This window comes from Pseudomonas sp. TSO6, from assembly GCF_056098905.1.
This window is the reverse complement of the sequence record NZ_JBLZWV010000033.1, coordinates 1-57,671: the sequence shown is the minus strand read 5'-3', so window position 1 is coordinate 57,671 and position 57,671 is coordinate 1. Positions and strand designations below refer to the sequence as shown.

48 protein-coding genes (1 of these 48 running past the window's edge) are annotated in these 57,671 nt (G+C 64.1%); 32 read left to right on the top strand and 16 right to left on the bottom strand.

Features of this window, described 5'->3' with window-relative positions:
• Both ACN6NG_RS13175 and ACN6NG_RS13170 read right to left on the bottom strand, forming a co-directional pair.
• On the bottom strand, positions 1-431 hold the 5' portion of the coding sequence (locus ACN6NG_RS13175; RefSeq protein WP_474314337.1) for a M20 aminoacylase family protein. 745 nt of this gene lie to the left of the window's left edge; only the first 431 of its 1,176 coding nucleotides appear in the window; the start codon lies at positions 429-431; the stop codon falls past the left edge of the window.
• 180 nt (positions 432-611) lie between these two features.
• Complete coding sequence (locus tag ACN6NG_RS13170) at positions 612-1,427, bottom strand: RHS repeat-associated core domain-containing protein (RefSeq protein WP_081237933.1); 816 nt, start codon at positions 1,425-1,427, stop codon at positions 612-614.
• Positions 1,428-1,586: 159 nt separating this feature from the next.
• On the opposite strand from ACN6NG_RS13170, the gene ACN6NG_RS13165 reads away from it, so the two are divergent.
• The 6 genes from ACN6NG_RS13165 (at position 1,587) to ACN6NG_RS13140 (ending at position 11,380) form a co-directional block, all read left to right on the top strand.
• A complete protein-coding gene (locus ACN6NG_RS13165) occupies positions 1,587-4,103 on the top strand; it encodes an excinuclease ABC subunit UvrA (protein ID WP_474314334.1) in 2,517 nt (838 codons plus the stop codon).
• An 88-nt stretch (positions 4,104-4,191) separates the two neighbouring features.
• Entirely contained in the window at positions 4,192-4,701 is a 510-nt protein-coding gene (locus ACN6NG_RS13160) for a sigma-70 family RNA polymerase sigma factor (RefSeq protein ID WP_049276534.1), read from the top strand.
• Positions 4,698-5,663: a FecR domain-containing protein gene (locus ACN6NG_RS13155; RefSeq protein WP_063424144.1), complete on the top strand. Its 966-nt coding sequence runs from the start codon at positions 4,698-4,700 to the stop codon at positions 5,661-5,663. Before ACN6NG_RS13160 ends, ACN6NG_RS13155 begins: the two co-directional genes overlap by 4 nt.
• A gap of 183 nt (positions 5,664-5,846) precedes the next feature.
• Complete coding sequence (locus ACN6NG_RS13150; RefSeq protein ID WP_474314331.1) at positions 5,847-8,264, top strand: TonB-dependent siderophore receptor; 2,418 nt, start codon at positions 5,847-5,849, stop codon at positions 8,262-8,264.
• Between the two features lie 336 nt (positions 8,265-8,600).
• Positions 8,601-10,250: an MFS transporter gene (locus ACN6NG_RS13145; RefSeq protein ID WP_197898924.1), complete on the top strand. Its 1,650-nt coding sequence runs from the start codon at positions 8,601-8,603 to the stop codon at positions 10,248-10,250.
• Positions 10,247-11,380, top strand: coding sequence for an HlyD family secretion protein (locus ACN6NG_RS13140; RefSeq protein ID WP_474314328.1), 1,134 nt, complete (start codon positions 10,247-10,249; stop codon positions 11,378-11,380). The genes ACN6NG_RS13145 and ACN6NG_RS13140 overlap by 4 nt, the downstream gene beginning before the upstream one ends.
• Positions 11,381-11,396: 16 nt before the next feature.
• On the opposite strand, the gene ACN6NG_RS13135 is transcribed toward ACN6NG_RS13140, so the two are convergent.
• Positions 11,397-12,272, bottom strand: a complete 876-nt coding sequence (locus tag ACN6NG_RS13135; protein WP_474314326.1) for an AEC family transporter — start codon at positions 12,270-12,272, stop codon at positions 11,397-11,399.
• Positions 12,273-12,787: 515 nt separating this feature from the next.
• Between ACN6NG_RS13135 and ACN6NG_RS13130 the strand changes: the two genes are divergently transcribed.
• The 12 genes from ACN6NG_RS13130 to ACN6NG_RS13075 all read left to right on the top strand — a co-directional run bounded on the left by ACN6NG_RS13130 (position 12,788) and on the right by ACN6NG_RS13075 (position 25,483).
• Complete coding sequence (locus tag ACN6NG_RS13130) at positions 12,788-14,086, top strand: MFS transporter (RefSeq protein WP_353455318.1); 1,299 nt, start codon at positions 12,788-12,790, stop codon at positions 14,084-14,086.
• A 165-nt stretch (positions 14,087-14,251) separates the two neighbouring features.
• On the top strand, positions 14,252-14,560 hold the full coding sequence (locus ACN6NG_RS13125) for a hypothetical protein (protein ID WP_028613899.1): 309 nt from the start codon (positions 14,252-14,254) through the stop codon (positions 14,558-14,560).
• A gap of 48 nt (positions 14,561-14,608) precedes the next feature.
• Entirely contained in the window at positions 14,609-15,160 is a 552-nt protein-coding gene (locus tag ACN6NG_RS13120) for a YbhB/YbcL family Raf kinase inhibitor-like protein (RefSeq protein ID WP_016499507.1), read from the top strand.
• Positions 15,161-15,714: 554 nt separating this feature from the next.
• Positions 15,715-16,776 (top strand): 3-deoxy-7-phosphoheptulonate synthase, encoded by a 1,062-nt coding sequence (locus ACN6NG_RS13115; protein ID WP_063424138.1) that lies wholly within the window; start codon positions 15,715-15,717, stop codon positions 16,774-16,776.
• A 78-nt stretch (positions 16,777-16,854) separates the two neighbouring features.
• Positions 16,855-17,136, top strand: coding sequence for a peptidylprolyl isomerase (locus ACN6NG_RS13110; RefSeq protein ID WP_063424137.1), 282 nt, complete (start codon positions 16,855-16,857; stop codon positions 17,134-17,136).
• 142 nt (positions 17,137-17,278) lie between these two features.
• Positions 17,279-19,078: an extracellular solute-binding protein gene (locus ACN6NG_RS13105; protein ID WP_063424136.1), complete on the top strand. Its 1,800-nt coding sequence runs from the start codon at positions 17,279-17,281 to the stop codon at positions 19,076-19,078.
• Positions 19,075-20,133, top strand: a complete 1,059-nt coding sequence (locus ACN6NG_RS13100; protein ID WP_474314320.1) for a microcin C ABC transporter permease YejB — start codon at positions 19,075-19,077, stop codon at positions 20,131-20,133. The genes ACN6NG_RS13105 and ACN6NG_RS13100 overlap by 4 nt, the downstream gene beginning before the upstream one ends.
• Positions 20,133-21,149, top strand: coding sequence for an ABC transporter permease (locus tag ACN6NG_RS13095; protein ID WP_016499502.1), 1,017 nt, complete (start codon positions 20,133-20,135; stop codon positions 21,147-21,149). The genes ACN6NG_RS13100 and ACN6NG_RS13095 overlap by 1 nt, the downstream gene beginning before the upstream one ends.
• Before the next feature lie 98 nt (positions 21,150-21,247).
• Complete coding sequence (hbdH, locus tag ACN6NG_RS13090) at positions 21,248-22,018, top strand: 3-hydroxybutyrate dehydrogenase (RefSeq protein WP_063424133.1); 771 nt, start codon at positions 21,248-21,250, stop codon at positions 22,016-22,018.
• Positions 22,019-22,073: 55 nt separating this feature from the next.
• Positions 22,074-22,553: a serine protease inhibitor ecotin gene (eco, locus tag ACN6NG_RS13085; RefSeq protein ID WP_063424132.1), complete on the top strand. Its 480-nt coding sequence runs from the start codon at positions 22,074-22,076 to the stop codon at positions 22,551-22,553.
• Between the two features lie 100 nt (positions 22,554-22,653).
• Entirely contained in the window at positions 22,654-22,929 is a 276-nt protein-coding gene (locus ACN6NG_RS13080; RefSeq protein WP_016499499.1) for a peptidylprolyl isomerase, read from the top strand.
• A gap of 133 nt (positions 22,930-23,062) precedes the next feature.
• Positions 23,063-25,483, top strand: coding sequence for an autotransporter family protein (locus ACN6NG_RS13075; protein ID WP_474314315.1), 2,421 nt, complete (start codon positions 23,063-23,065; stop codon positions 25,481-25,483).
• Here the strand turns inward: ACN6NG_RS13075 and ACN6NG_RS13070 are convergent.
• Positions 25,480-26,103 carry a LysE family translocator gene (locus tag ACN6NG_RS13070; RefSeq protein WP_474314313.1) on the bottom strand — a complete coding sequence of 208 codons (624 nt, stop codon included), beginning with the start codon at positions 26,101-26,103 and terminating at the stop codon, positions 25,480-25,482. The two genes, ACN6NG_RS13075 and ACN6NG_RS13070, sit on opposite strands and share 4 nt — an antisense overlap.
• Positions 26,104-26,234: 131 nt before the next feature.
• On the opposite strand from ACN6NG_RS13070, the gene ACN6NG_RS13065 reads away from it, so the two are divergent.
• Positions 26,235-27,053 (top strand): helix-turn-helix transcriptional regulator, encoded by an 819-nt coding sequence (locus ACN6NG_RS13065; protein WP_474314311.1) that lies wholly within the window; start codon positions 26,235-26,237, stop codon positions 27,051-27,053.
• Between the two features lie 196 nt (positions 27,054-27,249).
• The gene (locus ACN6NG_RS13060; protein WP_016499495.1) at positions 27,250-27,864 is read left to right on the top strand and encodes a LysE family translocator; all 615 of its coding nucleotides are present in this window, start codon (positions 27,250-27,252) and stop codon (positions 27,862-27,864) included.
• Here the strand turns inward: ACN6NG_RS13060 and ACN6NG_RS13055 are convergent.
• Positions 27,812-28,543 carry a metallophosphoesterase gene (locus ACN6NG_RS13055; RefSeq protein WP_041167703.1) on the bottom strand — a complete coding sequence of 244 codons (732 nt, stop codon included), beginning with the start codon at positions 28,541-28,543 and terminating at the stop codon, positions 27,812-27,814. The two genes, ACN6NG_RS13060 and ACN6NG_RS13055, sit on opposite strands and share 53 nt — an antisense overlap.
• Before the next feature lie 75 nt (positions 28,544-28,618).
• Here ACN6NG_RS13055 and ACN6NG_RS13050 point away from each other — a divergent pair, with 75 nt between their 5' ends.
• From ACN6NG_RS13050 to ACN6NG_RS13040, 3 genes are all read left to right on the top strand, one after another.
• A complete protein-coding gene (locus ACN6NG_RS13050) occupies positions 28,619-29,134 on the top strand; it encodes a DUF3016 domain-containing protein (protein WP_063423759.1) in 516 nt (171 codons plus the stop codon).
• Between the two features lie 76 nt (positions 29,135-29,210).
• A complete protein-coding gene (locus tag ACN6NG_RS13045) occupies positions 29,211-29,954 on the top strand; it encodes a carbon-nitrogen hydrolase family protein (protein ID WP_474314308.1) in 744 nt (247 codons plus the stop codon).
• Positions 29,951-30,193, top strand: coding sequence for a hypothetical protein (locus tag ACN6NG_RS13040; RefSeq protein ID WP_063423761.1), 243 nt, complete (start codon positions 29,951-29,953; stop codon positions 30,191-30,193). The genes ACN6NG_RS13045 and ACN6NG_RS13040 overlap by 4 nt, the downstream gene beginning before the upstream one ends.
• A gap of 3 nt (positions 30,194-30,196) precedes the next feature.
• On the opposite strand, the gene ACN6NG_RS13035 is transcribed toward ACN6NG_RS13040, so the two are convergent.
• Positions 30,197-30,697, bottom strand: coding sequence for a methylated-DNA--[protein]-cysteine S-methyltransferase (locus tag ACN6NG_RS13035; protein WP_016499489.1), 501 nt, complete (start codon positions 30,695-30,697; stop codon positions 30,197-30,199).
• 72 nt (positions 30,698-30,769) lie between these two features.
• The gene (locus tag ACN6NG_RS13030) at positions 30,770-31,570 is read right to left on the bottom strand and encodes a lipopolysaccharide biosynthesis protein (protein WP_474314305.1); all 801 of its coding nucleotides are present in this window, start codon (positions 31,568-31,570) and stop codon (positions 30,770-30,772) included.
• Between the two features lie 369 nt (positions 31,571-31,939).
• Between ACN6NG_RS13030 and ACN6NG_RS13025 the strand changes: the two genes are divergently transcribed.
• Positions 31,940-32,146 (top strand): hypothetical protein, encoded by a 207-nt coding sequence (locus ACN6NG_RS13025; protein ID WP_041167701.1) that lies wholly within the window; start codon positions 31,940-31,942, stop codon positions 32,144-32,146.
• A gap of 92 nt (positions 32,147-32,238) precedes the next feature.
• On the opposite strand, the gene ilvA is transcribed toward ACN6NG_RS13025, so the two are convergent.
• Together ilvA and ACN6NG_RS13015 are read right to left on the bottom strand one after the other, a co-directional pair.
• On the bottom strand, positions 32,239-33,798 hold the full coding sequence (gene ilvA / locus ACN6NG_RS13020) for a threonine ammonia-lyase, biosynthetic (RefSeq protein WP_197898914.1): 1,560 nt from the start codon (positions 33,796-33,798) through the stop codon (positions 32,239-32,241).
• 180 nt (positions 33,799-33,978) lie between these two features.
• Positions 33,979-34,410: a PACE efflux transporter gene (locus tag ACN6NG_RS13015; RefSeq protein WP_016487315.1), complete on the bottom strand. Its 432-nt coding sequence runs from the start codon at positions 34,408-34,410 to the stop codon at positions 33,979-33,981.
• Positions 34,411-34,602: 192 nt separating this feature from the next.
• On the opposite strand from ACN6NG_RS13015, the gene nfrB reads away from it, so the two are divergent.
• The 4 genes from nfrB (at position 34,603) to ACN6NG_RS12995 (ending at position 41,835) form a co-directional block, all read left to right on the top strand.
• Positions 34,603-36,777: a cyclic di-3',5'-guanylate-activated glycosyltransferase NfrB gene (gene nfrB, locus ACN6NG_RS13010; RefSeq protein WP_474314303.1), complete on the top strand. Its 2,175-nt coding sequence runs from the start codon at positions 34,603-34,605 to the stop codon at positions 36,775-36,777.
• Positions 36,774-39,779 carry a phage receptor gene (locus ACN6NG_RS13005; RefSeq protein ID WP_474314301.1) on the top strand — a complete coding sequence of 1,002 codons (3,006 nt, stop codon included), beginning with the start codon at positions 36,774-36,776 and terminating at the stop codon, positions 39,777-39,779. Before nfrB ends, ACN6NG_RS13005 begins: the two co-directional genes overlap by 4 nt.
• On the top strand, positions 39,779-40,618 hold the full coding sequence (locus ACN6NG_RS13000) for a DUF4434 family protein (RefSeq protein WP_474314299.1): 840 nt from the start codon (positions 39,779-39,781) through the stop codon (positions 40,616-40,618). Before ACN6NG_RS13005 ends, ACN6NG_RS13000 begins: the two co-directional genes overlap by 1 nt.
• 125 nt (positions 40,619-40,743) lie before the next feature.
• Entirely contained in the window at positions 40,744-41,835 is a 1,092-nt protein-coding gene (locus tag ACN6NG_RS12995) for a GGDEF domain-containing protein (RefSeq protein ID WP_197898910.1), read from the top strand.
• Between the two features lie 116 nt (positions 41,836-41,951).
• On the opposite strand, the gene ACN6NG_RS12990 is transcribed toward ACN6NG_RS12995, so the two are convergent.
• Together ACN6NG_RS12990 and ACN6NG_RS12985 are read right to left on the bottom strand one after the other, a co-directional pair.
• A complete protein-coding gene (locus ACN6NG_RS12990) occupies positions 41,952-43,250 on the bottom strand; it encodes an ATP-binding protein (protein ID WP_474314298.1) in 1,299 nt (432 codons plus the stop codon).
• Between the two features lie 6 nt (positions 43,251-43,256).
• On the bottom strand, positions 43,257-43,961 hold the full coding sequence (locus ACN6NG_RS12985; RefSeq protein WP_353455290.1) for a response regulator transcription factor: 705 nt from the start codon (positions 43,959-43,961) through the stop codon (positions 43,257-43,259).
• 216 nt (positions 43,962-44,177) lie between these two features.
• Between ACN6NG_RS12985 and ACN6NG_RS12980 the strand changes: the two genes are divergently transcribed.
• The 3 genes from ACN6NG_RS12980 to mobA are packed head-to-tail and all read left to right on the top strand — an operon-like array spanning position 44,178 to position 49,129.
• The gene (locus tag ACN6NG_RS12980) at positions 44,178-45,353 is read left to right on the top strand and encodes an efflux RND transporter periplasmic adaptor subunit (RefSeq protein WP_236197981.1); all 1,176 of its coding nucleotides are present in this window, start codon (positions 44,178-44,180) and stop codon (positions 45,351-45,353) included.
• Between the two features lie 11 nt (positions 45,354-45,364).
• Entirely contained in the window at positions 45,365-48,493 is a 3,129-nt protein-coding gene (locus ACN6NG_RS12975; RefSeq protein ID WP_063423771.1) for an efflux RND transporter permease subunit, read from the top strand.
• A gap of 60 nt (positions 48,494-48,553) precedes the next feature.
• On the top strand, positions 48,554-49,129 hold the full coding sequence (gene mobA, locus ACN6NG_RS12970) for a molybdenum cofactor guanylyltransferase MobA (protein ID WP_063423772.1): 576 nt from the start codon (positions 48,554-48,556) through the stop codon (positions 49,127-49,129).
• Positions 49,130-49,258: 129 nt separating this feature from the next.
• Here mobA and ACN6NG_RS12965 read toward each other — a convergent pair whose 3' ends face one another.
• The 5 genes from ACN6NG_RS12965 to peaA all read right to left on the bottom strand — a co-directional run bounded on the left by ACN6NG_RS12965 (position 49,259) and on the right by peaA (position 55,586).
• The gene (locus ACN6NG_RS12965) at positions 49,259-50,932 is read right to left on the bottom strand and encodes a fatty acid CoA ligase family protein (protein WP_279923890.1); all 1,674 of its coding nucleotides are present in this window, start codon (positions 50,930-50,932) and stop codon (positions 49,259-49,261) included.
• Between the two features lie 130 nt (positions 50,933-51,062).
• On the bottom strand, positions 51,063-52,184 hold the full coding sequence (gene peaD, locus ACN6NG_RS12960; protein ID WP_063423774.1) for a quinohemoprotein amine dehydrogenase subunit beta: 1,122 nt from the start codon (positions 52,182-52,184) through the stop codon (positions 51,063-51,065).
• A 32-nt stretch (positions 52,185-52,216) separates the two neighbouring features.
• Positions 52,217-52,540: a quinohemoprotein amine dehydrogenase subunit gamma gene (qhpC, locus tag ACN6NG_RS12955; RefSeq protein WP_016499473.1), complete on the bottom strand. Its 324-nt coding sequence runs from the start codon at positions 52,538-52,540 to the stop codon at positions 52,217-52,219.
• Between the two features lies 1 nt (position 52,541).
• Positions 52,542-53,972 carry a quinohemoprotein amine dehydrogenase maturation protein gene (peaB, locus tag ACN6NG_RS12950; RefSeq protein WP_049274520.1) on the bottom strand — a complete coding sequence of 477 codons (1,431 nt, stop codon included), beginning with the start codon at positions 53,970-53,972 and terminating at the stop codon, positions 52,542-52,544.
• 48 nt (positions 53,973-54,020) lie between these two features.
• Positions 54,021-55,586 carry a quinohemoprotein amine dehydrogenase subunit alpha gene (gene peaA / locus ACN6NG_RS12945; protein ID WP_063423775.1) on the bottom strand — a complete coding sequence of 522 codons (1,566 nt, stop codon included), beginning with the start codon at positions 55,584-55,586 and terminating at the stop codon, positions 54,021-54,023.
• 494 nt (positions 55,587-56,080) lie between these two features.
• Between peaA and ACN6NG_RS12940 the strand changes: the two genes are divergently transcribed.
• On the top strand, positions 56,081-57,574 hold the full coding sequence (locus tag ACN6NG_RS12940; RefSeq protein ID WP_063423776.1) for an aldehyde dehydrogenase family protein: 1,494 nt from the start codon (positions 56,081-56,083) through the stop codon (positions 57,572-57,574).
• The last annotated feature ends 97 nt before the right edge of the window (positions 57,575-57,671 follow it).

Here is a 57,671-nt window from a genome sequence, read left to right as displayed (position 1 = left end):
CCGCCCTGGCCCTCCTCGGCCGGCTGGAAGATCAGCGTCAGCGTGCCGTCGAACTGCCGGGTTGCCGCCAGGTAGCGCGCGGCGCCGAGCAGCATGGTGGTGTGCCCGTCATGGCCGCAGGCGTGCATGCAACCTTGGTGCTGGCTACTGTAGGCCGCGCCCGTTGCTTCGTGGATGGGCAGCGCGTCCATGTCGGCGCGCAGGCCCAGGCGGCGTCGGCTACTGCCATTGCGCAGCACACCGACCACACCGGTCTTGCCGATGCCGGTGTGCACTTCATAGCCCCACGCCTCGAGCAGCCGGGCGACCAGCGCCGAAGTGCGGCTTTCTTCAAAACCCAGTTCCGGGTGGGCGTGGATATCGTGACGGATCGCGTGCAGGTCGCTGGCCACATCGTTCAGCCAGGCCAGGATGTGCTGATGTCGGGACATGTAGAGTCTCCTCGCGCGGGTGGTTTCCCGTTCTTGTTGTTCGCCTTGAGGTCACGACGGGTAAGGCAGGTCGTGCTTGGCTGACAGATAAGCGCGAGGAGAGATGAAGCACAATCGAATCTGGTTTCACACCGTGGAACCGAAAGCATCGAGGAGACCTGGCACCGTTTGCCAGACTGTTCATCCCCTGCCGGCAGGCAGGCGAACTAATAATACTTTTTCTGGCAACGGCTCGAGGATGGCCGACTCCTGGCCGCGTATTCGATTCCACCCCGTAGCTTCCTTGATGGATTCAATTGCCAACTTACCGAAGGGCAGTCTATTCAACCTGGCTTGAAGATAGGTCGACCTCATGTCGGTCAACAGCTGCCTGATTTTACCCACACCCGCAAAAGACGCAGCCCCTATCCCGGCCCCAGCCACCAGTTCAGTTCCTATTGACTCAAAGGGCGCTGAAAGAGCGAGCGCCGCCCCGGGTGCCTTGATCACGGTACCGGCCAGCCCACCAATGAATATCATCGCATTGTTGGTACGGCTCGAGTCATCAAACTCCTTCGGTATTGGCCGACCCTCAGCCTTGGCAATCGAACGTCTGACTATTGCTTTGGATGCCTTGTTCAGCGACGAGAGCATCCCCACCGTTCCCCAGACGAGTCCGGTGGCCTGCCCGACTGCACGTGTGGGCGAATGGCCATCGCGGTCGACATGGTTGATGGGGTCACCCGTGCAATAGGCGTATGCATTGAGGCCTCCCCGACCAAACGGGCTGAATGCATCGGGGCTGAGGAAGCGCATTTGCACGGTGTGATAGGCACGTTTGCCATTACCCAGCAGATAACAGTGCGCCACTTGCGCAACAGCCTCGCCGGCAAAGGCCAACAAAGGGCTACCCTGGCTCCCGTGATAACCATAGGGCGTATATGCACGCAGCAGGAGATCATTACCAATGTGTACTGCAGTTTGTTGGTCAATGGGCGTTAACGATGAAGCATGCATGTTTCCATTCCTGTTAATTGTGATCGCCCATTCACGCTAACCCGATCAACTTGCTTCCATTAACTCTCAGACTTATTAGCCGGAAACATTGCCCACGCACGGTCGCTGCAATTGCTGTTACCTTGGGCTCACTGTTCAGCCATAGCCAAGGACTGCGTCATGCCACCACGCCCAACCTCCCCAAGCGGCTTCGTCCGCGTGCGCGGTGCCCGCGAGCACAACCTGAAGAACATCGATGTGGATGTGCCCCGAGATGCCTTGGTGGTATTCACCGGCGTGTCCGGCTCGGGCAAGTCTTCACTGGCTTTTTCCACGCTGTATGCCGAAGCCCAGCGTCGCTATTTCGAATCGGTGGCACCCTACGCCCGGCGCCTGATCGACCAAGTTGGCGTGCCAGACGTGGATGCCATCGACGGCTTGCCGCCGGCGGTGGCGCTGCAGCAGCAACGCGGTACGCCAAGCGCACGTTCCTCGGTGGGTAGCGTGACCACCCTGTCCAGCTCAATCCGCATGCTCTACTCGCGCGCCGGCCACTACCCGGCCGGGCAGGCGATGCTGTACGCCGAAGACTTTTCACCGAACACGCCCCAGGGCGCCTGCCCGGAGTGCCACGGCCTGGGCCGGGTCTACGAGGTGACCGAAGCAACCATGGTCCCCGACCCGTCGCTGACCATCCGCGAGCGCGCGGTGGCGGCGTGGCCGATGGCCTGGCAGGGGCAGAACCAGCGCGACATCCTGGTAACGCTGGGCTATGACGTCGACATTCCCTGGCGCGACCTGCCCCAGGCGCAGCGCGACTGGATCCTGTTCACCGAGGACACGCCCACCGCACCTGTTTATGCCGGCCTGACGCCGGCACAGACCCGCGAAGCGCTAAAGCGCAAACAGGAGCCCAGCTACCAGGGTACGTTCATGGGCGCCCGGCGATACGTGCTGCATACCTTCATGCACTCGCAAAGCGCGCAGATGCGCAAGCGCGTGGCCCAGTACATGCGCCCCAGCCCCTGCCCGCTGTGCCAGGGCAAGCGCCTGAAGCGCGAGGCACTGGGCGTGACGTTCGCCGGCCTGGACATCGCCGAGCTGTCGCACCTGTCGTTGCAGGCGCTGGCCGAGGTATTGCGCAAGGTGGCGGCAGCGGACTACCTGACCCAAAAACAGGACCCGCTGACGGTAGAAAAGCGCCTGGCTGCCCAACGCATCGCCAACGAGTTGCTCGAACGTATCGATACCCTGCTCGACCTTGGCCTCGGTTACCTGGCCCTGGAGCGCAGCACCCCGACCTTGTCATACGGTGAGCTGCAACGCCTGCGCCTGGCCACCCAGCTGAATTCGCAGCTGTTCGGCGTGATCTACGTGCTCGACGAGCCGTCGGCCGGCCTGCACCCTGCCGACAGCGAAGCGCTGTTCGAAGCCCTGCAACGCCTGAAGCACGCTGGCAACTCGGTGTATGTGGTGGAGCACGACCTGGACACCATGCGCCGCGCCGACTGGCTGGTGGATGTAGGGCCAGATGCCGGCGAGCATGGCGGCACCATTCTCTACAGCGGCCCGCCCGCAGGCCTGGCCGAGGTCGAGCCGTCGCGCACTCGCGCCTACCTGTTCAGTGCCCCGGCCCGGACCACGCGTGAACCCCGGCAGGCCCGCGACTGGCTGAAGCTTGAAGGCATCACCCGCAACAACCTGCACAACGTCAGCGCCGCCTTCCCGCTTGGCTGCTTTACCGCCGTTACCGGCATTTCCGGCTCGGGCAAGTCCAGCCTGGTCAGCCAGGCCCTGCTTGACCTGGTGGGCGCGCACCTGGGTCATGCCGAGCAACGTAGCGAGCCCGAAGAACAAAACCTGGAAGACGAACCTGAACAGGCCAGCAGCGGCCACGTGAGTGCGGGCCTTGGCAGCATCAAGCGCCTGGTGCAGGTCGACCAGAAGCCGATCGGCCGCACACCTCGCTCCAACCTGGCCACCTACACCGGCCTGTTCGACCATGTGCGCAAGCTGTTCGCCGCCACCGATCAGGCCAAGGCCCAGGGCTTTGACGCCGGGCGCTTTTCCTTCAACGTCGCCAAGGGCCGTTGCGCCAACTGTGAAGGTGAAGGGTTTGTCAGCGTCGAGTTGCTGTTCATGCCCAGCGTCTACGCGCCCTGCCCGACCTGCCATGGCGCCCGCTACAACCCCGAAACCCTGGCTGTCAGCTGGCAAGGCATGAACATCGCCCAAGTGCTGCAACTGACGGTCCACCAGGCGCTGCAGGTATTTGCCGAACAGCCACCGGCGCGCCGTTGCCTGCAAGTGCTGCAGGATATCGGCCTGGGCTACCTGCGCCTGGGCCAACCGGCCACCGAACTGTCCGGTGGCGAAGCGCAGCGCATCAAGCTGGCTACCGAACTGCAACGCCAGGCCCGCGGTGCAACCCTGTATGTGCTGGATGAGCCCACCAACGGCTTGCACCCGCAAGACACCGACCGGCTGCTGGTGCAGTTGAATCGCCTGGTCGACGGCGGGCACAGCGTGGTGGTGGTGGAGCATGACATGCGCGTGGTGGCGCAGAGCGACTGGGTGATCGATATCGGGCCAGGGGCCGGAGATGCCGGGGGCAAGGTAGTGGTCAGTGGCACGCCGCAGGAGGTGGCCGGATGTGCCGACAGCCGCACAGCGGCGTTTTTGGCCAAGGCCTTGTAGCGCCTGTGCATTGCCAGGTTCCACAAACGGCGCTTAGAATGCGATCAATTCTTAATTGCACCCCTTTTGCCGGAACCTTGCGCACGCCATGCCGCCCGCCGACCCTACCCTCAACCTGCAGGTCCAGACACTGTACACCGAGCACCATGGCTGGCTGCAGGGCTGGCTGGGGCGCAAGCTGGGCAATGCCTGCGATGCAGCCGACCTGGCTCACGACACGTTCGTGCGCCTGCTCAGCCGCCAGGGCAATAGCTATTTCGGCAGTGAACCCCGGGCCTTGCTTACCCACATCGCCAAGGGCCTGGTGGTCGACCGCTGGCGCCGCCAGGATGTCGAGCGCGCCTATCTGGAAGCCATCGCCCACTTGCCGCAACCTGAGGTGCCCTCGCCGGAAACACGCTGGCTGATCCTGGAAACCCTGTGCCGTGTCGATGCCATGCTGCGCGACATGCCGGCTCGGGTCCGCCAAGTGTTCCTGCTGTCGCAGCTGGACGGGCTGACCTATGCGCAAATCGCCGAGCAGTTGCAGCTGTCTCTGATTACCATCAAGCGTGACATGCGCACGGCCTTCCTTGCCTGCCTGAGCATTGACGGATGACCGCGCGTATCGACCCGCTGATCCTTGGCGAAGCCGCTGACTGGCTGGTGCACCTGCAATCGGGCACCGCCACCGATGACGATCATCACGCCGTGCAGGCCTGGTGCCAACGCAGCGCCCAGCACGCCCAGGCCTGGCAACGTGCAGAGGCGATTCTCGGTGATCTGCGTCGCCTGCCCACCCCCGTTACCGGTGAAACCCTGCGCCGCCTGAGCCGCAACGGCGCAGTGAGCCGCCGCCAGGCCCTACATCGCCTGGGGCTGTGGCTGCTGGCAGCACCGGCGGCGTGGTTGGCCTGGCGTGAAGCACCCTGGCAGCAATGGGCCGCCGATGCCCGCACTGCAGTCGGCGAGCAACGCGCGTTGACGCTTGCCGATGGCAGCCAGGTGCTGCTGAACACCGACACAGCCATCGATATCACCTTCGATGCCCGACAGCGCCGCATCGACCTGCTGGCGGGCGAAATCCTGCTTACCAGCGCCAAGGACCCTGCCACCCCGGCGCGGCCACTGTTGGTGCGTACCCTGCATGGCCAGGCCATTGCACTGGGCACCCGTTTCAGCGTGCACCTCGATGGCCCGTTGACCCGGGTAGCAGTGCTCGAAGGCGCGGTCGAGGCCCGCCCGGTGCACGCCACCAGCGGCCTGCTGCTCCGGGCCGGCGAGCGCAGCGCTTTCGATGCCGACCGGGTACTGCCCGCCGCTGCGCTGGAAACCGGTGACCTGGCCTGGGAGCACGGCATGCTGCTTGCCCGTGACATGCGCCTGGCCGATCTGCTGCAAGCGTTGGCCCGCTATCGCCCCGGCGTGCTGCGCTGCCACCCTGCAGTACGCGAGTTGAAGGTGTCCGGCGCCTTCCCGCTGGCCGATACCGATGCCAGCCTGCGGCTGCTGAGCGACACCCTGCCAGTGACAATCCAGGGCCTGACCCGTTACTGGGTAACCGTGGAACCACATGTGTAGAAGCCCGGCGTGGGACCTGTGGGACCGGGCATGCCCGCTCCCACAGTGATCGCGCAAGCATTGAAAGTTCGGGCAAGACAGCCGCTGCCGTAGGAGACAATGTGCAGCGCGGTTGATACCTTTTCCTGCGTCGTCCGGTGATGAGTGCAGAACCTTCATTTTCTGCACCTACAGGACCCTCGCATGACGCCCCGCCAGACGTACCGCTTGCCTTTGAAGGCCCTGAGCCTCGCCATCGCCATGGCCGCCCTGGCCCCCACAGCGATGGCCGCCGATGCCACCTCGCGCACCTACCACCTGGCTGCCGGGCCACTGGCCGACGTGCTGGCGCGCTTTGCCGCCAGCGCCGGGGTACCGCTGTCGTTCGACCCGGCGCTGCTCAAGGGCGCACAAAGCCAGGGGCTGGAGGGCAACTACAGCGCGCCGGAAGGCTTCGCCCGCCTGCTGGCCGGCAGTGGCTACAGCCTGATAATCACCGACAGTGGCGGCTACACCCTGGCGCCGACGGTAGACCTGGGCAGTGCTTTGGAGCTGGGCGCGACCACCATCAACAGCGACCTGGCCGCCAGCAGCGACACCTGGCAAGGTGGCCAGGTAGCCCGTAGCGCCCGCCTGGGCGTACTCGGCGACCAGGCAATCAGCGACGTGCCGTTCAGCGTTACCAGCTATACCGCCAAGACCATCGCCGACCAGCAGGCCCGCACTTTGGGTGACGTGTTGCTCAATGACGCGTCGGTGCGCCAATCGGCGGGCTTCGGCAACTTTTCGCAGGTGTTCACCATCCGCGGCTTGCCGCTGAATACCGACGACATCAGCTACAACGGCCTGTACGGGGTGCTGCCGCGCCAGATAGTGACCACCGAGGCGCTGGAACGGGTGGAGGTATTCAAGGGGTCGAGCGCCTTCCTCAATGGGGTCGCGCCACAGGGCAGTGGCATTGGTGGTGCCATCAACCTGGTGCCCAAGCGCGCCGAAGATACCCCCACTCGGCATATCACCCTCGACTACGCCACTGGCGACAACGTTGGCGGCCACCTGGACCTGGGCAAGCGTTTTGGTGAAGACAACCGTTTCGGCGCTCGCATCAATCTGGCCCAGCATGACGGCGGCACCGGCGTCGACGACGAAGCCCAGCATTCCACCCTGGTTGCCGTGGCCCTTGACTACCGTGGCGAACGGCTACGCCTGTCAACCGACCTGGGTTACCAGAAAGAGCGCATCAACCAGGGCCGGGCGGTGATCTACCCCAACGGCAGCAAAGTGCCCCACGCCCCGTCTGCACGTGACAATTACTCGCAGGACTGGACCTGGTCACAGCTCGAAGACACCTACGGCATGGTCAACGCCGAGTATGACCTGAACGACAACTGGATGCTGTACGCCGGCGCCGGCGCCAAGCACACCCGCGAAAATGGCGAGTATTCCTCGCTGTACGTCAGCGACGACAACGGCACCGCGCGTGGTGGTTTCCTGTACTCGCCCCACGACGAAGACAACAAGAGTGCCGTTGCCGGGCTGAATGGCCGCTTCGCCACCGGCCCGGTCAGCCACCGCTTCAATTTCGGCCTGTCAGGCATGTGGGGTGAGCAGCGCTCAGCCTATGAAGCACTGGCTGCGGCCAAGCGCTACGACAGCAACCTGTACAACCCGGTGAAGGTGCCGCGCCCGACCGATACCTATTTCGGCAGCGACCTGCACGACCCGCGCATCGTCGGCAAGAACCGCAACAAAAGCGTGGCGCTGTCCGACACCCTGGGCTTTTTCGATGACCGCGTGCTGCTGACCGTGGGCGTGCGCCGCCAGTCGATCAGCGTGGACAGCTGGGCGACCGCCACCGGTGCGCGCAATACGCCGTACGACGAGTCCATCACCACCCCGGTGTATGGCCTGGTGATCAAGCCCTGGGAGCATGTGTCGTTCTATGCCAACCGCATCGAGGGCCTGGCCCAGGGCCCGACGGCACCGTCGAGTGTCAGCAATGCCAACGAAGTATTCCCGCCCAAGCGCAGCAAGCAGGTAGAGGCCGGGGTGAAGCTGGACTGGAACAGTTTCGGCGCCACCTTGGGTGTGTACCGCATCGAACAACCCAACAGCGTCACCTACCGCGCACCCGGCGCAACGCTGGACACCTTCAGCATGGACGGCGAGCAGGTCAACAAAGGTGTGGAGCTGAACCTGTTCGGTGAACCGGTGGACGGCCTGCGCCTGTTGACCGGTGCCGTGTTCATGCACACCGAGCAGAAGAACACCGCCTATGGCAGCAACGACGGCAACCGTGCTGCCGGTGTACCGCGCTTCCAGTACAACCTGGGGGCCGACTGGGACGTGCCAGGCATTCAGGGCGCCGCACTCAGCGCCCGGGTATTGCGTACCGGCGGCCAGTATGTGAACGCGGCCAACAGCCTGAGCATCCCGGCCTGGACCCGGGTGGACCTGGGCGGGCGCTACCGTTTCAAGGTCGATGACAAGCAGGTGACGTTGCGGGCCAATGTGGAGAACGTGGCGAACAAGGCGTACTGGGCATCGGCGTCGACCTCGAACAACTATCTGACCCAAGGTACACCGCGGGTTTTGCGCTTATCGGCCAGCGTGGATTTCTGATAAGCGCGTCATGCGCTTGCCTTGAGCGTTGCAGCGTCTGTCAGATCGAGCGCCGCCCGCGCGGCGCATCGCGAGCTGCGCTCGCTCCTACGTTTGTTTCGGGCCAGTTTTTCCTGCGGTATTTGCGCGCGAACGCCTTGTTACATGGCTCGATAGCGCGTCGCACAAACCAAGTGGTCGCGCGCCCCTGCCACAGGCATGACTGGCCCGAAACAAACGTAGGAGCGAGCGCAGCTCGCGATGCGCCGCGCGGGCGGCGCTCGATCTCAACACCACCACAAAAAACCAAGGCATGCACCTAGCAGCACCAACTGCCGCTCAAGTACAGTCTGCCCCATGGACAAATACGCCCCCCGCCAGTGGCTCCCCCACGAAAAACCCAGCCTGCCGGGCTCGCCCTCCACGCCCCTGCATTCGCCAGCCAAACGCCTGGCCTACGGGGTGGTCGGCCTGCTGGTGGCAATCACCGGTGGCCTGGGCAACGCGCTGGTCACCGCCAACCTGGTGTTCCTGCAGGGCGCCCTGGGCGCGACTACCGCAGAAATGGCCTGGCTGCCCGCCGCCTACGTCATGACCAACGTGTCCATCAACCTGCTGCTGGTGAAATTCCGCCAGCAGTTCGGCCTGCGCGCGTTCACCGAAGTGTTTCTGGTGCTGTATGCCTTGGTCACCTTCGCCCACCTGCTGGTCAACGACCTTAATTCGGCCATCGCCGTGCGGGCGGCCCACGGCATGGTCGGCGCAGCGCTCAGCTCGCTGGGGCTGTACTACATGATCCAGGCGTTTCCCGCGCAATGGCGGCTGAAGGCGATGGTGCTGGGCCTGGGCGCCTCGCAACTGGCGCTGCCGCTGGCGCGGATCTTTTCCGAAGACCTGCTGCAGATCGCCGAATGGCGTGGCCTGTACCTGTTCGAGCTGGGCCTGGCGCTGGCTGCGCTGGGTTGCGTCCTGATGCTCAAGCTGCCACCCGGTGACCGCTTCAAGACGTTCGAGCCCTTGGATTTCCTGACCTTCACCCTGATGGCCAGCGGCACCGCCCTGCTCTGCGCCGCGCTGTCGCTGGGGCGCATCGAATGGTGGCTGGAGGCGCCGTGGATCGGCGTGGCACTGGCGGCATCGATCGCCCTGATCTTCGCTGGCCTGGCCATCGAGCACAACCGGCGCAACCCGTTGCTGATGACCCACTGGCTGGGCAGCGGTGCGATCATTCGCCTGGCACTGTGTGTGGTGCTGATCCGCATGGTCACCTCCGAACAGTCCACCGGTGCGGTCGGTTTCCTGCAGGTGCTGAACATGGGCAGCGAGCAGATGCGCACGCTGTACTGGATCATGCTGCTGGGTGCGGTGGCGGGCCTGGCCAGCAGTGCCCTGACCATCAACCCCAACCACCTGGTGATCCCGCTGCTGGTCTCGCTACTGGCCATGGCCACAGGTGCGTTCATGGACAGCAGCTCAAGCAACCTCACACGCCCGGCGCAAATGTACTTCAGCCAGTTCCTGCTGGCGTTCGGCAGTACCTTTTTCCTCGGCCCTTCGATGGCCCTGGGCATCAGCCATGTGCGCGCCAACCCGCGCAACCTGGTGAGTTTTTCGGTGTTGTTCGGTATCTGCAACAACCTTGGCGGCCTGATCGGTGCGGCACTGCTGGGCACCTTCCAGACCTGGCGCGAGAAATTCCACTCCAGCCACCTGATGGACCGCCTCAGCTTCCTGGAACCGTTGGTTACCGCCCGCGTACAAAGCGGCGGCGCCGGCTACGGTGGCATCTTTGCCGACCCGGCCCTGCGCAACGAGGCCGGCATGCGTGTGCTGGCCAATGCCGCCACCCGTGAAGCGAATGTCATGGCCTACAACGATGTATTCGTGCTGATTGGCAGCATCGCTATCCTGACCATGATCTGGATCTGCATCCGTAGCACCTGGCTCTGGTACGCAAGACGCCAGACCACCTCCACAGACTCCACCCCCGGCGCGCCCACCCGATGACTGACGACACCCGCACCACGACCACCACCGCCATTGCCGAAACCCCGGAAGGCACCACACCGCCCAGCGAGCCGACCAGCCCGGGGCGCTCGCGGCGGGTGCGCATCCTGTCAACGATCAGCTTCGCCTGCGTGGCCCTGGCCGGCATCCTGCTGGTGCTGTATGCCTGGCGCCTGCCTCCATTCGGCAGCGCTATCGAAAGTACCGAAAATGCCTTGATACGCGGCCAGGTGACCATCATCGGCCCGCAACTCAGTGGCTACATCGTCGACGTGCCGGTGCACGACTTCCAGTTCGTCAGGGCAGGCGACCTGCTGGTGCAACTGGACGATCGCATCTACAAGCAGCGCCTGGCCCAGTCCATCGCCCAGTTGCAGCAACAGCAGGCGGCCCTGGCCAACAACCTGCAGCAGCGTAAAAGCGCTGAAGCCACCATTGCCCAGCGTCAGGCAGCCATTGGCGATGCCATGGCCCAGGCAGCCAAGGCCAAAGCCGACCTTGGCCGCAACCAGGCGCTGGTCAATGACGGCTCTGTGTCACGCCGTGAACTGGACCTGGCCCGGGCCAGTGAAGCCGCTGCCGTCGCCAGCCTGGCCCAAGCCAGAGCGGCGCTGGAAATCGCCCGCCAGGACCGGGAAACGGTGGTGGTCAACCGGGCCGCGCTGCAGGCCTCGGTGGAGAATGCCAAGGCGGCTGTGGAGCTGGCGCGCATCGACCTCGACAACACCCGGGTCACCGCCCCGCGCGACGGCCAGCTGGGGCAGATCGGTACACGCCTGGGGGCTTATGTGAATTCCGGCGCGCAATTGATGGCGCTTGTGCCCGACACCTTGTGGGTGATCGCCAACATGAAGGAAACCCAGATGGCCAATGTCCGCATCGGCCAACCGGTGAGCTTCACCGTGGATGCGCTCAACCACCTGAAACTTCAGGGGCATGTACAGCAGATCTCGCCAGCAACCGGCTCGGAGTTCGCCTTGTTGCAAGCGGACAATGCCACCGGCAACTTCGTCAAGATTGCCCAGCGGATTCCGGTGCGCATTACCGTGGATGCCGACCAGCCAGATGCCAAACACCTGCGGCCGGGGATGTCAGTGGTGGTCAGTATCGATACCCGTAACCAGGATTGATGTGCTTGCTGCCGGCCTACATCCACCAGGCCAGCACCACCGGCAGCCAGGCAAACGACAGCACCGTGGAACACATCACCAGGTTCGCCACCTGCTCTGGTTCACGGTTGGCTCGCACCGCCATCAGGTAGTTGAACACGGCCACCGGCATCGCCGACTGCACCACCAGCACCGCTCGCTCAAGGTTGTCCATGCCCAGCGCCGCCCCCACTGCCCAGCCCATCGCAGCCCCCAGGCCAATGCGCAAACCGCCCAGCAACAGGCCGCTGCCCACGTGGCGCAGGCGAATGCTGGCCAGCGATACCCCCAAGGTCAGCAGCATCAGAGGGATGGTCATGCCGCCCAGCAGGTATGCGGTGTTGGCCAGCCAGCGCGGCAGTTCGAAATCGAGAAAGATGATGGGCATGGCGCCCGCCAGGCTGATGACGATCGGGTTGCGCAACAGCGCCTTGAGCGAAGCCGCCGTGCCGGAAATGGCCATGCCGATGGTGAACTGCACGATCGACAGGGTCAGGAAAAACGCCACGGCCAGTGCCAGGCCGTGCTCACCGAAGGCGTACAGGCTGATCGGCAGGCCCATGTTGCCGGTGTTGGGGAACATGAACGCCGGCAGCAGTACTCGCCAATGCATGCCAGAAGCGCGACACACCAGCAACGCGGCCAGGGCCATGCCCAAGGTGCACAGCAGGCAAGCCACAGCCATGCTGGTGAAGGCATCCGGGTTCAGCTCGGTGCGGCTGAGGGTGGACAGCACCAACGACGGGGTTCCGACAGTCATCACAACCCGGGCGATGAAGTCGGTTGGGTAGTCCAGGCCTTTGCGGGCCCAGGCATAGCCGATGCCGGCGACGATGAAAACCGGGGCCAGGACTGCGAACAGCGACGCGAACATGATGGGCCTTCCTTGGTGTGGGTTCAGCATTATGCAGCAGTCCGTGAGAGGGCCGGGGTTGCTTTGCAGCCCAATCGCCGGCAAGTCAGCTCCCAAAGGAAGCGTGTTATTTCCAGGGCATGTGCAATACCTGTGGGAGCTGGCTTGCCGGCGATTGGGCCGCAGAGGGGCCCCAAGATGTCTGCCCAAGACACTTTCATGTCGCCCTTGGACTGCGGCGTCTCGTCGCATACCCGTGCCCCTTGGGCAAAAGCTTCCAAGCCCGTAGAATCCCGCTTCCTTTTCGCCCGTCGCCTTGAACGGTGGCAACCCGCAGCAATGACAGAGTCCGTGCCTGAACACATGAACGCACATGTGAAATAGGCTCAACCCTCCCCGCCCGGCCCATTCCCAAAGGGGCCAGCGGTTGAGTCTTGCCCAGGTCGCATCCGTGTCGCCACTCGCCCCCTTGTAGGGTCGAGCCGGTGTGCGCGTCCGAGAAGGCGCTCATTCCGCTCATCCAACTAGAGGTTCGTATGTCTCCGCGTTTGCTGGCCATGGCGCTGGCGCCCCTGCTCGGGCTGTTCATCATTGCCCTGGGCAACGGCTTCATGTCTTCGCTGACCACCCTGCGCCTGGGCGCTGCCGGTGAATCGGCCACCACCATCGGTGTCGTCTCGTCGACCTACTTCATCGGCCTGACCCTGGGCGCTATCTTCAACGACCGGCTGATCTTGCGCATCGGCCATATCCGCGCCTACACAAGCTTTGCTTCGCTGATCGCCGCGACCATTCTGCTGCAGGGGCTGTTCTACGATGTCACCTGGTGGTCGGTGCTGCGCCTGGTCAACGGCTGGGCAGCAGTCGGCGTATTCCTGGTGATCGAAAGCTGGCTGCTGCTGGCCGGTGACGCGAAAATCCGCGGCCGCCTGCTGGCGCTGTACATGATTGCCTTCTACGGCGCCGGGGTGATTGCCCAGGCAGGCCTGGGCGAAATCACCCAGCTTGGCGACACCGCACCCTTCATGCTGGCTGGCGTGCTGGCTGCCCTGTCTGTGCTGCCTATCGTGATCCTGCCGCGGGTATCGCCCCTGCTGGACCAGGTCGAACCCCTCAAACCCCGCCAATTGCTGGGTGTGGCGCCGTCTGGCCTGGTTGGCTGCTTTGGATCGGGCGTGGCGATTGCCGGTATCTATGCCCTGCTGCCGTTGTACCTGCAGCGCATCGGCCTGGCGGTGGGCGAGGTCGGCAACATGATGGCCTGGGTAATCCTCGGCGCCATGCTGCTGCAATACCCGGTGGGCCGCTGGTCCGACCGCAAGGACCGTCAGGACGTCTTGATCGCCCTGGCCGCGCTGTGCGTGGTGCTTTCGCTGATCACGGTATTCCTGCCGTCGGACTCTTTCCTGCTACCGGCCATGCTGTTCCTGCTGGGTGGTGGCGTGTTCACGCTGTACCCGGTGGCAGTCAGCCACGCGGCCGACCGGGCGCCTTCCGATGCGCTGGTACCGATGATTCAAGGCTTGCTGCTGATCAACTCGCTGGGTTCGGCCATGGCGCCGGTGGCGATTTCGCCGATGATGACCGAGTTTGGCGAGGCCGGTTTGTTCTGGGCCTTTGCCGTGGTCAACCTGGCCATGGTGTGCTTCTTCATGTGGCGCCGTGGCAAGCGCCCGGCCGCTGAGCACCCGGCGCCGTTCACCGCTTCGACCACCTTCTCGCCAACCGGTGCCGAGCTGCGGGTGACCGAAGACCTGATGCATGCGGCGCAGGAGCATCCGCCGCTGGAGCCGGTCGAAAACCCGGCGCCAGCACAGCGCTCAGAATCTCATTGATTCCAGGGCCGCTCTCACAGGAAATCGCATTTCCTTGTGGGAGCGGCCTTGCGTCGCGGTTGGGCTGCAAGGCAGCCCCTGAAATGACCACCCGTCGCCCAGAAGGCACCCCGCCACCCGTCGCCAGCCAAACGAATGACAGATCATCCGCAAAGGAGCATTCCCATGATCCGCATTCGCCCGCTTTCCCTGTGCCTGGCGCTGGCCTTGACCAGCCTCACCGGCACCACCTTCGCCGCCACCGACACCAACACCGACAGCCGCCCGCAAACCGATCAGTCTGGCGGCAAGACCGCCGGTGACGACAGCAGCGTCAACAGCCCCGGCAGCGGCCAGGACAACGACAGCAGCGACACCGGCAGCAACAGCGATGCCGCCGACGGGGCCAGTGGGGGTTCCAACAGCACGGGCGAGGCGACCGGCTCTGGGGCCGGGCACACCGGCGGCACCGCCGAGGACCAGGACAGCCACTAAGGCTCGCCTCGGCTACACTGCGCCCCAAAGCCCTGCCAAGGATCCGTCATGAACGTCAAACCGTGGCTGCTCGCCGCCCTGCTGCCTTGCACGGCGTTGGCCAACAGCAGTAACCAAGGGGCGCTGTCGATCAGTTCCTCGTCGTTCACCGATGGTGGGGTGATCGCCCTGCAGCAGGTCGGGCCGGACCCGGCCTGCGGCGCCGGAGAAGAGCGCACCCCGCAATTGAGCTGGGAAAACCTGCCCGCAGGTACCCGGTCGCTCGCGCTGATCATGTTCGATCCGGACGGCGGCAAGGGTATCGGCGTGGTGCACTGGGTCGCCTACAACATCGACCCGGAACACGATGGGCTCAAGGAAGGCATGGCGGGGCTCAGTGGGCAATACGTGACTGTGGGGCGCAACTCGCGGGGCACCCTCAGCTACCGGGGCCCCTGCCCACCCGCTGGCGACAACCCGCACCATTACGCACTGACCCTGATCGCCACCGACCTGCCGTTGGGCACCTTGCCCGAAGGCCTGGACCGCAATGGCCTGCTGCAGTTGCTACAAGGCCACGCATTGGGGGCGCAGAGCCTGGTCGGTCGTTATGGCCATTGAACCAATCAGTACAAAAACAAATGATCGGCCCCATAGCATTTATCCATTGAATGGCCCGGTAAAACTGAAGTAAGCTCGGGCTCATTCACTGGAGAGCAACATGCCAAAACACATCCGCAACCACGCCAACCACACCGGTCGCAACCTGCGCCCTGTGCTGGCCGTTGCCGGCTGCGTGGCACCTGCCAGCTATTACTTTGGGTATTGGTTTAGCCACTAGGCGCCGATACCCACACGGCGCCCACCTTCGAGGGGCCGCCGAACATGAGAATACTCAAACCCCCGGTCGGCTCCCCGACCGGGGGTTTTGCTTTTCAGGCCTTTGAACAACACCGATTCATATTGAGGACAGATTCATGAACTACGCCACTTACTACTACGCAAACACCTATGCCTGGCGATTTAGCCAATCCCGCTCGGGCCAGCCTGCCGCCTCCGATCGGTCTTCTACAGGTGGCAATGCCGCAGCCAATACGAATTCAACGATCTGTCGAACACCTCGATAGGGCCGACCACGCGGGCCAGAACCCGCCGTCCGCCCAGGGAAAAACGCCATGCAAGCTACCAACCTCGCCCTGCCCCTGACCCAGCCGCAAGCAGCCAACACCACCGTCAGCAAGCGCCTGCCCAGCCCGCACCTGCTCAAGCAGCAAATGCCGCTGTCCAGTGAACTGGCCCAGCAAGTCCAGGCCCACCGCCAAGCCATCCGCAACATCCTCGAAGGCCGCGACGAGCGCCTGCTGGTCATCGTCGGCCCATGCTCGATCCACGACCCACGCTCGGCCCTGGAATACGCCGACCGCCTGGCCGCCCTCAGCCGCGAAGTGGATGACAAGCTGCTGCTGGTGATGCGCGCCTACGTCGAAAAACCGCGTACTACCGTGGGCTGGAAAGGCCTAGCCTACGACCCGCACCTTGATGGCAGCGACGACATGCACTCGGGTATCGCCTTGTCCCGCGGGCTGATGCTGAGCATGATCGAGCGTGGCCTGCCGGTTGCAACCGAGCTGCTGCAACCGATGGCCGCCGGCTACTTTGACGACCTGCTGGCCTGGGCCGCGATTGGCGCACGCACCACCGAATCGCAGATTCACCGCGAAATGGTCAGTGGCCTGGAGCTGCCGGTCGGTTTCAAGAACGGCACCGACGGCGGCATCGCCATCGCCAGCGACGCCATGCGCAGCGCTGCCCACCCGCACCGCCACTTCGGCATGGATGCGCAGGGCCACCCGGCAATCATCGAAACCCTGGGCAACCCCGATACACACCTGGTACTGCGTGGTGGCCACAAGGGCCCCAACTACGATGCCAACAGCATCGCCATGGCCCGCCAGGCCCTGGCCAAGGTGGGGTTGCAGGCGCGGATCATGGTCGATTGCAGCCACGCCAACAGCGGCAAAGACCCGGCACGCCAGCCAGCGGTGTTCAACGAAGTGCTGGAACAACGCCTGGCCGGTGACCGCTCGATCGTTGGCGTGATGATAGAGGGGCACCTGTTCGATGGCTGCCAAGCGCTGGGCAAGGGGGCACTGAAATACGGCGTGTCGATCACCGACGGCTGCCTGGGCTGGGCCTCGACTGAAACCCTGTTGCGTGAGGCGGCACAAAAACTGTAAGCCGAGGTTGCGAGCCTGGCGAGACATACCCCAAGCAAGTGCGCTAGGCTTGCCTTTTTACCCCAAGGAGCAGTACCCATGGCCCGTGCAACCGCCCGCCACATCCTGGTCAGCAGCGAAGACAAATGCAACGAACTGAAAGCCCAGATCGAAGCAGGCGCCGACTTCGCTGAAATCGCCAAAGCCAACTCCACCTGCCCGTCCAGCCGTCAGGGCGGTGACCTGGGCACGTTCGGCCCAGGCCAGATGGTCAAGGAATTCGACACCGTGGTGTTCAGCGCCCCGGTCAACACTGTGCAAGGCCCGGTGAAGACCCAGTTCGGCTACCACCTGCTGGAAGTGACCAGCCGCCAGGACTGATTCACCCCTCCCGGTGATCAGACCCCCTGTGGGAGCGGGTTTACCCGCGAAGAGGCCAGACCAGACAACCTCGTTGCCTGCTCCGACGCATTCGCGGGTAAACCCGCTCCCACAAGTATTGTGGGGGCTTGTATTTTCGTGCATGGGCTTTACGGTCCAGGCCGCTCCCAGCCACGCCCTCACCGTCTACGACGAAGCCCCCCGCTACACCCCCGACTTCCAGCATTTCGACTACGTAAACCCCGACGCCCCCAAGGGCGGCATCCTGCGCCGCTCGGCCATCGAGATCGGCCAGTTCGACCATATCCTGCCGTATATCGACAAGGGCATCGGTGTCAGCGAGGTCGACGGCCTGCTATACGCGCCACTGGCGGTGCGCTCGTTCGATGAACCCTACACCGTCTATGGCCTGATCGCCCGAAACATGGAGCGTGGCCCGGACGATGCCTGGCTGCGTTTCGAGATAGACCCGCGTGCCACCTTCGCCGATGGCAAACCGGTGCGCGCCGAGGACGTACGGTTTACCTTCGAGCTGTTGATGAGCAAGGGCAGCCTTAAATACCGCACCCAGTTCGCCGACGTGACCGGCGTCACCGTGGAAGGCCCGCAGCACGTGCGCTTCGACTTCAAGGCCGACCACGGCCGCACCCTGGCGCTGGACCTCGCCAGCCTGCCGGTGCTGCCCGAACATGACTGGCAGCAGCGCGACTTCGCCAATGGTGCCGGCTTCGACAAGCCGGTCGGCAGCGGGCCGTACCGCATCGGGCGCATCGACAACGGCCGCAGCATCACCTTCGAGCGCAACCCGACCTGGTGGGCGCGCAACCTGCCGGCCAGCCGTGGCCGCTACAATTTCGACCAGCTGCGCATCGAGTACTTCGGCGACACCGAAGTGGCGCGCCAGGTGCTCAAAGGCGGTGGCTACGACTATAACCGCGAGTTCTCCGCCACCGCCTACACCCTGGGCTACAACGGCGCGCAACTGGACGACGGCCGCCTGCAACGCGCCCACCTGGGCCCGGCCAAACCGCAGGTTGCCCAGGGTTTCGTGTTCAACCTCGACCAGCCGCAGTTCAAGGACCGCCGCGTGCGCCAGGCGCTGGGCATGCTGTGGGACTACGAGTGGAGCAACCGGCAGATGATGCGCAACCTGTACATCCGCCAGCAGAGCGTGTTCTCCAACACCCCGCTGGCAGCCCGCAAGCTGCCGGATGCCGGCGAACTCAAGCTGCTCGATCCGCTGCGTGGCAAAGTACCGGACGAAGTCTTCACCACCGTGTTTACCGCACCGGTCACCGATGGTTCGGGGATTATCCGCAAGCAGCAGTTGCAGGCCCTGGCGCTGCTCGAACAAGCCGGCTGGCACCCCGAAGGTGACCGCCTGGTGAACAACCAGGGCACGCCGCTGGCATTCACCTTCCTCAACGGCCAGTCCGGCCTGGAGCGCCTGCTGCTGCCGTGGAAACGCAACCTGGCACAGATCGGCGTCACCTTGAACATTCGCAATGTCGATTCAGCCCAGTACGTCAACCGCCTGATGGCACGCGACTACGACATGATCGTCACCGGCTACCCGGTCACCCTGTCGCCCGGTGCCGAGCTGTACAACTATTTTGGCTCGGCAGCCGCCCACGACCCCGGCTCGAACAACCTGATGGTGTTGCAGGACCCGGCCGTGGACCACCTGATCGACGGCCTGGTGCGCGCCGACACCCAGGCCGACATGCTGCAGCACGCCCATGCCCTGGACCGGGTGCTGCAATGGAACTATTACTGGATCCCCAATTATTACCCGCCGGGCAGCTCTACCGCCTGGTGGAACCGCTTCGGCCTGCCCAAGGTCCAGGCCGCCTATGACGAAGGCCTGGACACCTGGTGGGAAGTAAGCCCCACCCCGCTGACCAACGCGCAAATGGCCGAACGCCGGAAGGCCACGCCATGACCACCTACATCCTGCGCCGCCTGTTGTTGATCATCCCGACGCTGCTGGCGATCTTGCTGGTGAATTTCGCCATCGTCCAGGCCGCCCCGGGTGGCCCGGTGGAACAGGCCGTTGCGCGGCTGCAAGGCCTGGGTGGCGGCTCACCCGGCGCCCGGGCGGAAGTGGTGCACAGTGAGTCGCGGGCCACTCGCGGCCTGGACCCGAAACTGATCGAAGAGATCAAGCGCCAGTACGGCTTTGACAAGTCCGCCCCCGAACGCCTGTGGTTGATGCTCGGCCAGTATGCCCGCCTGGACTTTGGCAGCAGCTTCTTCCGTGGTGCCAAAGTCACCGACCTGATCCTCGACAAGTTACCGGTCACCCTGTCGCTGGGCTTCTGGGCCACCCTGATCACCTACCTGGTATCGATCCCGCTGGGCATCCGCAAGGCCGTTCGCCACGGCAGCCGTTTCGATGCCTGGAGCAGCGCACTGATCGTGATCGGCTACGCCCTGCCCTCGTTCCTGTTCGCCTTGCTGCTGATCGTGCTGTTCGCCGGCGGCACCTCGCTCAACTGGTTCCCGGTACGCGGCCTGGTCTCGGAAAACTTCGACGAACTCAGCCTGCTGGGCAAGGTGGCCGACTACTTCTGGCACCTGGTGCTGCCGGTCGGGGCCTTGGTGATCGGCGGTTTCGCAACCCTTACGTTGCTGACCAAGAACGCCTTCCTGGACGAGATTTCCCGCCAGTACGTGGTCACCGCCCGCGCCAAGGGCCTGAGTGAGCGCCGGGTGTTGTACGGCCACGTCCTGCGCAATGCCATGCTGCTGGTGGTGGCCGGGTTACCGCAGGCACTGATCACGGTGTTCTTCGCCGGGTCATTGCTGATCGAGGTGATCTTCTCGCTCGATGGCCTCGGCCGCCTGAGTTACGAGGCCGCCGTGTCGCGGGATTACCCGGTGGTGTTCGGCACCCTGTTCATCTTCACCCTGGCGGGCCTGTTGATCCGCCTGATCGGTGACCTGTCGTACACCCTGCTCGACCCGCGTATCGACTTCGACACGAGGGCGCACTGATGCTTTCGCCCGTCTCGCGCCGCCGCCTGCAACGCTTTCGCCGCAACCGCCTGGGCTGGGTCTCGCTGTGGCTGTTCGCCGGCCTTCTGCTGTTGTGCCTGTGCGCAGAGCTGGTGGCCAACGACAAGCCGCTGCTGTTGGGCTACAAGGGCGACCTGTATGTGCCGGCGCTCAAGCGCTATAGCGAGCAGGAATTCGGCGGCCAACTGCCATTCCAGCCCGACTATCGCAGTGCCTATGTACGGCAATTGATCGCAGGCCAGGGCGGCTGGATGCTGTTCGCGCCCATCCCGTTCAGTGCCGATACGCCCAACTACGACCTGCTGGTACCCACCCCCAGCCCGCCCAGTGCGAGCAACTGGCTAGGCACCGACGACCAGGGCCGCGACGTGCTGGCTCGGGTGTTGTATGGCACGCGGGTATCACTGCTGTTTGCCTTTGCACTGACCGTGGTCAGCGTGTTTATCGGCGTGGTGGCCGGCGCGTTGCAGGGCTACCACGGCGGCTGGGTCGACCTGCTCGGCCAGCGCCTGCTGGAGGTGTGGTCGGGGTTGCCGGTGCTGTACCTGCTGATCATCCTCAGCGGTTTTGTCGAGCCGGATTTCTGGTGGCTGCTGGGCATCATGGCGCTGTTCTCCTGGCTTGCCCTGGTCGATGTGGTGCGCGCCGAGTTCCTGCGTGGGCGCAACCTGGAGTACGTGAAAGCCGCTCGCGCGCTGGGGTTACCGGACAGCCAGGTGATGCTGCGGCATATCTTGCCCAATGCCATGAACGCCACGCTGACCTATGTACCGTTCATGCTGACCGGGGCAATCACCACCCTGACTGCACTGGATTTTCTCGGTTTCGGCATGCCGGCCGGGAGTGCCTCGCTGGGTGAGCTGGTGACCCAGGGCAAGCAACATCTGGAAGCACCGTGGCTGGGCTTTACGGCGTTTTTTGCGCTGGCGGTGATCTTGTCGTTGCTGGTGTTTATCGGCGATGCCTTGCGCGAAGCGTTCGACCCCAGAGGATGAGTTATCAGGCCCGTCCTCTTCGCGGGTAAACCCGCTCCCACAGGACCTCCACATACGCTGAATCTTCGGACCTGCCTTTACTTGACAAGGAGCTTGGCATGACCCTCACAGGCAAGACTGCACTCGTCACCGGTTCCACCAGCGGCATCGGCCTGGGTATCGCCCAGGTACTGGCCCGCGCTGGCGCCAATATCGTGCTCAACGGCTTTGGCGACCCGGCACCGGCCATAGCCGACATCGCCCGCCATGGCGTGAAGGTGGCTCACCACCCGGCCGACCTGTCGGACGTGGCCCAGATTGAAGCGCTGTTCGCCCTGGCCGAACGGCAATTCGGTGGCGTCGACATCCTGGTCAACAACGCCGGCATCCAGCATGTAGCGCCGGTGGAGCAGTTCCCGCTGGAAAGCTGGGACAAGATCATTGCCCTGAACCTGTCAGCCGTGTTCCATGGCACGCGCCTGGCCCTGCCGGGCATGCGCACGCGCAACTGGGGGCGCATCATCAACATTGCCTCGGTGCATGGCCTGGTCGGCTCGACCGGCAAGGCGGCCTACGTTGCAGCCAAGCATGGTGTGGTCGGCCTGACCAAGGTGGTAGGCCTGGAAACCGCGACCAGCAATGTCACCTGCAACGCCATCTGCCCCGGCTGGGTGCTGACCCCGCTGGTGCAAAAGCAGATCGACGATCGTGCTGCCAACGGTGGCGATCCGCTGCAAGCACAGCATGATCTGCTGGCCGAAAAGCAACCATCGCTGGCGTTTGTCACCCCCGAGCACCTGGGTGAGCTGGTACTATTCCTGTGCAGCGAGGCCGCAAGCCAGGTTCGCGGCGCCGCCTGGAACGTCGATGGTGGCTGGTTGGCCCAGTGACGGGCAGCCTGGGCCTGGCGGCGGGTTCGCATTCGTTTATCTGCAAGGAGGCCCTATGCGCCCTACCCCGATGACCGCAATTCTGGCCCTCACCCTGGCTGCCGCCACGCCTGTGATGGCGGCCAGCCTGAAGGACGTCGCGCCTTACCCCGAAGCGGACAAAGGCTTTACCCGGCAGGTTATCCACCTGCCGGCACAGGCCGATGAATCGGCCTACAAACTGGAAATCCTCGCCGGCAAGACCTTGCAGGTTGACTGCAATCGCCAGCGCCTGGGCGGCAGCCTGGAAGAACGCACCCTGGAAGGCTGGGGCTACAACTACTACCGCCTGGACAAAGTCAGCGGCCCGGCCAGCACCCTGATGGCCTGCCCGGATGGCAAGAAGACCAAGGCCTTCGTGCCAGTGATCGGTGACGGCTTCCTGCTGCGCTACAACAGCAAGCTGCCGGTGGTGGTGTATGTGCCCAAGGATGTCGAGGTGCGCTACCGCATCTGGTCGGCGTCGCAGGACGTGCAAAAGGCTAAAGTCGAATAACTACCGCGGCCCCTGCAGGAGCGGCCTTGTGCCGCTCCTGCAAGGCGAATCTATCAGGCATAATGCGCCCCTTTTTTCGCGCCCGAAGCACAGGTACCTCATGAAAGCCCAAGCCCGCCACATCCTGGTCAAGACCGCTGACGAAGCCGAAAAGCTCAAACAGCGCATCGCCAACGGCGAGGCTTTCGACGTGCTCGCCAAAAAGTTTTCTATCTGCCCTTCGGGCAAGCGCGGCGGCGACCTGGGCGAAGTCCGCCCGGGCCAGATGGTCGGCGCTATCGACCAGGTAATTTTCAAGAAACCTTTGCGTGTGGTGCACGGGCCGATCAAGAGCAAGTTCGGTTACCACCTGGTGCAAACGTTCTACCGCGATTGATGGCAGCGGGCCACCTGACATTTTTGCCAGTTGCCCCGTCACCCAACATTACATACAACTCCGGCAGGGCCGAAGCCGTCCTGCTGGCGTCGCTTCAGGTAGTGGACCCTTGAATGGACCCGGAGACCTGCCTATGCGATGCCCCCGCTTGCTGCTGCCCTTCCCCCTGCTGGCACTGCCATTACTGGCTCATTCCCAATCCCTGACGGTTACCCCCGGTGAAACCCTTGGTGCCCTCGTGCAAACCAATACCGCTGATGAGTTCACCCTCAGCGGCGGAACGGTCCAGTCATTGCAACAAGGCAATGGCCAAGACACCTTCACCATGTCTGGCGGCACGCTAGGGTCATTGAACCAAGGCGGTGACATGGACACGTTCACCATGACCGGCGGCACCATCACGGGCGCTTTTGAAGATGGAGACACGGCGTGGTTCAAAGGCGGCAGCATTGGCCGAATCGATCTCAAGCTCGCTGACAACTTCCTCGAGATTTCGCAAGGGCTCGGTGTCGAAACCGTTGTTGTTGGCAACGTGGTCAGCGGGCTTGGCAACGACACGATCATCATGACGGGCGGCACCGTCGGCGGTGATATCAGTACCAGTAGCGGCGTTGACAAGATAACCATCAGCGGCGGCACGCTCAAAGGCGAAATACGCACTGGCAACGGCAAGGATGAATTTACCTGGACGGGTGGCCAGATCGGTAAGCGGGTCATCATGGAGAATGACGATGACACCGCCATCGTCCGCGCCCTCGACCTGGGCAACTCTGCCGTTATCCTGGACGGCGGTACCGGCACGGACACACTGACGTTCGAGCAGAGTCGGGTCGGCCAAGGTGCGTCGTACATAAACTGGGAGTCCATCAACCTCCAGCAAGGCAGCCGGCTCACCCTCAACGACACGCTTACACTGGGAGACCTGGGCAGCGATCAGCCACGCGTGATCCCGGCCACTGGGACCGGGACCCTGCAAATCGATGCAAGCAGCGCGCTGAACAGCCGTCAGGGCAGCATCGTCAGCATCCAGAGTGACAGCAAGGTATCGGTAGTCAACGCCGGCACCGTCGACCTGAGTCGTGGCAACGACGCTCAAGGCCGCCTGACCGTTCAGGGCGATTACACCGGTAACAACGGCACCCTGCGCCTGAATAGCGTGCTGGCAGGCGATGGCGCTGCCTCCGACCGCCTGGTGGTCAGCCGTGGCGCCATTAGCGGCTCCACGCAATTGCTCGTCAACAACCTCAATGGCGCGGGTGCAGCAACTGCACAGAACGGCATCCAGGTTGTCGAAGCCCGTGACGGCGCCACCAGCACTGCCACTGCATTCGTGCAGACGCAAACGCTATCGGTGGGTGCCTATGACTACCGGTTGTTCAAAGGTGGTGTAACCGCTGGCAGCGAAAACAGCTGGTACCTGCGCTCGACGCTGGTTGCGCCACCTGCTCCGGCACCTGTACCCGAGCCCGAACAACCCACACAACCTTCACAGCCGGGCGAGCCACCTGTGATAGCACCGGCCCAGACACCACCTGTTGCCGCACCGGCACCTGGCCAGGTCGACCTGCCCGCCCCCGTGCAAGGCGAAAGCCTGCCGCTGTATCGCCCGGAAGTCCCGGTTTACGCTGCCGTTCCAAGAGGCGCTGCGATCATCGCCCGCCAGGCCTTGGGCACCTTCCATCAACGCCAGGGTGACCAACAGTTGCTCAAAGGCGAAGGCGCCCTGCCTGCCAGTTGGGGGCAGGCCTACGGCGGCACGCTGCGTCAGCAATGGAGCGGTACGGTCAGCCCGAGCCTGGATGGCGACCTATACGGTTTCAAGGTGGGCCAGGACCTGTATGCCAAGGTCGACGACAACGGTTACCGCCAGCATGTCGGCGTCTACGTCAGCCATAGCCGCCTGGACGCCGACGTTAAAGGTTTCGCCCTGGCCGTGAAAGACCGCAGCGTGGGTGACCTCAAACTCGATGGCGACAGCGTCGGCACATACTGGACGCTGGTCGGGCCGCAAGGCGCGTACCTGGATGCAGTGTTGCAGTACACCCGTCTTGATGGGCGAGCCCGCTCGGACCGCGGCGACAAGCTGGACATGGACGGCCACGCCTGGACGGCGTCGCTGGAGTCCGGGTACCCCATTGCCCTGTCCGAGCGCTGGATGCTGGAGCCGCAAGCCCAGCTGATCGCACAAAAAGTTTCGCTCGACAGCGCAAGCGATAACATTTCGCGCATCAGCCATGACGCCCAGGTCGAGCTGACGGGTCGCTTGGGTGTGCGCCTGGAAGGTGCGTTCACGGGAAGCAGCGGGCGCCTGCTGCAGCCCTATGCGCAGGTTAACCTGTGGCACGGCGACGGTGGCCGCGACACCTTGACCTTCGATGGTGTCGACAAGATCAAGACCGACTACCGCTACACCTCGGTACAACTGGAAAGCGGCGTGGTGGCGCAGGTCAGCGAAGCGCTGAGCCTGCATGGCGGCGTGCAGTACACCGCCAACCTGGACAGCCGCCAGCAGGAAGCCAGCGGCGTCAACCTGGGGGTGCGCTGGCAGTTCTAGCGGCGCGCCGCCAGCAAGCCGAGGCCGGCGCAGCCCAGCAGGGAGGCGCTGACCCGGTTGAACACGCGGCGCGGGCCAAGCTGGCTGAACCAGCGCTGCATGTAGGCGCCCAGGCCTGCATAAAGGGCAATGGCCGCCCATTCCAACAGCAGGAACAGCGCGCCCAACCACAGAAACTGCTCGCTCACCGGGGTGGCGCTGCCGACTGTGACGAACTGCGGCAGGAACGCGGTGAAGATCAGGATGGCCTTGGGGTTGCCGGCCGCCACCCAGAACTCCTGGCGCGTCAGGCGCCAGGTGCCACGCGGGTGGTCCGCTGCCACCATAGCCTCGCCTACCGGTGCACGCCACAGTTGCCAGGCGATGTAGAACAGGTAGGCCGCACCCACTACCTTGATGGCCATGAACAGGTATTCACTGGTATGCAGCACCACGGCCAGGCCCATGGCCGCCAGGGCGATCATGCCGCTGAAGGCGACAATGCGACCACCCCCGGCCACGCAGGCCGTGCGCAGGCCGTAGCGGCTGGCGTTGTGCAGCGACAGCAGGTTGTTTGGCCCCGGCGCCATGTTCAGGGCAAAGCAGGCGGGGATGAAAAGCAGCAGGCTTGAAAGGTCCATTGTTGTTTTCCTTTGGCAACAGGCGTCTATTTCGGCGTGTGCCGGGCCTTGCGGTCAAGTTACAGCCAGCGATAAAAACTGTATGGGTACGCGGCACCTGTTACGCTGCCGGCGAAATAGAGGACCTTGTGATGCCCCGCTCCCACGCCGCGCTTTGGCGCGACCCGGCACTCCCGCATGTGGAAAGCCGCCGCGCCTGTCATAGCCGGGCCTGTTACAAGGCCCACAGTCACCCAACGTTTTCCATCGGTGCAGTGGATGCCGGCCACAGCCATTTCAGCGGCGCCGCGAATGGGCAGGAACGCCTGACACCCGGTACGCTGGTGCTGGTGCCAGCCCACCGCGTACATGCCTGCAACCCCGAGCCCGGGCAAGCCTGGAGCTACCAGATGCTGCATGTGGACGCCGACTGGCTGACACACGTGCGCCTGGAGTCGGGGCTGGGCGGCGCCGGGCCCGGCGAACCGGCGCGTATCTGCCGGGCGCCGGCGGTGTATGGTCAGTTCTGCGAGCTGAACAGGTTGCTGTTCTCCAGCGCCAGCAACAGTGAGAAGGATGCTGCGCTGATTGCCTTTGTGGGTGATCTGGACTTTTCCGCACAAGCCCCTCTGACGGCAGCCCCCGCCTTGGGGGCGACTGCGTTGAGCGGGTTGATCGCGCGCCTCGAAGGGCAAGACCCCGCGCAACTGTGCCTGGAGGTGCTGGCCCGCGAAGCCGGCCTTGGGCGCTACCAGCTGATCCGCGCGTTCCGCACCGCCACTGGCTTGACCCCGCATGCCTATGTGCTCAATGCCCGGATCAATCGCGGGCGGCAGTTGTTGGGTGAAGGGCTGGCGTTGGCGGAGGTGGCCTACCGCCTCGGGTTCGCCGACCAAAGCCATTTCCAGCGGGTATTCAAGGCCCATGTGGGCGTGACGCCAGGGCAGTATCGGGATGTGCGCAGCCCTTGAGATCCTGGGGGCGCTCTGCGCCCCTATCGCGACGCAAGGCCACACACATTGAACGGCATACGCAGGACCTGTGGGAGCGGCCTTGTGTCGCGATAGGGCTGCGCAGCAGCCCCAAGGCACTACCACGCAATATTCTTCAATACGCCTGACAAGCCCGGCAGCAGACTGCGGCTTCTCCCGCAGAGCCGCGCCGCCCATGCAACAGTTTCTGATCATCGCCCTCGCCCACTTCCTCGCCCTGCTCTCACCTGGCCCGGACTTCTTCCTGGTCGCACGCAGCTCGATCAACAGCGGCTGGCGCATCGCCAGCGGCGCCTGCCTGGGCATTGCCCTGGCCAATGGCGCGTTCATCGCCATCGCCTTCACCGGCCTGTCGGTGTTGCAGGAAGGCAGCCTGCTGTTTACGTCCCTGCAACTGGCCGGCGCCAGCTACCTGCTGTACATCGGCGTGCTGTTCCTGCGCCATGCCGGGCAAACCAGCCTGCGCTCAGTCACTGACAACCAGCGGGTTCAAGGCTGGTGGCACAATCTGGGCATGGGCTTCTTGTCCGGCATCCTCAACCCCAAAAACGCGCTGTTCTATGCCAGCCTTGCCAGTATGGTAGCCAGCGCCAGCACCGGCTGGAAATCGGCCTACGCCGTGTGGATGTTCAGCATCGTCCTGCTCTGGGACCTGCTGGTGGCCGTGGCCATCGGTAACCAGCGGGTACTGCGGCGTTTCGCTCGCAGCCTGCCGTGGCTGGAGCGGGCCTCAGGGCTCATGTTGGTGATATTGGCTGCGGCGCTGGTGCTGCATCTGGCCCGGGGCTGACCAGTTGCAAGGTGCGCATGTCCATCAAGGTAAAGTGGCCACTCGCCCAGCCCCCCGTGTCCAGGTGCCAGACATTACCCAGCAGCTTTGCCTCCAGCACCGGCGTGTGCCCGACCAGCAAAGCACGCAGGCCCTGCACCGGTTGGGTATCGCCTTCCTTCAGGCGCCGGCGCGACCACTGGCATACCTCGCGTACCTTCGGGTCGTGATCCAGCTCCAGCTCCAGCCATGAACGCAGCACTGCCCAATCAGCAAACGGGCTGTCTGCATGCAGCAACCCGACCAGGCCGGCCGCGCTTTCCACTTCGATGGCAATCGGTAACTGCTCGAAGCGCTCCACGAAGCGCAATTGTGCGGCCCGCGGCAGGTCCAGGAACCAGCTGCCACCCGCTGCGCGGTACATGTCCAGGTCAAGCCGCCCCCCACGCACGCGAGTGATTGCCAGCGCCTCATGGTTACCTTGCACCGCATGGAACCAAGGCTGCGCGAGCCACTCCAGCACGACCTCGCTGTGCGGCCCCCGGTCGACCAGGTCGCCTACACTGAACAGGCGGTCTACTGCGGGGTCGAACCCCACCGCTTCAAGGCACTGTTCCAGGCGCTGGAAGTGACCATGGATATCGCCCACCGCCAGGTCACGCCCCCGGATATTGGCGAGCAACCGCCGAAACCGTCCCATTACAATCTTCCTCTGCAGGTGCTGCCATGGCGGGCGTAAAATGGAAACACCCCCAATCTACCCCGGAGGTGCATCATGCGTACCGCCCTCGTGTGTGCCGTGCTCATGGCGCTATCACTGAACAGCATGGCACAAGGCTCCCCGGCCGCGCAGGTCGAGGTGCGCTTCGACCACCCGGAACAATTCCGCGACGCCAGCCTGGACAGCCACGGTTATGAGCGTGGCGCCGACGCCTATGTGATGAAGTCCCTTACCCAGTACCTGCAAAAGCTCGGTCAGCGTTACCTGCAACCGGGCCAGCAGCTGGTCATCGATATCCGTGACATCGACCTGGCCGGCCGCTTCGAGCCCTGGCACAGCCAGGCCTACGATGTGCGTTTCATGCGCGAGATCACCTGGCCGAGCATCGACCTCACCTACACCCTCAGCCAGCCGGGCAAACCCGCCCAGCAGGCCGAGGAGCGGGTCAGCGACAAGATGTACCTCAGCCGCCCCGGCCGGGTCGCCAGCAGCAGCGACCGCCTGTATGCCGAGAAGGCCATGCTCGACGACTGGTTCCGCCAACGCTTCGCGACGCACCCGGCAAGCTGAAAAAGCCTTCACTGGTACAGGCGTTGGTGCCGATAGTATGCTCGACCCTTCAACCTGTACCAGGGAAGGGTATTTCATGAAACTGTGCGCCGTACAACTGGCGTCGCTCAAGGGCGATTTGCCAGGCAACCTCCAGCGTCATCTGGCCTGCATCGAGCAGGCCGCGGCCCTTGGCGCGGCGCTGGTGGTGTTCCCCGAACTGTCGCTGACCGGCTATGAACCGAGCCTTGCGCGCCAGGCCGCCTTGCCGGTCAGCTCCGAGCGACTGGGCCCGTTGCAGGCAGCCTGTGACCGCCTGGGTATCACCGTGGCCGTTGGCCTGCCGTTGCCGACACCCGAAGGTATTCGCATCGGCATGCCCATCTTCAGCCCCGGGGCACCGCGCCAGGCCTATGCCAAACGGCGCCTGCATGATGACGAGCTGCCCTACTTCACCCCTGGCGATCAGGCACTGCTGCTGCAGGTAGGCGACCATCATGTGGCACCGGCGATCTGCTACGAATCGATGTTCATGGCCAACGCGGCCGCCGCCCGCGAGCACGGCGCCGACCTGTATCTGGTCAGCGTGGCGAAAACCGCCAAGGGCATCCGCGAGGGATACGCACATTACCCGGAGGTGGCGCGTGAACTGGGCATGCCGATACTGATGGCCAACTGCGTGGGGCCAGCCGACACCTTCATCGGTGCGGGCGGTTCGGCAGCGTGGGACAGCCAGGGGCGCTTGCTGGCCAGCCTGGACGACCACAGTGAAGGGCTGATCATGCTGGACACTGGCAACGCCAGCGCAATGGCCCTGCCTTTGGACCCACACCCGGCATGATCTATCTGTTTCTGGCGTTGCTGAGTTACACCTGCACCTACTACCTGGTCGGCTTGCTGATCCAGGGCCAGCTTGCCGATGTGGCCGAGGGTTTGCGCCATCGGCCCGATGCACCGAAACCGGGCGAGTACCTGCGTGCGGTCAAGGCCCATGCACGTCGGGCCCATCGGCAGTACACCCTGATGGCTGGCTCGGCGCTGGCGTTACTGGCCTGCCTGGTCGCCAGCTGGTTCAGCTGACGCCTACAGGTCCAGCGCCAGGCTTTGCCGGCCCTCCAGCGCCAGCAAGTACTGCTTGGCCGCCAGGCCACCGGCAAAGCCGGTCAGGCTGCCCGAAGCACCGATCACGCGGTGGCACGGCGCGATGATCGAGATCGGGTTGCGGCCATTGGCGGCGCCTACCGCTCGCACCGCGCTGGGGTTGCCGATCTGCCGGGCGATGTCGCCGTAGCTGCGGGTTTCACCGAAGGGTATCGCCAGCAGCGCGGCCCACACCTGGCGCTGGAACTCGGTACCGGCGAAATCCAGCGCCAGCTCGAAGCGCTGGCGTTTGCCCGCAAAGTACTCGCCAAGCTGCCGCGCGGTGTCCAGTAGCACCGGGCACTGGTCGTCACGGTGCAAGGCACCGAGGCGCACGCGGTTTTCCCGTTCCTCTTCCCACAGTACGGCTGCCAGGCACTGGCCGCGGGCAACCAGGGTCAGGGTGCCGACGGGCGAATGCATGAAGGTGAATGCGCTGGACATGAGCGGGTTCCTGCCTGTTTGCGTTCGGCGTACTGTACGCATCCACAGCCCTGCACGCACCCGCTTTCTTGCTCAGGTAATTGCACAACCGCCAATCCGGCGCGCCTCCCTGAGGTTGACCCTGGGGATCAGCTCGGCTGGAATCCGCGAGATCGACGACAGGTTGTAAACGTGGAAGTGCTCGTTCACGACCTCCCTGGCCATCAGCGTCAACGACGGCAGGATGCGGCTGTCCCAATGCTGGTCGAGCCCACACGGCGAACACTGCCCCTGGCCGTTCTCGTAGAAGCGGCTGACGCTCTGATCCAGGTCCACCCCCACCAGCAACACTTCTTCGAAGCCCAGGTGATAGGCCAACTGCAAGGCCACGTACGCCACTGTGCGGGCGTCGAAGAAACCCTGCGCCAAGTCTTTGCTGAAGGCAATCGAGCGGCTGCGTTTGCTCCACAGGGTGCGGTTGCACACGCAGCTGTCACCATGGCCACGCAACCCGTCCAGCAGGCCCGGCGTATCCGCTTTATGCAAGGCATAGCACTCGGTGCCTACCGGCACATCGGCACCCGCATACTGCTCGGGCCACAGCGCCAGGCGCTCGCTGTCGCGCAAGGCAGTGGCAAACAAGGCCGGCTGTTGCTGGCTGAAGCTTTTGTCGGTACACACGTAGAAGAAAGGCTGAATGCCATGTTCGGCGGTCATCGCAACCGAACCGTTCATGGTGATGATGGGCAAATGGGCGAATTCGCCCAGCGGAAAATGCTTGGCAGAGGCACCAGAGGCAAGGATCACCACAGGGCCCTGTTGGGTATTGCGACACGCCTCGAAACTGGAGAACGCCCCGCGTTCAGCACCTGGCTGCGACGGAAGTGTGTTCATCAATGGCATCTTTAACTGGACAGTACAAGCCACAATAACCAGCCGTGTATGGCCCGTGGCCGCTTTTACCTAACTTTACCCACCTGAACATAATCGACCGCCATGTCCTTGACTGGCGGGGTTCTGAAGCGCTGCACAGCGCTCAGACGATGCATGTTCAATGCCGCCTGGTTCGACTTAGGCCATCTCAGCAGACCACTTGGCCCAAGGGTTGTTCCCCCCACTTTGGATCAGGAATACCGATTACCACCCTGGAGGTGACAAACGGGCCGCCGCCATTTCATCAAACACGGTTTTATTCATGAGCCTGCTTGATGCTTATCACTGGTGAGACTAATACTTAAGTCTCTGCCTGGGGAGGCACGAAACATGCAAACCAGATTCGTTATCGTTCCTGCGGTGCCGATAGAAAAGGAGTCGTTCCGCGTGGGTAGCCGCTACTACGCCGCTACCGTGTGTGGAGGGTTCGACATTTATGACAACCAGGCGAAGGAGCGGCTCACGCCGAGCTACCCGAGCCGGACGGATGCGCAGGTGCAGTGCGAGCAATTGAACAAGCGAAGTGAAGTGGGGTGATCGTGGGCGCTCGACATGCAGGCGCCCGTGCGATCCCTGCAGGCGCAACCAGAGGCCGCACAGCAGCCCCCGGTGTCTACTCAAATTAACTGTCAGCCCAGGAACAGCTGGTACGCCGGGTTGTCAGTCTCATCCCAATACCGATACCCCATCTCGTCCAGCGCCAACGGCAAGCTTGCCAACTCATCCCCCGGCACCTCAAGCGCGGCAAACACCCGCGCCTCCGCCGCGCCGTGGTTGCGGTAATGGAACAGGCTGATGTTCCAGCGCTTGCCCAGCCGCTCCAGGAAGCCCAGCAGCGCCCCTGGGCGCTCGGGAAACTCGAAGCGCAGCACCCGCTCATCAGCGCCCGGCGCTGCGTGGCCGCCCACGGTATGGCGCACATGCAGTTTGGCCAGCTCATTGTCGGTCAGGTCCAGCACGCTGTAACCCTGCTCACGAAGGTTGGCCAACAGCTGATCACGCGGGTCGTGCACCGGGTGAGTCTGCACGCCGACGAACAGGCGCGCTTCCTTGCCTGGGTAGTAGCGGTAGTTGAATTCGGTGATCTGACGCTTGCCCAGCGCCTGGCAGAAGGCGCGGAAGCTACCTGGCTGCTCGGGGATGGTCACGGCGATGATCGCCTCGCGCTGCTCGCCCAGTTCGGCCCGCTCGGCCACATGGCGCAGGCGGTCGAAGTTGACGTTCGCCCCGGAGTCAATGGCCACCAAGGTCTGCCCTTGCACGCCTTCGCGTGCCACGTACTTCTTGATCCCGGCTACGGCCAGGGCACCAGAAGGCTCGGTGATCGACCGGGTGTCGTCGTAGATGTCCTTGATCGCCGCGCACAACTCGTCACTGCTGACGGTTACCACTTCGTCGACAAAATGCCGGCACAGCTCGAAGCAATGGGCGCCGATCTGCGCCACCGCTACACCGTCGGCGAAGGTGCCGACCTGCGGCAGGATCACCCGCTCGCCGGCGGCCATGGCGGCCTGCAGGCAGTTGGAGTCCTCCGGCTCGACGCCAATCACCTTCACCTCGGGGCGCAGGTACTTCACGTAGGCAGCAATACCGGCGATCAGCCCGCCACCGCCCACCGGTACGAAAATGGCGTCCAGCGCGCCCGGGCGCTGGCGCAGGATCTCCATGGCCACGGTGCCCTGCCCGGCGATCACGTCCGGGTCATCGAACGGCGGCACAAAGGTGGCGCCTTCGCTGTCGGCCAGCGTCAGGGCATGGGCCAGGGCGTGCGGGAAGCTCTCACCGTGCAGCACCACATGCCCGCCGCGCGACCGCACCCCCTCCACTTTGAGTGACGGCGTGGTGGTCGGCATGACGATGGTGGCCTTCATGCCCAGGTGCGACGCCGCCAGGGCCACGCCCTGGGCATGGTTGCCCGCCGAGGCGGTGATTACCCCACGCTCGCGCTGCACAGCACTCAGGCGTGACAAACGGGTGTAGGCGCCGCGGATCTTGAACGAGAAGGTAGGTTGCAGGTCTTCGCGCTTGAGCAGCACCTGGTTACCCAGGCTGGCAGACAGTGCAGGCGCGGCTTGCAGCGGCGTTTCGATGGCCAGGTCGTACACCGGCGCGGCCAGAATGCGCCGCACCTGCTCCGACAGCAGTTGCTGGGGGGTGACGGTAGGACGAGGGACGCTGAAGCTGGTCATCGATGACTCCTTGGCTTTTTTATGTTGCCCAGGAGTCAGAGAGAAAAAACCCGCCTCCAGGGCGGGTTCGGTGCACGTACGCGCTAGCCCGCCAAGCTGATAATGGCGGTAATAATAATGGCGTTCACATGCGGGAATGTATTCATGGGGTAGGAACTTAGCCGTTAGTGCGGCACAAAGTCAACACTTGGCTTGCTGCGCCGAAAGCGGCACATCGAACACTTTGTCGAAGCCCCACTGGAAGGCAAAGGCGTAGACGAAGAAGAACACGAACAACGCCAGGTTGGTCAGCAGCGCCGCCCACAGGCTCACATCCAGCCAGTACGCCACCAGTGGCAGCAGGATCACCACCAACCCGCCCTCGAAGCCCAAGGCGTGCAGCAAGCGCCGCATGAAAGTGCGCTCACGCTGGCGCTGGCGCGCTTCCCAGCGTTCGAACACCCAGTTGTAGCCCATGTTCCAGCTCATCGCGATGCCTGACATCAGCACCGACAATACCGCCGATTGCGCCATGCCGGCACCGAACGCCAGCTCCAGCGCGGGCGCCACGCAGGCGACGGCGATGGCTTCGTAGAGAATGGCCTGGACGATCTTGCGGGCCTTGCCTTGCATGTTCAGCTCCCTGAATGAACGACCTGTAAAGCTACAAGATGTAGCTCTCAAGAAAAAGCCCGAAATTTGGACAACAGCGTATAGGGCTGCTTGTATCTATCCCGTACAGAAGTGACATTTCGTACAACTTCGTCGAGGGAAGCGAGCGAGGATAAAGACGATGGCCCACTCTGCCATGCCGGTGCCTGCCATATGAGCCTGGCATTCATCGATTTTCTCACCTACGTGCTGTTCGGCCTGAAGATCCTGGCCATCATCCTTGCCTCACTGATGTTCCTGCTGGGCCTGGACGACCTGTTCATCGACTTGTGCTACTGGGTCCGCAAGTTGATCCGGCGCTTTCGCGTGTATGACAAGTACGAAAAGGCCGACGAAAAGCGCCTGTACGAAGTGCCCGAAAAACCCCTGGCCATCATGGTCCCGGCCTGGAACGAAGTGGGCGTGGTCGGTGAAATGGCGCGCCTGGCGGCCTCCACCATCGACTACGAGAACTACCAGATTTTCGTCGGCACCTACCCCAACGACCCGCAAACCCAGGCCGACGTCGACGCGGTGTGCCTGCACTACCCCAACGTGCACAAGGTGGTGTGCGCACGCCCTGGGCCCACCAGCAAGGCCGACTGCCTGAACAACATCATCGACGCCCTGCTGCGCTTCCAGCAGGACGCCGGCATCGAGTTCGCCGGTTTCATCCTGCATGACGCCGAAGACGTGATCTCGCCCATGGAGCTGCGCCTGTTCAACTACCTGCTGCCGAACAAGGACATGATCCAGATCCCGGTCTACCCCTACGCACCGGAATGGAAAGGTTTTACCGCCGGCCACTATGTCGACGAGTTTGCCGAAAACCACGGCAAGGACGTCATCGTCCGCGAAGCGCTGACCGGCCAGGTGCCCAGCGCCGGTGTCGGTACCTGCTTCAGCTGCCGCGCCATCAGTGCGCTGCTGGAGGACGGCGACGGCATTGCCTTCGACGTGCAGAGCCTCACTGAAGACTACGACATTGGCTTTCGTCTGAAGCAAAAGGGCATGAAGTGCATTTTCGCCCGTTATTCCATCACCGACCCGGCGCTGACCCTGAAGCAGGAGTGGCGCCCGGGCATGAGCCGGGAATTCTCCCAGGTGATCTGCGTGCGCGAGCACTTCCCGCGTGACTGGCAGCATGCCATCCGGCAGAAGTCGCGGTGGATCGTCGGCATCGTGTTCCAGGGCACCAGCAACCTCGGCTGGAGCCGCAAGGGCGCACTCAACTACTTCCTCTGGCGCGACCGCCGTGGGCTGTTCGCCTACCTGCTGAGCTTTTTGGTCAACATGTTGCTGCTGGTGTTGCTGGCCATGTGGCTGGTCACGGTGATTGCGCCGGACTCGTGGCGCTTCATGTCGATCCTTAGCGACAGTTGGCTGCTGTCTACCCTGCTGTGGCTGAACGGGCTGATGCTGTTCAATCGCCTGTTCCAGCGCGGCTGGTTCGTCACCCGTTTCTACGGCATCGGCGAAGGCCTGCTGTCGGCACCGCGGATGATGTGGAGCAACTTCGTCAACTTCTTCGCCAACCTGCGTGCCCTGCGCCAAGTGATGGAAATGGGCGACTCACGGCGCGTGGCCTGGGACAAGACCACCCATGAATTCCCCGCCATCGCAGCCCCTGCCCGCACGCCGCTGGGCCAGCGCCTGGTGGCCAAAGGGCTGATCAGTGAGGAACAGCTGCAGCAGGCACTCACCAACCCGGTACGCCGGCGCCTGGGGCGCGAACTGCTGCTGCGTGGCTGGGTGAACAGCGAACAACTGGTGGCTACCTTGGCCGAGCAACTCGACCTGCCCTGGGCGCCGCTGAACCCGTTCAAGCTCAACCCGCAACTGATTGCCAGGCTGCCACGCAAACTGGCGACGCACTATGGGGTACTGCCGGTGGCTGAGGACGGCGACACGCTGATCCTGGCCAGCGAAAGCCCGGTCAGCCAAGTGTCGCTTGGGGTGATCAGCCGCTACCTGAAACGCCCGGTCCGCATTCGCCTGGCGCCGCAGGGCCGGGTCACCCTGGGCCTGCGCTACCACTACCCAAGCCCCTGGCAGAAGGCGGAAACCCGCTACATGCTGGCCATTCTGGAGCGCCATCAGGACGACGAAGCGCTGCTGGAGCGTGTCAGCCATCACCAGGTCATGCTCGGCACCCTGTTGCAGGTGCGCGGCATGGTCCCGGTCACCCTGTTCAACCAGGCACTGATCGACTTCGACCCTGAGCACCAGAGCCTGGGCGAGCACCTGATCGCCCGCGGCATCATCACCGAGCAAGTGTTGCAACAGGCGCTCATTGAACAGGCCAGCGAGCAGCAGGCCGCCCTTGATCTGACCCGGGAGGTGGCATGAAGCCGCGCTTTTCCCTCACCCTCACTGGCCTGTTGCTGTGCTGCGCCGCGCTGCCTGTCGCTGCCTCGGCACCGATGACCGACTTCCAGCGGTTCACCAGCTTCCCGTTCATGGACCGCGGCTATCGTGAGGCCAGGAAAGACAACTGGGCCGAGGTCGAGCGCCTGACCCGTCACGTGCTGGGCCGGGTGCCGAACAACGACGAGGCCCGCGCACTGCTGGTAGAAGCCCTGGCCCATCAACGCCGCTACAAGGAAGCCGAAGCGCTGGCCGCACAGCTCGACGGCATCCCCGAATACGCCGACGCCCTGCTCGAACTGCGCCTGACCTGGATCGAACAGGACCCACCGCCGGCCAGCCAGGTGGAACAATGGCTGGCTGCCAGTGAGGGCAATCAACGCGTGCGCCTGTGGCAGGCCTACAGCCTGAGCCTGGCCAAATTCGGTGGCGCGGGCAAGGCGCTGGACTGGCTCAGCCAGTTGCCGCCCAGGGATGATGGCCAGGTATTGCGCCTGGTCCGGGCCAACTTCGCCGAACAACTGCGCAACTGGAAGGAAACCATCGAGCAACTGCAGCCGCTCGCCGACAAGGGCCAGTTGCCCGCCGAAGACTGGCAACGCCTGGCCAATGCCTATGTCCAGCAGGTGGATGAAAATGGGTTGAACAAACTGCTGCCCAGCGCGCCCTCTCCTCAAGCAGCTGACCAGGCGCGCCTGGCCATGGCCAACCGCGCCATTGCCATGGGCCACAACCAGCAAGCCCAGCGCTGGCTGCAGTCGCTGCCGCCAGATCAACTGAATCAGCCCGACCAGCGCCAGCAACTGTGGGAGCTGGCCCGCGAAGGTGATGATGCGGCACTGGTGCGCCGCCTGAGCAACGACCTGCAACGCCCCTGCCTGGACACCGTCGACTGGCTGTCACGCCATGACCCGGACCAGGCCCGCGAACAGTTCAAAGGTTGCACACCCACTACCGACACGCGCGCCTACGCCGTGCTCAAGCAACGCCTGTATGGCGACCCGCCGCAACCCCCACAACCGCGCACAGCCAGAGAATGGGAAAACCGCTACCGGCAAAGTGGCGACCTGGCCGCACTGGAGCAAGCTACGTTCCTGCTGGTGGAACAGGGCCGGACCGGTCACCCCCGGCAACTGCTGGAACAGGCCTACGAGCGCCGTCAGGGCCGCCTCAGCCCATCGCTGTTGCAGCGCCTGGGCAACCTGTATGCCCACAACGATGGGCCTCTCGACAGCTACCGCATGCTCGGCCTGATCCCCCGGGTCGATGCCAATACCCGTGCCCAGTTGCTCGGCCGCCTGGCCGAGGCCGGCCAGTGCGACGCAGTGCGCCAAGCGGTACCGGCCACCCCTCGTGAGCCCGGCGAGTACCGCGCCCTGGGCCGCTGCGCCATGCCCGACCAGCCCGGCGAGGCGGTGGTTTACTACCAGGCCGCCGAGCGCCTGGGTGATGCCAGTAACCGCCTGGCGTTGGCCTATGCACTTGAAGCGGCCGGCGACTCCGAAGCCGCGCTGCCTATCTGGCGCAGCCTGCCGGACAGCGCCTGGACCGACAACGCCCGCCTCACGGCCGCCGGTGGCGCGCTCAAGGCAGGTGACGTTGCAGCGGCCCGTCGCTATTGGGACGCCAGCGCGCACCGCAGCGCCGATGACTGGGCACTGGGCGCTGCCATTGCCCAGCGTCAGGGCGATTACCAGACTGCCCTGGGTTTTCAGCGCCAGGCACTGGCGAGCAGCCCACGGGCCGACCACTACTACGCAGCTGCCAGCACCGCGCAGCTGGCCGGCAACAGCGAGCAAAGCATGGCCTGGTTGGCCGAAGCCGTGCGGCTGGCCCCCGATCAGCCGCGTTACCGCGCCGACTACGGCATGCGCCTGGCCGGTTCGACAGACAAGGCCCAGCGCCGCCAGTCGATCCCCTACCTGGAGCGTGCCACCCATGACTTCCCCGAGGATTATCGCCTTGGCGAAACGCTGGCCTTGCGCTACGACGAAGCTGAAGACAGCGCCTCGGCACGCCGCGAACTGCGCCGCATCCTCGATGTGGAGCAGAACCTGGTCGACGGTGACGACGAATACGGCAGCCTGGAAGCCCGCAAGTACCGACAGCGCCGTGCCCACGAAAGCCTGTCACGGCGTGACACCGTCACCCTGGCCAGCACCTGGTCACCCGCCGGCACTTCGACCAACGACAAGTTCCTCGACAACGGCCAGCGCAGCGGCAGCTCACGCCGCGCCCAATCGCAGAACGTGCAATTGGCCATGTGGGATCATGCATTGGGCGAAGAACCCAGCCGCAACGGCAGCACCCTGTCGGTGTATGGCCGGGTACTGTTCGGTGGCCAGAGCCGCACCGACTATGCGCAAAGCATGGGTACCGGGGTCGGCCTGCGCTACAAGCCGCTCGGCCAGGCCAACCTCAACCTGTACGCCGAGCTGTACCACCAGCGGCAGATCGACGAAGCGCACTACCGCGGCCTGAGCCTTGGCCAGCTGCTGAGCCCGGCCAAGGTCGGCGGCAACTGGGGCGACCTGCGCCACCATGCCGAATCGAGCAATGACCTGCTGTTGCGCGCCACCGCCTCGTTCCTCGACCAGGGCGACTGGCGCAATGACTGGCGTGTGGATGAAGACAACTGGAACGAGCGTTTCCTCTACCTTGACGCGGCCTGGTGGACCCGCGCCGGCGACCATGCCTGGCTGTCGCGCTACCAGCAAGGCCATGCCTGGAAACTACCCGGCAGCGCCCCGCAAACCCTCATGCCCTATGGCTTTGTCGAGTTCTCCAGCCAGGACCCGAGCAACGACTGGCGCCAGGACGCCCGGGCCGGTGTTGGCGTGCGCTGGCAATGGTGGTTCGATGACGACCGCTACAACGCCTACCGCGGCTCGCTGAAAGTGCGTGCCGAGTACCAGCAGTCGCTGGGCGGCAATCTTTACGAGCGCGCCAACGGCGTGCTGGTCGGTGCGGAGATGACCTTCTGATGCGTGCGTTCCTCGCCTTCTGCCTGCTTGCCCTGTGCCTGCCCGCCACGGCCGACCAGCGCCTGTTCTACCAACCGCTCAACCGCGACGCCAATGTCACTCCCGCCCAGTGGCAACAGCTGTGGCATGCCACCGTGGCCCAGGGGGGCAAGGCCCTGATCGTGCAATGGAGCGCCTATGGTGACAGCGACTTCGGCGGCGCCCAGGGCTGGCTGGCCAACAGCCTGCGCAGCGCACGTGCCCAAGGCCTGCAGGTGGTGCTGGGGCTGTACATGGACCCGGCCTACTACCAGCGTCTGGATGAACTGGACGGCGAAGGCCTGAGCAGCTATTGGAAAGCGCAACTGGGGCGCTCGCTCACCCAGTACCAGCAACTGCGCCAGGCCTGGCAGTTGTCGGTGGAGGGCTGGTACCTGCCCATGGAGCTGGACGACCAGCATTTTCGCGACCCCGCGCGGCGCGAAGCGCTGTTCAGCCAGTTACAGGCCTTCAACCGCCAACTGGACAAGCCTCTGCACATCAGTGCCTTCAGCGCAGGCAAGCTGTCGCCCCGGGTCAACGCCGCCTGGCTGGATCAACTGGCAGGCCTGGGCTTGACTGTGTGGTGGCAGGATGGCGCCGGCACTGGGCGATTGCCGCCGTTGGTGCGCGAGGGTTACGAACAGGCCTTGCCATGCCGAATAGGCGTGGTGCGCGAGGCGTTCCGCCAGGTGAGCGCACCTGGGCAGGTATTCAGGGCTGAACCTAGGGAGCCGAAGCTGGTTGGCGGGTGCCATCTCGAGGCGGTGTTTGACTTGCGCTACCGGCCCTGGGCCCGGGGTGTTTTGCCACAGAATTGAGTCGCCAGGCCAGGCCCTTTCGCAGCACAAGGCTGCTCCTACAGATAGCGCACGCCTCCTGTAGGAGCAGCCTTGTGCTGCGAAAGGGCCGGGCCTGGCAAAGCAGTACCCCCAGGAGCTCAGCCATGTTCAAAACCATCGAGGAGCACGTACGCAAGCAGGTCGCCCCCGCCGCCCTGCGCGCCGAGTTCCGCCAGCACGAATTCGAGTCCATGCGCCCGTTCTGCCTGCTGGTAATCTGCGTCAGTATCCTGGTCTGGCTGGTCTTCGACCTGATCGTCAGTTTCCTCGCAGGCCAGGGCTTCACCTGGCTGTCCTACCTGTTCATCTCCCTGCTCGGCTGCCTGGCCGTCGTGCTTAGCTTTACCCGCCGCAGCCATCACTTCGACGTGCTCAACCTGCTGTTCATCACCGTCATCACCTTGGGCATGCGCCTGGTAATCGAAGGCCTCCCGGTGGCCCTGCGCCCGGTGTGGCTGATCCTCGGGGTCTCCACCGTGCTGTATGCCATGTCGGTGCTGCCGGTGCGGCGCTGGTCATTCTTCTGCGCCATGGCCATCACCTGGGTGATGCTCAGCCCGTTCTACCACACCCGCATGGAGCCCGACGCGGTCGAAGGCGCCATGCTGATCAGCTACGCAGTGTTTCTCAGCGGCCTGGTCAGCTACAGCTACCTGCAGATCCGCAAGACCAAGCTGCACAACTTTTACCTGTCCAAGGTGCTGCTGGAGCAAGCCTACGTCGACGCCCTGACCGAAATCCCCAACCGTCGCTCGTTCATGGCCAAAGCGGAGCAACAGTTGCATCAGGCAACCCCCGGGCAGTACCTGGCGATGGTCGACATAGACAACTTCAAGAAGGTGAACGACCGTTTCGGCCACGACATCGGTGACGAAGTACTCAAGCGCGTTGCGCTACACATCAAGGCAGCCATGGTCGACGCCGAGTTTGCGCGGTTGGGCGGCGAGGAATTCGCAATTTTTCTTGAGGGGCTGGACCAAAAAGGCGCTGAACAGCGGGTGGAGGCATTGCTACACAGAGTGCGTGAAGATTCAGGTGCTCATCCGGTGACTATCAGCATCGGCCTGGCACAGGTGAGTGCGGGCGATACGTTAACCATGGCGCTGATCAAGGCCGACCAGGCGTTGTATGAAGCCAAACACACCGGCAAGGACCGGGTCGTGCTGTGGACTACACAGTTGGCGGAACAGGGTTAGCAGGCCCGGCCTCTTCGCGGGTGAACCCGCTCCCACAGGGACCGCACAGATTTTGAACGCTGTGGCGTTCCTGTGGGAACGGGTTTACCCGCGAAGAGGCCGGCACAGGTACCCCATCACCCCGCTGGCAAGCGAATCCTGAACTGCGCCCCACCCAGCGCCGACTGCGCGACCGTCAAGGTGCCGCCCTGCCCTTCGATCGCCCGCCGGCTGATCGCCAGCCCCAGGCCAAACCCGCCGGTGTTGCGGTCGCGGCTGCGGTCCAGCCGGTAGAACGGCTGGAAAATCCGTTCCCGCTCCTCCACCGGTATACCGATCCCGTCATCCTCGACCGTCAGCAGACAGGCGCCATCGCCCTCCAGACGCAAGCGCAGCAACAGGCTTTCGTCGCAATAGCGCATGGCATTGCGCACCAGGTTCTGCACCGCCCGCGCTGTCAGCCGTGGGTCCAGCACAAACCGGGGCAAATTGCCCTCGGCCCGTACTTCCCACTGGATACCCCGGCCATCGAGTTCTTCGGCAAAACCGCCGAGTACGCTGTCGACCAGTTCCAGCAACGACACCTCGACCCGCTCGCGGGCCTGGTCGGCGTTGTACAAGCGGCTGTAGGACAGCAGCTCCAGCACCAGCTCATCCAGCTCGCGCACATGCCCCACCAGCTCTAGCAGGCGTTTGCGGCTGGCCGGCGGTACCTCGTCGAACAACAGCACCAGGCCGAAGTCCAGGCGGGTCAGCGGCGTGCGCAGTTCATGGGACACCGCATTGAGCAGCTCGCGCTGCTGGTTGACGTGGCGCTCCAGGTCACTGGCCATGGTGTCGAACACCCCGGCCAACTCACCAATGTTGGAATGCGGCGAAATGTGAGTGCGCTCGGCCATCTGCCCCTGGCCCAGGCGCCGGGCGGTTTCCTTCAGGCGCTCAAGGTCGCGCCAGTGCGGCCATACCCATAACAACAGGCAGCCCAGCATGGCCGCACCGATCAGCACGGTCACGCCCCACGACAGCACATTGATGTCCAGCGGGTCTGGCGGTGCATGCAGGCGCACCAGCCACTCCTTGTCCAGCGGTGCCAGCACTGTTTCGTAGTAGCCCCACTCGGCAATTCGCACCGCGTACTGGCCGTGCTGCAGCCGCGCTTGCTCATCCGCGCTGAGTTCGGCCTGGCCCATGCGCAGCAGCTTCACTTCCAGCGGGGCGAACGCATTGGCCAGGTCTTTCTCCACGGCCGGCCACTGCTCGCGCGGGGCTTGGTGGAACTGGCGCACGATCAACGATTGCACACCTTTGGCCTGGTCCAGGTTGTAGGCCATGAAGCGTTCCTGGAACAGGCCAACGATGGTATCGGGAATGAACAGCAACGCACCGGCGTAAGCGACGATGATCACCAGATACAACCGCACCAGGATTTTGAGCATGGCCGGTCAGCACTCCCACTCGACGCGGCTGAACAGGTAGCCCTTGCCCCACACGGTCTTGATCTTGCGCGCTTCGCCGGCGTTATCGTCGAACTTGCGCCGCAGCTTGGAGATGGCCACGTCCACCGAACGGTCGGTGCCGTTGAACTCGATGCCGCGCAGCTGCTGCAAAATGCGGTCGCGGTTCAGCACTTCGCCGGCATTGCGCGCCAGTACCACCAGCAGGTTGTACTCGCCGCTGGACAGCTCCACCTCTTCGCCGCGCCAGCTGACCGTGCGCTCGGCCAGGTCGATGCGCAGGCCTCCTATCAGGATCAGGTCGTTATCCAGCCGCGGCTCGTTGACGCTGCTGCTGCGGCGCAGCAGGGTACGCACGCGGGCCAGCAACACGCGGGGCTCGCAGGGCTTGGTCACGTAGTCGTCGGCGCCCATTTCCAGGCCCAATACCTGGTCATGGCTGTCGTCGCGGGCGGTCAGCATCAGGATAGGCAGGGTCTGTGACTCCTGGCGCAGCAGGCGGCACAGTTGCAGGCCATCGATACCCGGCAGCATCAGGTCGAGGATGACCAGGTCGGGCTTTTGCCGACGATATTCGTCCAGCACATGATCGCCCCGGGCGATCACCTGGACATGGAAGTCGTTGCGTTGCAGGTAGCTGGCGATCAGCTCGGACAGGGCGCTGTCGTCTTCGACCAGGAAAATATTCGGCATAGGTGCTTGGGAATCTGGATTGAGGTAGGCCTGTACGCGATCCCTGTGGGAGCGGGTTTACCCGCGAAGAGGCCGGCACAGGCATACGCAGAATATAGAACCCAGCCGCACGAAAGGATTGTTCTTCACACTTTTTCACACTCGCCCTACAGGTGTTAACAGCCGCATGGGCAGTACCTGCCGTACCATAGGCGCGGTCATCATCGGAAGATCCGCATGCCTACTACCCTCCCCCCTCGCCTGCGCCCATTGGCGCTCATGGCGTTTCTGAGCCTGTCCCTGGCCGGCTGTGGCGACAGCGCCGAGCAAGACGAAAAAGCCCCCACACCGCAAGTGCGGGTAGAAACCCTGCAACTGCAGCCACTGGCCATCAGCAGCGAACTCAGCGGCCGCATCCTGGCGCCGCGCACCGCCGAAGTGCGCGCGCGGGTCGAGGGCGTGGTGCTCAAGCGGGTGTACCGCGAAGGCAGTGACGTCAAACAGGGCGATGTACTGTTCCTGATCGACCCAGCGCCATTCAAGGCTGACCATGACAGCGCCCGCGCCACCCTGGCAAAGGCCGAGGCCACCTTGTACCAGGCGCGTTTGCAGGAGCAGCGCTACCGCGAACTGGTCGACGACAAGGCTGTCAGCCGCCAGGAATACGACAACGCCAAGGCCAGCTTCCTGCAGGCCGATGCCGAAGTGGCCGCCGCCAAGGCTGCCCTGGAACGCACCCGCCTGAACCTCGGTTACGCCACCGTAACGGCACCGATTTCCGGCCGTATCGGCCGTGCCCTGGTCACTGAAGGCGCACTGGTCGGCCAGAACGAGACCACCCCCCTGGCGACCATCCAGCAGCTGGACCCGATCCATGCCGACGTTACCCAGTCTACCCGCGAGCTCAACGCCCTGCGCCGCGCCTTGCGCGCAGGCGAACTGCAGCAGGTGGGCGACGGCCAGGCCCGCGCCACACTGATCCAGGACGACGGCAGCGCCTACCCGCTGCCCGGCAAGCTGCTGTTCTCCGACATCAGCGTCGACCCCACCACCAACCAGATCACCCTGCGCAGCGAGTTCCCCAACCCGGACCTCGACCTGCTGCCCGGCAGCTATGTGCGCGTACGCCTGGAGCAGGCCGTGCAACCCAAGGGCCTGAGCGTGCCCCAGCGCGCCATCCTGCGCGACAGTGCCGGCGTGCCCAAGGTGCTGGTGGTCGACCAGCAGGCCCGGGTCAGCGATCGCCAGGTGGTACTGGGCAGCGCCCAAGGCGACCGCTGGGTCGTCAGCGAAGGCCTGGCCCCCGGCGAGCGGGTGGTGGTCGAGGGGCTGCAACACGTCAAGGCCGGTGACCAGGTGCAGGTCGACAACGCATCCGGGGCGCCGCCCATCGCACAGCACACCGGCCAGTGAGGGCCTGATTCATGCCGCAATTCTTCATCGACCGCCCGGTGTTCGCCTGGGTGGTCGCGCTGTTCATCCTGCTGGCCGGTGCGCTGGCCATCCCGCAGCTGCCGGTGGCCCAGTACCCCAACGTGGCACCGCCGCAGGTGGAAATCTACGCCGTGTACCCGGGCGCCTCGGCGGCGACCATGGACGAAAGCGTGGTGAGCCTGATCGAGCAGGAGCTCAACGGCGCCGACAACCTGTTGTACTTCGAGTCGCAGAGCAGCCTGGGCAGCGCCACCATCACCGCCACCTTTGCCCCGGGGACCAACCCGGACCTGGCCCAGGTCGACGTGCAGAACCGCCTGAAGGTGGTCGAGTCGCGCCTGCCGCGCCCGGTCACCCAGCAGGGCCTGCAAGTGGAAAAGGTGTCCACCGGCTTCCTGCTGCTGGGCACCCTCACCTCCGAAGACGGCAAGCTCGACGAAACCGCGCTGTCGGACATTCTCGCGCGCAACGTGATGAACGAAATCCGCCGCCTCAAGGGCGTCGGCAAGGCCCAGCTGTACGGCTCGGAGCGCGCCATGCGCATCTGGATCGACCCGGGCAAGCTGATCGGTTTCAACCTGACGCCCAACGACGTGGCCGAGGCCATTGCGGCGCAGAACGCCCAGGTCGCGCCTGGCAGCATCGGCGACCTGCCCAGCCGCGACACCCAGGAAATCACCGCCAACGTGGTGGTCAAGGGCCAGCTGAGCACCCCCGAGGAATTTGCCGCCATTGTCCTGCGCGCCAACCTGGATGGCTCCACGGTCACCGTCGGTGATGTCGCCCGGGTCGAGATCGGCGCCCAGGAATACCAGTACGGCACGCGCCTGAACGGCAAGCCGGCCACCGCGTTCAGTGTGCAGCTGTCGCCGGGTGCCAATGCCATGGAAACCGCCACCCTGGTGCGGGCGAAAATGCAGGAACTGGCGCGTTACTTCCCGGAAGGCGTCAAGTACGACATCCCCTACGACACCTCGCCGTTCGTCAAGGTGTCCATCGAGCAGGTCATTACCACCCTGTTCGAAGCCATGTTGCTGGTGTTCGCGGTGATGTTCCTGTTCCTGCAGAACCTGCGCTACACCCTGATCCCCACCCTGGTGGTGCCGGTGGCGCTGATGGGCACCTTCGCGGTCATGCTGGCCATGGGCTTCTCGGTCAACGTGCTGACCCTGTTCGGCATGGTGCTGGCCATCGGCATCCTGGTCGACGATGCCATTGTGGTGGTGGAAAACGTCGAGCGCATCATGGCCGAGGAAGGCCTGCCGCCCAAGGAAGCAACGCGCAAGGCCATGGGCCAGATCAGCGGTGCAATCGTCGGCATCACCCTGGTGCTGGTGGCGGTGTTCCTGCCCATGGCCTTCATGCAGGGCTCGGTGGGAGTGATCTACCAGCAGTTCTCGCTGTCGATGGCAGTATCGATCCTGTTCTCGGCATTCCTGGCCCTCAGCCTCACCCCGGCGCTGTGCGCCACCTTGCTCAAACCGGTGGCCAAGGGCGAGCACCATGAACGCAAAGGCTTCTTCGGCTGGTTCAACCGGCGCTTTGAAAGCATGAGCAATGGCTATCAGCGCTGGGTGGTGCAGGCGCTCAAGCGCAGCGGCCGCTACCTGCTGGTGTACGCGGTGCTGCTGGCGGTGCTGGGCTATGGCTTCAGCCAGTTGCCCACGGCATTCCTGCCCACCGAAGACCAGGGCTACACCATCACCGACACCCAGCTGCCACCCGGGGCCAGCCGCATGCGCACCGAGCAGGTGGCCGCGCAAATCGAGGCACACAACGCCGAAGAGCCCGGCGTGGGCAACACCACCGTGATCCTCGGCTTCAGCTTCTCTGGTAGCGGGCAAAATGCGGCGCTGACGTTCACCACCCTCAAGGACTGGTCCGAGCGTGGTGCCGACGACAGCGCCCAATCGATTGCCGACCGCGCCAGCGCGGCCTTCTCCCAGTTGAAGGACGCCGTGGCGTTTTCGGTGCTGCCGCCGCCTATCGACGGCCTGGGTGAGTCGACCGGCTTCGAGTTCCGCCTGCAGGACCGCGGTGGTATGGGCCACGCCGAGCTGATGGCCGCCCGCGACACGCTGCTGGCCAATGCCGGCAAAAGCAAGGTACTGACCAACGTGCGCGAAGCCTCGCTGGCCGAAAGCCCGCAGGTGCAACTGGAGATCGACCGGCGTCAGGCAAATGCCCTGGGCGTGTCGTTCGCCGACATTGGCTCGGTACTGGATGTGGCGGTGGGCTCCAGCTACGTCAACGACTTCCCCAACCAGGGCCGCATGCAGCGGGTGGTGGTGCAGGCCGAAGGCGACCAGCGCAGCCAGGTCGAAGACCTGCTGAAAATCCACGTACGCAACAACAGCGGCAAGATGGTGCCACTGGGCGCATTCGTCCAGGCCAAGTGGGTCAGCGGCCCGGTGCAGTTGACCCGCTACAATGGCTACCCGGCGGTCTCGATTTCCGGTGAGCCGGCTGCCGGCCACAGTTCGGGCGAAGCCATGGCCGAAATCGAACGCCTGGTGGCGCAGCTGCCGCCCGGCGCCGGCCTGGAGTGGACCGGCCTGTCGCTGCAGGAGCGTTTGTCCGGCAGCCAGGCGCCGATGCTGATGGCATTGTCGTTGCTGATCGTGTTCCTGTGCCTGGCAGCGCTGTACGAAAGCTGGTCGATCCCGACCGCCGTGCTGCTGGTGGTACCGCTCGGTATCCTGGGCGCGGTGCTGGCCGTGACCCTGCGCGGCATGCCCAACGACGTGTTCTTCAAGGTTGGCCTGATTACCCTGATCGGCCTGTCGGCGAAGAACGCAATCCTCATCATCGAGTTCGCCAAGCACCTGGTCGACCAGGGCGTGGACGCCGCAGACGCCGCCGTACAGGCCGCCCGCCTGCGCCTGCGGCCCATCGTGATGACCTCGCTGGCGTTCATCCTCGGGGTGGTACCCCTGGCTATTGCCAGCGGCGCCAGCTCGGCCAGCCAGCAGGCCATCGGCACCGGGGTGATCGGCGGCATGCTCAGCGCCACGTTGGCGGTGGTGTTTGTGCCGGTGTTCTTCGTGGTGGTGATGCGCCTTGCGGGACGGCGTCAGGCGCGTGATGCCAACGCACAAGGCGGGATCAGCGAAAGCTGACTGGACAAGCACCGTGTGAAATGGGAGGGTTCCGGCAGTGACTGCCCGGAGCCCTTTTTCATGCCTGATGCACTGCCCCTCTGCTCCATCCTCATTCTCGCCGGCGGCCGTGGCCAACGCATGGGCGGCCGTGACAAAGGCCTGGTCGCGTGGCAGGGCGAACCGCTTGTTGCGCATGTACAGCGGGTGGTGCGACCGCTAAGCGATGACCTGGTAATTTCCTGCAACCGTAACCAGGAGGCTTACCGTACGTACGCTGACCAGCTGGTGGGCGATGCCGAAGCGGACTTCCCCGGGCCGTTGACGGGGGTGATTGCCGGGCTCAAGGTGGCACGGCATGAGTGGATGGTGGTACTGGCCTGCGATGCACCATTGGTTGACCGCGATTTGATCGAGGCGCTGTCAAGGCTGGCGGTGGCCAGTGACAGTGCGGCGATGGTACGTCAAGGTGGGTTTTGGCAGCCGATGTTCAGCGTGCTGCCACGGCGGTTACTGCCAATGCTGGAGCAGGCCTGGGCGACGGGAGAGCGGAGTTTGCAGAAGGCCTTGCTGCGCGAGGCGGTGCAGGGGTTGGAGTGTGCCGATGATGATCGCCGGTTGAGCAACTTCAACAGCCCGGAACTGCTGCAAGGCTGAGATTCTCTGCTGCCTGTACCGGCTTCTTCGCGGGTAAACCCGCTCCCACAGGGACCGCACGGAATTCGAACACGGTAATGAACCTGTGGGAGCGGGTTTACCCGCGAAGAGGCCGGTACAGGTAATGCATCATCCAGCAGACAACTCCGCGACACTGATCTCGCGCATCCTGAACTTCTGCACCTTGCCGGTCACCGTCATCGGGAACTCGTCGACAAAGCGGAAGTACCGGGGCACCTTGAAGTGCGCAATCCGCGCCCTCGCCCACTCACGCAGCGCTTCCTCACTGGCGGTATGCCCCGGGTGCAGCCGCACCCAGGCCACGATTTCTTCGCCGTACTTGCTGCACGGCACGCCAATCACTTGCACATCCGCCACCGCCGGGTGGGTGAAGAAGAACTCTTCCAGCTCGCGCGGGTAGATGTTCTCGCCGCCGCGAATGATCATGTCCTTGCTGCGCCCGACGATGCGCACATACCCCTGCTCGTCCATTACCGCCAGGTCGCCGGTGTGCATCCAGCCCTCGGCATCGATGCTGTCGGCCGTGGCCTTGAGGTTGTTCCAGTAACCGAGCATCACGCTGTAGCCGCGGGTGCACAGTTCGCCGATCTCGCCACGCGGCACGGTATTGCCGTCGGCGTCCACCACCTTGTTCTCCAGCCGTGGCTGGGTACGGCCAACACTGGTCACCCGGCGCTCCAGGTCATCATCGGGCCCGGTCTGCAGCGAAACCGGGCTGGTTTCGGTCATGCCATAGGCAATCTGCACCTCGGCCATGTGCATTTCGCCGATCACCCGGCGCATCACCTCGATCGGGCAGGTGGCGCCGGCCATGATCCCGGTGCGTAGGCTCGACAGGTCGAACTCGCCGCGTTGCGGGTGGTCCAGTTCGGCGATGAACATGGTCGGCACACCGTACAGCGCGGTAGCTTTTTCCTCCGCCACCGCACGCAGTGTGGCCAGCGGGTCGAACGCATCGTTGGGGTAGATCAGGGTGCTGCCGTGGGTCATGCAGCCAAGGTTGGCCATGACCATGCCGAAACAGTGATAGAGCGGCACTGGCACCACCAGCCGGTCGTGCTCGGTAAGGCCCAGGCTTTCGCCGACCATGTAGCCGTTGTTGAGGATGTTGCTGTGGCTGAGGGTGGCGCCCTTGGGGAACCCGGTTGTGCCGGAGGTGTACTGGATGTTGATCGGGTCGTCGCAGCGCAGTTGCGCCTGGCGTTCGACCAGGGCCTGGCGGCTGACAGACTCGGCACGCGCTTGCAACGCGTGCCAGGCCAGAAAGCCAGATGGTGGCGAGGCAGCCAGGCTGACCACCCCGCGCAGCTCGGGGAAGCGCTCGCAGCTCAGTGCGCCTGGTTGGCCGCTGGCCAGGCCAGGGACCAGGCCCTGCAGCATGGCGTGGTAATCGGAGGTCTTGAACGCGTCCGCGCAGATCACCCAACGGCAGCCAGACTGCCCGAGGGCGTAATCCAGCTCGCTGGAGCGGTAGGCCGGGTTGATGTTGACCAGGATCGCGCCCACCTTGGCGCTGGCGAACTGGGTGATGCACCACTCGGCGCAGTTGGGTGCCCAGATACCCAGCCGGTCACCGGGTTGCACGCCCAGTGCCATCAGCGCGCGGGCGTGCTGGTCAACGGCCTTGGCCAGTTGCTGCCAGGTGTAGCGCAGGGCCTGGTGGCGCACTACCAGCGCCTCGCGGCCGGGGAAGCGGGCGACGGTGGTATCGAAGGCGTCGCCAATGCATTGGGTAAGCAGGGCTTTGTCTGGATTGCCCTGGGAGTAGCTTGGCTGGGGCATGGCAACCTCTTGTTGTTTTTGTGGTGTTTCGGCCGGCCTCTTCGCAGCGCAAGGCTGCTCCTACATTGGAACGCGGTGACCTGTAGGAGCAGCCTTGTGCTGCGAAGAGGCCAGTAAATCCACCCTCGTTCTAGCGGATGAACACCTGCGGCGTAGTGGTGGACATGTCACCACCGGGCAACTTGATGTTCTTCACCTTCTCCAGCGTATCGGGGTTGAACACCGCCAGGTCATTGAAGGTGCCGCCCAGGTACAGCTTGTCGCCCTTCTTGTCGAAAGCGACACAGTAGTAAGTGTGCTCAAGGTTAGCCGCCTTGATCAGCTTGCGCTGCTTGATGTCGTACTTGGCCAGGCGGTTGAGCACGCCGTAGATCTGGTTCGGGTCTTTAGGCGAGCGCAGGCCGGTGAAGTACAACTCGGTCAGGTCGGCGAATTCCTGGGTGTGGGTCTTGCCGGTCTTGAGGTCGACGCTCAGGTAGCCATACAGTGGCTCGGCGGTGGCCGGGTCCTGCTTGTCGTCCTTGAACCTGGCAATCGTGTACAGCATGGTGAACTCGTGCCGCGGGCTCTGGTGCGGCCAGAAGTACAGCACGTCCGGGGCGCTGTAGCCTTTACGGTTCCAGTTGCGCAGCGGCAAGGCCACCGTGTACTTGCCGGTTTTCACATCCATCTTGTAGATGTCCGGCCCTGCGACAAACAGGCTGCCATCGTCGGCGGCACGCATCAGGTACACCTGGCGCGGCATCGGGAAGGTGCGCACCGGCTTGGCCTGCAGGCCATCGTCGGTGCTGAACACCTCCAGCCGTGGCGGCTTGACCACGTAATGGTCGTTCAGCATCTGGGTCGGGTTGACCGTGGCGTACACTTCCTTGCCATCCGGGCTGATGGCGAACGAGTACATCGACCGGCCCACTTCACCCGCCACGCTCGACAGGTTGGCCCGGAAGGTGTTCTTGCAGGTGTCCAGGTCGATGCCGTAAATGTCGCCGTAATGGTTGTTGAGCACGTAGGCAGTCCGGTTGTCCGGCGCCATCATCGCGGTGCCTGGGCCGAACTTGTCGGGCATCTGGCAGCTTTTGTACAGCGTGTCGGTGGCCACATCGACCACATGCAGGTTGTTCGGGTAGTTGGTCACGATCATGTATTCGTGGCCAGCCTTCAGCGCAGGCCCGGTGTCGTCAGCCTGAGCCAGCCCGGCGCAGGCCGTGGCGGCGATGGTGAGCGCGAGTTGCGCGCAGCGTCCAGCTTTCATGCGGTTTCCCCTTGTCATTCTTGTTGGGCCGGTCACTTGTCTTTCGGGAACACAGTGCCCAGGTTGCGCCAGTCATCCGCCGAGTTGGTCGCCTGGGCGTTCCAGTCCTGATAGGTGCTCATCATGTCCGGCACCTGCGCCGGCCACCAGCAAGGGTCGGAGCAGCCATACAGGTCGGCCTCCATCGGTTGACACAGCGAGCTAACGCCACCAAAGGCATCCACTTCCCAACCCGGGTCCGTGGTGGCCGTGCAGCCGGCCACCGCACTCATGGCCATGACTTCTTCGATGCGGTCTTCGGCAGCGGCCTGCTCAAGGATGCGCGCCTTGTTGTTCAGGGGCTTCAAGTGCTTCATGTCAGTGCGCCTTCCGCGGGGTGATGTAGCGGTCGATGAAGGCCGGGTTGGCGGCCATGATGCGGCTGTAGACTTCGATGCCGAAGTCGACCCAGTCGCGCATCAATTCGCAGTAGTGGTAAGTCGGGTGCTGCGGGTCGCCGTAGCGGGCGTAGCTTTCGTGGTAGCAGCCGCCAGAGCACAGGTTACGAATGCGGCAACTCTCGCAGCCGGTGTTGCTGCGGTCCAGGCGCTGCGACAGGAAGTCGTTGAGCTCCACCTGCTTCACCCCCTGATGCACGTTGCCGAAGGTCGGCAGGCTAGAGCCGGTGAAACGGTGGCACAGGTTCAGCTCACCTTCATGGTCCACCGCCAGCATTTTCAGCCCGGCACCGCATGGCAGGGCCTTCTTGTGGCCCTCGTGAATGTCGGTGATCAGCTGGTGCAGGTTGGAGAAACCGATGTTGCGGTGTTCCAGCGCTGCGTCCAGGTAACGGCGGCCCAGCGCCTTCATGTTGGCGAAGACCTCCACCAGTTCTTCGCCGGTGAGGTTGAAGGCCGCCATGTCGCCGGAGGTGACCGGGGCAAAGCCGACTTCGGCAAAGCCCATTTCGTTGAACAGGTGGTTCCAGATGGTCTCGATATCGGTGATGCCGCGGGTCAGGGTTACCCGCGCCCCCACCGGGCGACTGTTGTAACGCGATAGCAGCATGTCGGCCTTGCGCCGCACCACGTCATAGGTGCCCTGCCCGCCCACGGTGATGCGGTTGCGGTCATGCACGGTCTTGGGGCCGTCGATGCTGATCGACAGGCCGAAACGGTGGGCATTGAGCCAGTCGACAATCTCTTCGGTCAGCAACGTGGCATTGGTGGTCATGATGAACTCCACCTGCTTGCCCGCCTCGGCGAAACGCCGCTCGCAGTAAGCCACCATGTGCTCGATCAGCGGCCGGTTGGACAACGGCTCGCCACCGAAGAACACCACGCTGTAGCGCTCCTCGTCAGGCGACTCCTTGAGCAGCATTTCCACCGAGGCTTCGGCGGTGGCGGTGCTCATCTTCTTGCCGGCAGAAGGCTTGTCCAGGTCTTCCTTGTAGCAATAGGTGCAACTGAGGTTGCAACCGGTGTTGACGTTGAGCACCACGGTATTCAGCGCGGTGCGCTCGACCCGCTTGACGCCGATTTCCGGGGTCAGCGGCGAGCCGTCACTGACCAGCTCCAGCGCGATCAGCTCGCGCAGGGTGTCCTGGATATCGTTGCCGGCAAACTGCTGGCCCAGGCGCTGCATCAGCTCCTCGGCCGAACAGCCTTGCTGGCGCAACATGTCGATGATGCCCCCGGTCACCGCGTCGGCGGTGAACAGCGAACTGCTGGGGATATGGAACAGCATGCGGTCGGCATCTACCTGCACTTCATGCAGGTTGCGTTCGACCAGGTTCAGTAGTGCGCCCATGGCGACCTCCCGGTAATCGATCCGATGGAAAACCGTTGCACCCTGCCGTTACGGCAGCGGCGGGTTGTTCCAGCGCTGAACGGTGACGATCATGTGCCCTTCGCCGGTCTGGCCACCGTCGGCCAGCGTGGCGATAACCTTCAGGTTGCCCGCGTTGTTGGTCATCATCTTGCGTTCAGGGTTAGGGCCGGCACCGCCTGGCACGAACACGCCATCGGCCTGCATTTGCCCGGCGAACTTGACGTCCTCGTCCTCGACCGCACGCTCGTTGAACGGCTCGACCTTCCAGGTGGCCGGCAGGTAGCCGATGCGCAGCGGCTGGCCACTGGCATCCTTGCCCCAGGCTTCGGCCTCGAAGCGGCCTTGCACCTTCGGCACCGAAGCCCCGTTTTCGCCGATGCGGGCAATGGAGAACGCCGGCACGACTTTCACTTCCTCGACCTTGTCGTACACCGCCAGGCTCACGCCTTTGAGCGCGCCCACTGCAACTTCGCGCTGCCCGGGCTTGGCGTCGGCTGCCGCGCGGGCCTTTACCCGTACCAGCGTCGGGGTTTGCTCCAGTACCTGGGTCACTTCTACCCCGGCACCCAGGTCGGGCTTGCCGTCCAGGCCGCTGCCCACCAAGGTGATCTCGCTCTCGCCACCGGCCTTGATGAATGCCGGTTGCACCGCCAGCAGCCGCGCCTTGCCTTCCTTGGCTGCCATGAAGTCCAGGCCACGCTCGTCATGTTCGGCCTCGAACATGCGGCCTTTCATTTCGCCATCCTGCGCCGCGAATACCTGGTGCAGATTGATGTCGCCAACCTTGACGTTGCCGCGCCATTCATAGCCGTTGTACAGGATCGCAGTGCCGCTGCCGTTGAAAGGAGTACCGTCGGCATAGGCGCCCTTGACCTCGACCTTGAAGGTGTCGCCCTCCCCGGCCGAAACGCTCATCACACCGCGCACATCGCCCTTGGCCAGCATGTGGCCGCTGAACGCCCACTGCCCCGGCAGCACGTCGGCCTTCGGTTTTGCCTGCTGCCATTCAGCCCAGGCCGGGTTGTCCAACGGGTAGCGCCTGGCAAGTTCCGGCACCACCTGTTGCAGGGCAATCGGCAACCAGTCGCGGTCCCGCGCCTGGGCCTGGTATTCGAGGGACGGCCACTGGCCGAGGTGGAAGTTGACCAGATGCTCCCACTCCTTGGCGGGGCGGCGCTGCAAGGCGACGCGAGCACCAGAGTGGCAGCGGCCACAGGTTTCGCTGAGCTGGGTGTCGAAATGCTCGACCGTGTTCAGCCGGCGCTCCATGGCGTAGCGCACGCCATCGGTTTCGCTCGGCGCCAGGCCCTGCTTGTCGGCCAGGTACTTGACCAGCGTGCGACGGTCGTCGTCGCTGATCTGCAGGCCGTGCATCACCTGCATGCGAGCGATGCTCATCAACCAGCCTTCCGGGGTTTTACGCTGGTGACTGATGCGGCTGTATGTATCGTTGCCTTCGGGGAGATGGCACCCCATGCACTTGTTCTGCAACAGGCTAGGGCCCTGCTCGGCCGCCATGGCCTGGGTGCTCAGCAGCGCGGCGGCGACCAGCGCCAGTTTGCCCGCATGCCGCCGGAGTCGAGTCGTCTTCAAGGTCAGACCTCCACGGTTGTTGTTCTTATCGTTTTTCGCACGCTTTGGTACAGCAGGTGTGCATGTGGGAGTAGTGATACAGGAACTGTGCCAGTTGCTGTATAAGCGTTGCCTTTCAAGCTCTTAGGCAGTTTCCCAGGGTTGTTCAGCAGCACGGATGGCCAATTGCAGCGTGCCATTTCGCGACAGGTTGTTTCATCCTGAGACAGGGCCTGATACGCAGGCCAATCGCCGGCAAGCCAGCTCCCACAGGTAAACCATTGCCTTGAACACCTGCGCTGTACCTGTGGGAGCTGGCTTGCCGGCGATTGGCCCTTGAAGCCACTGTTTCAACACCGTCTCACACCGTCTCAATGTGCAACAGCGCACCCTCGCAATCCGAATCTTGCATCACGGCAAAACCCAGTCAACTCAATGCCTTGCTGGCATCTGCCCACCTTGGCACGCCCATTGCGCCAGTGCCGTTCACACCCAATGACAAGAGGCACAGCCCCATGCTTTGTGAACTGCCCATCCTGCCCGCCACCCGCGCCTTTCTCGAACGCAAGCTGAAGATGCGCATCGGCGCCGACTGGCAGGACGCCGCCAGCGGTCGCACCCTGTCGTTCCGCAACCCGGCCACCGGCGAAGTGCTGGGTGAAGTGCCCGCCGCCGACGCCGAGGATGTCGACCGCGCCGTGCGCGCAGCACGCCAGGCCTTCGACGACTCGCCATGGAGCCGCCTGCGCCCGCGGGAACGGCAAAACCTGCTGTGGCGTCTGGCCGACCTGATGGAGCGCGACGCCCGCCAGCTGGCCGAGCTGGAATGTCTGAACAACGGCAAGAGCGCCGCCGTAGCCCAGGTGATGGACGTGCAACTGGCCATCGACTTCCTGCGCTACATGGCCGGCTGGGCTACCAAGATCGAGGGTAGCACCGTCGAAGCCTCCATGCCGTTGATGCCCAACGACCAGTTCCACGGCTTCGTGCGCCGTGAGGCCGTCGGCGTGGTCGGCGCCATCGTCGCCTGGAACTTCCCGCTGCTGTTGGCCTGCTGGAAGCTCGGCCCAGCCCTGGCCACCGGCTGCACCATCGTGCTCAAGCCCGCCGATGAAACCCCACTGAGCGTGCTGAAGCTGGCTGAACTGGTAGACGAAGCTGGCTACCCGGCGGGCGTGTTCAACGTGGTGACCGGCACCGGCCTGAACGCCGGCGCCGCGCTCAGCCGCCACCCCGGCGTTGACAAGCTGACCTTCACCGGTTCCACCGAAGTGGGCAAGCTGATCGGCAAGGCGGCCATGGACAACATGACCCGCGTCACTCTGGAGTTGGGCGGCAAGTCGCCGACCATCGTCATGCCCGACGCCAACCTGCAGGAAGCTGCTGCCGGCGCCGCCACGGCGATCTTCTTCAACCAAGGCCAGGTCTGCTGCGCTGGCTCGCGGCTGTACGTGCACCGCAAGCACTTCGACAATGTGGTGGCCGACATCGCCGGGATCGCCAACGGCATGAAGCTGGGTAACGGGCTGGACCCGGCGGTACAGATGGGCCCGCTGATCTCGGCCAAGCAGCAGGACCGCGTCACCGGCTACATCGAGCTTGGCCGCGAACTGGGCGCGACCATCGCCTGTGGTGGCGAGGGCTTCGGCCCAGGCTACTTCGTCAAGCCGACGGTGATTGTCGATGTCGACCAGCGCCATCGCCTGGTGCAGGAAGAAATCTTCGGGCCGGTGCTGGTGGCAATGCCATTCGATGACATCGACGAAGTGATCGGTATGGCCAACGACAACCCCTATGGCCTAGGCGCGAGCATCTGGTCCAACGACCTGGCGGCGGTGCATCGGATGATTCCGCGCATCAAGTCCGGCTCGGTGTGGGTCAACTGCCACAGCGCGCTGGACCCGGCGCTGCCGTTTGGTGGCTACAAGATGTCTGGCGTGGGTCGTGAGATGGGCGCAGCGGCCATCGAGCACTACACCGAGCTCAAGTCAGTGCTGATCAAGCTCTGATCCTCTGCCTGTACCGGCCCTATCGCCGGCAAGCCAGCTCCCACAGGGATCCACTGCCCTCAGGTCCTGTGCCGTACTTGTGGGAGCTGGCTTGCCG

Coding starts and splice junctions, on each gene's coding strand:
- ACN6NG_RS13075 (WP_474314315.1), top strand. CDS start 23,063: ATGCGATGCCCCCGCTTGCTGCTGCCCTTCCCCCTGCTGGCACTGCCA.
- ilvA (WP_197898914.1), bottom strand. CDS start 33,798: ATGACCAGCTTCAGCGTCCCTCGTCCTACCGTCACCCCCCAGCAACTG.
- ACN6NG_RS13005 (WP_474314301.1), top strand. CDS start 36,774: ATGAAGCCGCGCTTTTCCCTCACCCTCACTGGCCTGTTGCTGTGCTGC.
- ACN6NG_RS13160 (WP_049276534.1), top strand. CDS start 4,192: ATGCCGCCCGCCGACCCTACCCTCAACCTGCAGGTCCAGACACTGTAC.
- mobA (WP_063423772.1), top strand. CDS start 48,554: ATGCCTGATGCACTGCCCCTCTGCTCCATCCTCATTCTCGCCGGCGGC.
- qhpC (WP_016499473.1), bottom strand. CDS start 52,540: ATGAAGCACTTGAAGCCCCTGAACAACAAGGCGCGCATCCTTGAGCAG.
- ACN6NG_RS13070 (WP_474314313.1), bottom strand. CDS start 26,103: ATGGACCTTTCAAGCCTGCTGCTTTTCATCCCCGCCTGCTTTGCCCTG.
- ACN6NG_RS13050 (WP_063423759.1), top strand. CDS start 28,619: ATGCGTACCGCCCTCGTGTGTGCCGTGCTCATGGCGCTATCACTGAAC.
- ACN6NG_RS12990 (WP_474314298.1), bottom strand. CDS start 43,250: ATGCTCAAAATCCTGGTGCGGTTGTATCTGGTGATCATCGTCGCTTAC.
- ACN6NG_RS13080 (WP_016499499.1), top strand. CDS start 22,654: ATGAAAGCCCAAGCCCGCCACATCCTGGTCAAGACCGCTGACGAAGCC.
- ACN6NG_RS13030 (WP_474314305.1), bottom strand. CDS start 31,570: ATGAACACACTTCCGTCGCAGCCAGGTGCTGAACGCGGGGCGTTCTCC.
- ACN6NG_RS12985 (WP_353455290.1), bottom strand. CDS start 43,961: ATGCCGAATATTTTCCTGGTCGAAGACGACAGCGCCCTGTCCGAGCTG.
- ACN6NG_RS13040 (WP_063423761.1), top strand. CDS start 29,951: ATGATCTATCTGTTTCTGGCGTTGCTGAGTTACACCTGCACCTACTAC.
- ACN6NG_RS12975 (WP_063423771.1), top strand. CDS start 45,365: ATGCCGCAATTCTTCATCGACCGCCCGGTGTTCGCCTGGGTGGTCGCG.
- ACN6NG_RS13035 (WP_016499489.1), bottom strand. CDS start 30,697: ATGTCCAGCGCATTCACCTTCATGCATTCGCCCGTCGGCACCCTGACC.
- ACN6NG_RS13095 (WP_016499502.1), top strand. CDS start 20,133: ATGCTTTCGCCCGTCTCGCGCCGCCGCCTGCAACGCTTTCGCCGCAAC.
- ACN6NG_RS13015 (WP_016487315.1), bottom strand. CDS start 34,410: ATGCAAGGCAAGGCCCGCAAGATCGTCCAGGCCATTCTCTACGAAGCC.
- ACN6NG_RS13130 (WP_353455318.1), top strand. CDS start 12,788: ATGTCTCCGCGTTTGCTGGCCATGGCGCTGGCGCCCCTGCTCGGGCTG.
- ACN6NG_RS13140 (WP_474314328.1), top strand. CDS start 10,247: ATGACTGACGACACCCGCACCACGACCACCACCGCCATTGCCGAAACC.
- ACN6NG_RS13135 (WP_474314326.1), bottom strand. CDS start 12,272: ATGTTCGCGTCGCTGTTCGCAGTCCTGGCCCCGGTTTTCATCGTCGCC.
- ACN6NG_RS13000 (WP_474314299.1), top strand. CDS start 39,779: ATGCGTGCGTTCCTCGCCTTCTGCCTGCTTGCCCTGTGCCTGCCCGCC.
- nfrB (WP_474314303.1), top strand. CDS start 34,603: ATGAGCCTGGCATTCATCGATTTTCTCACCTACGTGCTGTTCGGCCTG.
- ACN6NG_RS13165 (WP_474314334.1), top strand. CDS start 1,587: ATGCCACCACGCCCAACCTCCCCAAGCGGCTTCGTCCGCGTGCGCGGT.
- ACN6NG_RS13065 (WP_474314311.1), top strand. CDS start 26,235: ATGCCCCGCTCCCACGCCGCGCTTTGGCGCGACCCGGCACTCCCGCAT.
- ACN6NG_RS13055 (WP_041167703.1), bottom strand. CDS start 28,543: ATGGGACGGTTTCGGCGGTTGCTCGCCAATATCCGGGGGCGTGACCTG.
- ACN6NG_RS13120 (WP_016499507.1), top strand. CDS start 14,609: ATGAACGTCAAACCGTGGCTGCTCGCCGCCCTGCTGCCTTGCACGGCG.
- ACN6NG_RS12995 (WP_197898910.1), top strand. CDS start 40,744: ATGTTCAAAACCATCGAGGAGCACGTACGCAAGCAGGTCGCCCCCGCC.
- ACN6NG_RS13025 (WP_041167701.1), top strand. CDS start 31,940: ATGCAAACCAGATTCGTTATCGTTCCTGCGGTGCCGATAGAAAAGGAG.
- ACN6NG_RS13045 (WP_474314308.1), top strand. CDS start 29,211: ATGAAACTGTGCGCCGTACAACTGGCGTCGCTCAAGGGCGATTTGCCA.
- eco (WP_063424132.1), top strand. CDS start 22,074: ATGCGCCCTACCCCGATGACCGCAATTCTGGCCCTCACCCTGGCTGCC.
- ACN6NG_RS12965 (WP_279923890.1), bottom strand. CDS start 50,932: ATGCCCCAGCCAAGCTACTCCCAGGGCAATCCAGACAAAGCCCTGCTT.
- ACN6NG_RS13170 (WP_081237933.1), bottom strand. CDS start 1,427: ATGCATGCTTCATCGTTAACGCCCATTGACCAACAAACTGCAGTACAC.
- ACN6NG_RS13150 (WP_474314331.1), top strand. CDS start 5,847: ATGACGCCCCGCCAGACGTACCGCTTGCCTTTGAAGGCCCTGAGCCTC.
- hbdH (WP_063424133.1), top strand. CDS start 21,248: ATGACCCTCACAGGCAAGACTGCACTCGTCACCGGTTCCACCAGCGGC.
- ACN6NG_RS13155 (WP_063424144.1), top strand. CDS start 4,698: ATGACCGCGCGTATCGACCCGCTGATCCTTGGCGAAGCCGCTGACTGG.
- ACN6NG_RS13060 (WP_016499495.1), top strand. CDS start 27,250: ATGCAACAGTTTCTGATCATCGCCCTCGCCCACTTCCTCGCCCTGCTC.
- ACN6NG_RS13145 (WP_197898924.1), top strand. CDS start 8,601: ATGGACAAATACGCCCCCCGCCAGTGGCTCCCCCACGAAAAACCCAGC.
- peaB (WP_049274520.1), bottom strand. CDS start 53,972: ATGGGCGCACTACTGAACCTGGTCGAACGCAACCTGCATGAAGTGCAG.
- ACN6NG_RS12940 (WP_063423776.1), top strand. CDS start 56,081: ATGCTTTGTGAACTGCCCATCCTGCCCGCCACCCGCGCCTTTCTCGAA.
- ACN6NG_RS12980 (WP_236197981.1), top strand. CDS start 44,178: ATGCCTACTACCCTCCCCCCTCGCCTGCGCCCATTGGCGCTCATGGCG.
- peaD (WP_063423774.1), bottom strand. CDS start 52,184: ATGAAAGCTGGACGCTGCGCGCAACTCGCGCTCACCATCGCCGCCACG.
- ACN6NG_RS13110 (WP_063424137.1), top strand. CDS start 16,855: ATGGCCCGTGCAACCGCCCGCCACATCCTGGTCAGCAGCGAAGACAAA.
- ACN6NG_RS13115 (WP_063424138.1), top strand. CDS start 15,715: ATGCAAGCTACCAACCTCGCCCTGCCCCTGACCCAGCCGCAAGCAGCC.
- ACN6NG_RS13125 (WP_028613899.1), top strand. CDS start 14,252: ATGATCCGCATTCGCCCGCTTTCCCTGTGCCTGGCGCTGGCCTTGACC.
- ACN6NG_RS13105 (WP_063424136.1), top strand. CDS start 17,279: ATGGGCTTTACGGTCCAGGCCGCTCCCAGCCACGCCCTCACCGTCTAC.
- ACN6NG_RS13100 (WP_474314320.1), top strand. CDS start 19,075: ATGACCACCTACATCCTGCGCCGCCTGTTGTTGATCATCCCGACGCTG.